The organism is Campylobacter sp. RKI_CA19_01116, from assembly GCF_025771405.1.
GTDB lineage: Bacteria > Campylobacterota > Campylobacteria > Campylobacterales > Campylobacteraceae > Campylobacter_D.
Genome location: NZ_JAKMQF010000001.1, coordinates 57,672 through 113,694, shown reverse-complemented (window position 1 = coordinate 113,694; position 56,023 = coordinate 57,672). Strand labels below are relative to the sequence as shown.

General features: G+C 30.2%; 64 protein-coding genes (2 of these 64 only partly in view). 27 read left to right on the top strand and 37 right to left on the bottom strand.

The features are described 5' to 3' along the window. On the bottom strand, positions 1-559 hold the 5' portion of the coding sequence (locus L8U41_RS00635; protein WP_263727530.1) for a LysR family transcriptional regulator. The gene continues 305 nt to the left of window position 1, outside the view; only the first 559 of its 864 coding nucleotides appear in the window; its start codon is at positions 557-559; the stop codon falls past the left edge of the window. A gap of 107 nt (positions 560-666) precedes the next feature. On the opposite strand from L8U41_RS00635, the gene L8U41_RS00630 reads away from it, so the two are divergent. Together L8U41_RS00630 and L8U41_RS00625 are read left to right on the top strand one after the other, a co-directional pair. Beyond that, positions 667-1,704, top strand: coding sequence for a YeiH family protein (locus L8U41_RS00630; protein WP_263727529.1), 1,038 nt, complete (start codon positions 667-669; stop codon positions 1,702-1,704). 126 nt (positions 1,705-1,830) lie between these two features. Then, complete coding sequence (locus L8U41_RS00625) at positions 1,831-2,433, top strand: BspA family leucine-rich repeat surface protein (RefSeq protein WP_263727528.1); 603 nt, start codon at positions 1,831-1,833, stop codon at positions 2,431-2,433. Positions 2,434-2,445: 12 nt separating this feature from the next. Here L8U41_RS00625 and L8U41_RS00620 read toward each other — a convergent pair whose 3' ends face one another. From L8U41_RS00620 to prfB, 3 genes are read right to left on the bottom strand one after another with little or no spacing between them, the layout of a single operon-like run. Continuing rightward, a complete protein-coding gene (locus L8U41_RS00620; protein WP_263727527.1) occupies positions 2,446-3,135 on the bottom strand; it encodes an ion channel in 690 nt (229 codons plus the stop codon). Continuing rightward, the gene (locus L8U41_RS00615; protein WP_263663611.1) at positions 3,135-3,971 is read right to left on the bottom strand and encodes a universal stress protein; all 837 of its coding nucleotides are present in this window, start codon (positions 3,969-3,971) and stop codon (positions 3,135-3,137) included. The genes L8U41_RS00620 and L8U41_RS00615 overlap by 1 nt, the downstream gene beginning before the upstream one ends. A 19-nt stretch (positions 3,972-3,990) precedes the next feature. Then, positions 3,991-5,091 carry a peptide chain release factor 2 gene (gene prfB, locus L8U41_RS00610; protein WP_039617474.1) on the bottom strand — a complete coding sequence of 367 codons (1,101 nt, stop codon included), beginning with the start codon at positions 5,089-5,091 and terminating at the stop codon, positions 3,991-3,993. Between the two features lie 77 nt (positions 5,092-5,168). Here prfB and rimO point away from each other — a divergent pair, with 77 nt between their 5' ends. Next, on the top strand, positions 5,169-6,485 hold the full coding sequence (rimO, locus tag L8U41_RS00605) for a 30S ribosomal protein S12 methylthiotransferase RimO (protein ID WP_263727526.1): 1,317 nt from the start codon (positions 5,169-5,171) through the stop codon (positions 6,483-6,485). After that, the gene (gene tilS, locus L8U41_RS00600) at positions 6,475-7,437 is read left to right on the top strand and encodes a tRNA lysidine(34) synthetase TilS (protein ID WP_263727525.1); all 963 of its coding nucleotides are present in this window, start codon (positions 6,475-6,477) and stop codon (positions 7,435-7,437) included. The genes rimO and tilS overlap by 11 nt, the downstream gene beginning before the upstream one ends. Here the strand turns inward: tilS and L8U41_RS00595 are convergent. Further along, positions 7,418-8,785, bottom strand: a complete 1,368-nt coding sequence (locus L8U41_RS00595) for a phosphomannomutase/phosphoglucomutase (RefSeq protein WP_263727524.1) — start codon at positions 8,783-8,785, stop codon at positions 7,418-7,420. The genes tilS and L8U41_RS00595 overlap by 20 nt on opposite strands. 1 nt (position 8,786) lies before the next feature. Next, positions 8,787-9,791: a GGDEF domain-containing protein gene (locus tag L8U41_RS00590; RefSeq protein ID WP_263727523.1), complete on the bottom strand. Its 1,005-nt coding sequence runs from the start codon at positions 9,789-9,791 to the stop codon at positions 8,787-8,789. 53 nt (positions 9,792-9,844) lie between these two features. Between L8U41_RS00590 and L8U41_RS00585 the strand changes: the two genes are divergently transcribed. Genes L8U41_RS00585 through L8U41_RS00575 form a run of 3 tightly spaced genes read left to right on the top strand, consistent with a single transcriptional unit; the run spans position 9,845 to position 12,131 of the window. Beyond that, the gene (locus L8U41_RS00585) at positions 9,845-11,419 is read left to right on the top strand and encodes an ABC-F family ATP-binding cassette domain-containing protein (protein WP_047207957.1); all 1,575 of its coding nucleotides are present in this window, start codon (positions 9,845-9,847) and stop codon (positions 11,417-11,419) included. Beyond that, the gene (locus L8U41_RS00580; RefSeq protein ID WP_039617462.1) at positions 11,416-11,748 is read left to right on the top strand and encodes a hypothetical protein; all 333 of its coding nucleotides are present in this window, start codon (positions 11,416-11,418) and stop codon (positions 11,746-11,748) included. The genes L8U41_RS00585 and L8U41_RS00580 overlap by 4 nt, the downstream gene beginning before the upstream one ends. Positions 11,749-11,798: 50 nt before the next feature. Further along, a complete protein-coding gene (locus L8U41_RS00575; RefSeq protein WP_087689349.1) occupies positions 11,799-12,131 on the top strand; it encodes a hypothetical protein in 333 nt (110 codons plus the stop codon). Between the two features lie 19 nt (positions 12,132-12,150). On the opposite strand, the gene L8U41_RS00570 is transcribed toward L8U41_RS00575, so the two are convergent. Next, positions 12,151-12,732, bottom strand: coding sequence for an IMPACT family protein (locus tag L8U41_RS00570; RefSeq protein ID WP_263678436.1), 582 nt, complete (start codon positions 12,730-12,732; stop codon positions 12,151-12,153). 74 nt (positions 12,733-12,806) lie between these two features. On the opposite strand from L8U41_RS00570, the gene galU reads away from it, so the two are divergent. From galU to L8U41_RS00545, 5 genes are all read left to right on the top strand, one after another. Next, positions 12,807-13,637, top strand: a complete 831-nt coding sequence (galU, locus tag L8U41_RS00565; RefSeq protein ID WP_263727522.1) for a UTP--glucose-1-phosphate uridylyltransferase GalU — start codon at positions 12,807-12,809, stop codon at positions 13,635-13,637. Then, positions 13,627-14,850: a glucose-6-phosphate isomerase gene (locus L8U41_RS00560; RefSeq protein ID WP_263727605.1), complete on the top strand. Its 1,224-nt coding sequence runs from the start codon at positions 13,627-13,629 to the stop codon at positions 14,848-14,850. Before galU ends, L8U41_RS00560 begins: the two co-directional genes overlap by 11 nt. 129 nt (positions 14,851-14,979) lie before the next feature. Next, complete coding sequence (locus L8U41_RS00555; RefSeq protein WP_039667974.1) at positions 14,980-15,429, top strand: Dps family protein; 450 nt, start codon at positions 14,980-14,982, stop codon at positions 15,427-15,429. A 9-nt stretch (positions 15,430-15,438) separates the two neighbouring features. Then, a complete protein-coding gene (locus L8U41_RS00550) occupies positions 15,439-15,654 on the top strand; it encodes a hypothetical protein (protein WP_263727521.1) in 216 nt (71 codons plus the stop codon). Beyond that, positions 15,630-16,319, top strand: a complete 690-nt coding sequence (locus L8U41_RS00545) for an alpha/beta fold hydrolase (RefSeq protein ID WP_263727520.1) — start codon at positions 15,630-15,632, stop codon at positions 16,317-16,319. The genes L8U41_RS00550 and L8U41_RS00545 overlap by 25 nt, the downstream gene beginning before the upstream one ends. A gap of 10 nt (positions 16,320-16,329) precedes the next feature. Here L8U41_RS00545 and L8U41_RS00540 read toward each other — a convergent pair whose 3' ends face one another. Both L8U41_RS00540 and L8U41_RS00535 read right to left on the bottom strand, forming a co-directional pair. Then, positions 16,330-17,493: a 2,3,4,5-tetrahydropyridine-2,6-carboxylate N-succinyltransferase gene (locus L8U41_RS00540; protein WP_263727519.1), complete on the bottom strand. Its 1,164-nt coding sequence runs from the start codon at positions 17,491-17,493 to the stop codon at positions 16,330-16,332. Between the two features lie 10 nt (positions 17,494-17,503). Further along, positions 17,504-18,607: an Mrp/NBP35 family ATP-binding protein gene (locus L8U41_RS00535; protein WP_263663592.1), complete on the bottom strand. Its 1,104-nt coding sequence runs from the start codon at positions 18,605-18,607 to the stop codon at positions 17,504-17,506. 107 nt (positions 18,608-18,714) lie between these two features. Here L8U41_RS00535 and L8U41_RS00530 point away from each other — a divergent pair, with 107 nt between their 5' ends. From L8U41_RS00530 to L8U41_RS00510, 5 genes are all read left to right on the top strand, one after another. Beyond that, entirely contained in the window at positions 18,715-19,830 is a 1,116-nt protein-coding gene (locus L8U41_RS00530; RefSeq protein WP_263727518.1) for a bifunctional 2-C-methyl-D-erythritol 4-phosphate cytidylyltransferase/2-C-methyl-D-erythritol 2,4-cyclodiphosphate synthase, read from the top strand. After that, positions 19,827-20,702: a response regulator transcription factor gene (locus tag L8U41_RS00525; protein WP_039667971.1), complete on the top strand. Its 876-nt coding sequence runs from the start codon at positions 19,827-19,829 to the stop codon at positions 20,700-20,702. The genes L8U41_RS00530 and L8U41_RS00525 overlap by 4 nt, the downstream gene beginning before the upstream one ends. After that, positions 20,680-21,840, top strand: coding sequence for a sulfate adenylyltransferase (locus tag L8U41_RS00520; protein WP_263702684.1), 1,161 nt, complete (start codon positions 20,680-20,682; stop codon positions 21,838-21,840). Before L8U41_RS00525 ends, L8U41_RS00520 begins: the two co-directional genes overlap by 23 nt. 2 nt (positions 21,841-21,842) lie before the next feature. Continuing rightward, on the top strand, positions 21,843-22,334 hold the full coding sequence (locus L8U41_RS00515) for a phosphatidylglycerophosphatase A (protein WP_133319620.1): 492 nt from the start codon (positions 21,843-21,845) through the stop codon (positions 22,332-22,334). Positions 22,335-22,400: 66 nt separating this feature from the next. Beyond that, positions 22,401-22,823 carry a hypothetical protein gene (locus tag L8U41_RS00510; RefSeq protein ID WP_214125055.1) on the top strand — a complete coding sequence of 141 codons (423 nt, stop codon included), beginning with the start codon at positions 22,401-22,403 and terminating at the stop codon, positions 22,821-22,823. Positions 22,824-22,993: 170 nt separating this feature from the next. On the opposite strand, the gene mnmA is transcribed toward L8U41_RS00510, so the two are convergent. From mnmA to aroQ, 11 genes are read right to left on the bottom strand one after another with little or no spacing between them, the layout of a single operon-like run. Continuing rightward, positions 22,994-24,010 carry a tRNA 2-thiouridine(34) synthase MnmA gene (gene mnmA / locus L8U41_RS00505; protein WP_263727517.1) on the bottom strand — a complete coding sequence of 339 codons (1,017 nt, stop codon included), beginning with the start codon at positions 24,008-24,010 and terminating at the stop codon, positions 22,994-22,996. Next, entirely contained in the window at positions 23,973-24,608 is a 636-nt protein-coding gene (locus L8U41_RS00500; RefSeq protein ID WP_263727516.1) for a TIGR00730 family Rossman fold protein, read from the bottom strand. Before L8U41_RS00500 ends, mnmA begins: the two co-directional genes overlap by 38 nt. Continuing rightward, the gene (fliY, locus tag L8U41_RS00495) at positions 24,605-25,444 is read right to left on the bottom strand and encodes a flagellar motor switch protein FliY (protein ID WP_258107826.1); all 840 of its coding nucleotides are present in this window, start codon (positions 25,442-25,444) and stop codon (positions 24,605-24,607) included. Before fliY ends, L8U41_RS00500 begins: the two co-directional genes overlap by 4 nt. After that, positions 25,434-26,525, bottom strand: coding sequence for a flagellar motor switch protein FliM (gene fliM, locus L8U41_RS00490; RefSeq protein ID WP_039667962.1), 1,092 nt, complete (start codon positions 26,523-26,525; stop codon positions 25,434-25,436). The genes fliY and fliM overlap by 11 nt, the downstream gene beginning before the upstream one ends. Beyond that, positions 26,525-27,211 carry an RNA polymerase sigma factor FliA gene (locus tag L8U41_RS00485; RefSeq protein ID WP_039627867.1) on the bottom strand — a complete coding sequence of 229 codons (687 nt, stop codon included), beginning with the start codon at positions 27,209-27,211 and terminating at the stop codon, positions 26,525-26,527. Before L8U41_RS00485 ends, fliM begins: the two co-directional genes overlap by 1 nt. Continuing rightward, complete coding sequence (locus L8U41_RS00480) at positions 27,198-27,554, bottom strand: hypothetical protein (RefSeq protein ID WP_039617428.1); 357 nt, start codon at positions 27,552-27,554, stop codon at positions 27,198-27,200. The genes L8U41_RS00485 and L8U41_RS00480 overlap by 14 nt, the downstream gene beginning before the upstream one ends. Positions 27,555-27,568: 14 nt before the next feature. Then, complete coding sequence (flhG, locus tag L8U41_RS00475) at positions 27,569-28,432, bottom strand: flagella biosynthesis ATPase FlhG (RefSeq protein WP_263727515.1); 864 nt, start codon at positions 28,430-28,432, stop codon at positions 27,569-27,571. Continuing rightward, complete coding sequence (gene flhF, locus L8U41_RS00470) at positions 28,425-29,807, bottom strand: flagellar biosynthesis protein FlhF (protein WP_263727514.1); 1,383 nt, start codon at positions 29,805-29,807, stop codon at positions 28,425-28,427. The genes flhG and flhF overlap by 8 nt, the downstream gene beginning before the upstream one ends. An 8-nt stretch (positions 29,808-29,815) precedes the next feature. After that, positions 29,816-30,289: a 2-amino-4-hydroxy-6-hydroxymethyldihydropteridine diphosphokinase gene (gene folK, locus L8U41_RS00465; protein WP_263727513.1), complete on the bottom strand. Its 474-nt coding sequence runs from the start codon at positions 30,287-30,289 to the stop codon at positions 29,816-29,818. A gap of 1 nt (position 30,290) precedes the next feature. Next, positions 30,291-31,316, bottom strand: a complete 1,026-nt coding sequence (locus tag L8U41_RS00460) for a M24 family metallopeptidase (protein ID WP_263727512.1) — start codon at positions 31,314-31,316, stop codon at positions 30,291-30,293. Further along, positions 31,313-31,795, bottom strand: coding sequence for a type II 3-dehydroquinate dehydratase (gene aroQ / locus L8U41_RS00455; RefSeq protein WP_039625266.1), 483 nt, complete (start codon positions 31,793-31,795; stop codon positions 31,313-31,315). The genes L8U41_RS00460 and aroQ overlap by 4 nt, the downstream gene beginning before the upstream one ends. Before the next feature lie 88 nt (positions 31,796-31,883). Between aroQ and L8U41_RS00450 the strand changes: the two genes are divergently transcribed. After that, on the top strand, positions 31,884-33,107 hold the full coding sequence (locus tag L8U41_RS00450; protein WP_263727511.1) for a metal-dependent hydrolase: 1,224 nt from the start codon (positions 31,884-31,886) through the stop codon (positions 33,105-33,107). Continuing rightward, positions 33,095-33,988 (top strand): signal peptide peptidase SppA, encoded by an 894-nt coding sequence (gene sppA / locus L8U41_RS00445; protein ID WP_263727510.1) that lies wholly within the window; start codon positions 33,095-33,097, stop codon positions 33,986-33,988. The genes L8U41_RS00450 and sppA overlap by 13 nt, the downstream gene beginning before the upstream one ends. On the opposite strand, the gene ribD is transcribed toward sppA, so the two are convergent. Beyond that, positions 33,985-34,977 carry a bifunctional diaminohydroxyphosphoribosylaminopyrimidine deaminase/5-amino-6-(5-phosphoribosylamino)uracil reductase RibD gene (ribD, locus tag L8U41_RS00440; RefSeq protein WP_263727509.1) on the bottom strand — a complete coding sequence of 331 codons (993 nt, stop codon included), beginning with the start codon at positions 34,975-34,977 and terminating at the stop codon, positions 33,985-33,987. The genes sppA and ribD overlap by 4 nt on opposite strands. Positions 34,978-35,086: 109 nt before the next feature. Between ribD and L8U41_RS00435 the strand changes: the two genes are divergently transcribed. Next, positions 35,087-37,009 (top strand): motility associated factor glycosyltransferase family protein, encoded by a 1,923-nt coding sequence (locus L8U41_RS00435; RefSeq protein ID WP_263727508.1) that lies wholly within the window; start codon positions 35,087-35,089, stop codon positions 37,007-37,009. A 472-nt stretch (positions 37,010-37,481) separates the two neighbouring features. Here L8U41_RS00435 and rimP read toward each other — a convergent pair whose 3' ends face one another. From rimP to L8U41_RS00390, 9 genes are all read right to left on the bottom strand, one after another. Continuing rightward, complete coding sequence (gene rimP / locus L8U41_RS00430; RefSeq protein ID WP_263727507.1) at positions 37,482-37,904, bottom strand: ribosome maturation factor RimP; 423 nt, start codon at positions 37,902-37,904, stop codon at positions 37,482-37,484. Beyond that, positions 37,894-38,256, bottom strand: a complete 363-nt coding sequence (gene rbfA, locus L8U41_RS00425; RefSeq protein ID WP_263727506.1) for a 30S ribosome-binding factor RbfA — start codon at positions 38,254-38,256, stop codon at positions 37,894-37,896. Before rbfA ends, rimP begins: the two co-directional genes overlap by 11 nt. After that, positions 38,253-40,886, bottom strand: coding sequence for a translation initiation factor IF-2 (gene infB / locus L8U41_RS00420; protein WP_263727505.1), 2,634 nt, complete (start codon positions 40,884-40,886; stop codon positions 38,253-38,255). The genes rbfA and infB overlap by 4 nt, the downstream gene beginning before the upstream one ends. Further along, positions 40,867-41,133: a hypothetical protein gene (locus tag L8U41_RS00415; protein WP_263708291.1), complete on the bottom strand. Its 267-nt coding sequence runs from the start codon at positions 41,131-41,133 to the stop codon at positions 40,867-40,869. The genes infB and L8U41_RS00415 overlap by 20 nt, the downstream gene beginning before the upstream one ends. 24 nt (positions 41,134-41,157) lie before the next feature. Beyond that, a complete protein-coding gene (gene thrB, locus L8U41_RS00410) occupies positions 41,158-42,036 on the bottom strand; it encodes a homoserine kinase (RefSeq protein WP_263727504.1) in 879 nt (292 codons plus the stop codon). Positions 42,037-42,044: 8 nt separating this feature from the next. Next, positions 42,045-42,452, bottom strand: a complete 408-nt coding sequence (locus L8U41_RS00405) for a tRNA threonylcarbamoyladenosine biosynthesis protein TsaB (RefSeq protein ID WP_263724707.1) — start codon at positions 42,450-42,452, stop codon at positions 42,045-42,047. A 41-nt stretch (positions 42,453-42,493) separates the two neighbouring features. Next, complete coding sequence (lpxC, locus tag L8U41_RS00400) at positions 42,494-43,378, bottom strand: UDP-3-O-acyl-N-acetylglucosamine deacetylase (RefSeq protein WP_263727503.1); 885 nt, start codon at positions 43,376-43,378, stop codon at positions 42,494-42,496. 2 nt (positions 43,379-43,380) lie between these two features. Continuing rightward, on the bottom strand, positions 43,381-44,760 hold the full coding sequence (locus L8U41_RS00395; protein WP_263727502.1) for a M23 family metallopeptidase: 1,380 nt from the start codon (positions 44,758-44,760) through the stop codon (positions 43,381-43,383). Positions 44,761-44,833: 73 nt separating this feature from the next. Continuing rightward, entirely contained in the window at positions 44,834-45,661 is an 828-nt protein-coding gene (locus tag L8U41_RS00390; RefSeq protein ID WP_263727501.1) for a prephenate dehydrogenase, read from the bottom strand. Between the two features lie 78 nt (positions 45,662-45,739). Between L8U41_RS00390 and bamA the strand changes: the two genes are divergently transcribed. The 7 genes from bamA (at position 45,740) to L8U41_RS00355 (ending at position 51,957) form a co-directional block, all read left to right on the top strand. Next, a complete protein-coding gene (gene bamA, locus L8U41_RS00385; protein WP_263727500.1) occupies positions 45,740-47,956 on the top strand; it encodes an outer membrane protein assembly factor BamA in 2,217 nt (738 codons plus the stop codon). Between the two features lie 50 nt (positions 47,957-48,006). Then, a complete protein-coding gene (accD, locus tag L8U41_RS00380) occupies positions 48,007-48,849 on the top strand; it encodes an acetyl-CoA carboxylase, carboxyltransferase subunit beta (protein ID WP_012660961.1) in 843 nt (280 codons plus the stop codon). A 2-nt stretch (positions 48,850-48,851) separates the two neighbouring features. Continuing rightward, on the top strand, positions 48,852-49,307 hold the full coding sequence (locus L8U41_RS00375) for a 23S rRNA (pseudouridine(1915)-N(3))-methyltransferase RlmH (RefSeq protein WP_263727499.1): 456 nt from the start codon (positions 48,852-48,854) through the stop codon (positions 49,305-49,307). An 8-nt stretch (positions 49,308-49,315) separates the two neighbouring features. Further along, positions 49,316-49,672 carry an RNA polymerase-binding protein DksA gene (dksA, locus tag L8U41_RS00370; protein ID WP_012660959.1) on the top strand — a complete coding sequence of 119 codons (357 nt, stop codon included), beginning with the start codon at positions 49,316-49,318 and terminating at the stop codon, positions 49,670-49,672. Then, positions 49,669-50,652, top strand: coding sequence for a hypothetical protein (locus tag L8U41_RS00365; RefSeq protein WP_263727498.1), 984 nt, complete (start codon positions 49,669-49,671; stop codon positions 50,650-50,652). Before dksA ends, L8U41_RS00365 begins: the two co-directional genes overlap by 4 nt. Beyond that, a complete protein-coding gene (locus L8U41_RS00360; protein ID WP_263727497.1) occupies positions 50,649-51,575 on the top strand; it encodes a tRNA dihydrouridine synthase in 927 nt (308 codons plus the stop codon). The genes L8U41_RS00365 and L8U41_RS00360 overlap by 4 nt, the downstream gene beginning before the upstream one ends. Positions 51,576-51,636: 61 nt before the next feature. After that, positions 51,637-51,957, top strand: a complete 321-nt coding sequence (locus tag L8U41_RS00355; RefSeq protein WP_070256278.1) for a hypothetical protein — start codon at positions 51,637-51,639, stop codon at positions 51,955-51,957. On the opposite strand, the gene recO is transcribed toward L8U41_RS00355, so the two are convergent. The 7 genes in view from recO to L8U41_RS00320 are tightly spaced (at most 14 nt apart) and all read right to left on the bottom strand, a layout consistent with a single transcriptional unit that may run on beyond the window. Next, positions 51,941-52,555: a recombination protein RecO gene (gene recO / locus L8U41_RS00350; RefSeq protein WP_263678402.1), complete on the bottom strand. Its 615-nt coding sequence runs from the start codon at positions 52,553-52,555 to the stop codon at positions 51,941-51,943. The two genes, L8U41_RS00355 and recO, sit on opposite strands and share 17 nt — an antisense overlap. Before the next feature lies 1 nt (position 52,556). After that, positions 52,557-53,069 (bottom strand): cysteine hydrolase family protein, encoded by a 513-nt coding sequence (locus L8U41_RS00345; RefSeq protein WP_263702719.1) that lies wholly within the window; start codon positions 53,067-53,069, stop codon positions 52,557-52,559. Then, the gene (locus L8U41_RS00340) at positions 53,062-53,823 is read right to left on the bottom strand and encodes an ATP-binding protein (RefSeq protein WP_263702720.1); all 762 of its coding nucleotides are present in this window, start codon (positions 53,821-53,823) and stop codon (positions 53,062-53,064) included. The genes L8U41_RS00345 and L8U41_RS00340 overlap by 8 nt, the downstream gene beginning before the upstream one ends. Next, entirely contained in the window at positions 53,820-54,506 is a 687-nt protein-coding gene (locus L8U41_RS00335) for a 5'-methylthioadenosine/adenosylhomocysteine nucleosidase (RefSeq protein WP_263702721.1), read from the bottom strand. Before L8U41_RS00335 ends, L8U41_RS00340 begins: the two co-directional genes overlap by 4 nt. After that, a complete protein-coding gene (gene fabD, locus L8U41_RS00330; RefSeq protein ID WP_263702722.1) occupies positions 54,503-55,423 on the bottom strand; it encodes an ACP S-malonyltransferase in 921 nt (306 codons plus the stop codon). The genes L8U41_RS00335 and fabD overlap by 4 nt, the downstream gene beginning before the upstream one ends. Then, positions 55,423-56,007 (bottom strand): FKBP-type peptidyl-prolyl cis-trans isomerase, encoded by a 585-nt coding sequence (locus L8U41_RS00325; RefSeq protein WP_257936619.1) that lies wholly within the window; start codon positions 56,005-56,007, stop codon positions 55,423-55,425. The genes fabD and L8U41_RS00325 overlap by 1 nt, the downstream gene beginning before the upstream one ends. A gap of 14 nt (positions 56,008-56,021) precedes the next feature. Then, positions 56,022-56,023 carry a 2-nt sliver of a tetratricopeptide repeat protein gene (locus L8U41_RS00320; RefSeq protein ID WP_263702723.1) on the bottom strand. It continues 988 nt past the right edge of the window, so just 2 of its 990 coding nucleotides fall inside the window; its start codon lies off the right edge, out of view — the gene reads right to left on this strand; its stop codon straddles the right edge of the window (only 2 of its three bases are visible, at positions 56,022-56,023).

The following is a 56,023-nucleotide window of genomic DNA, read 5'->3' as shown; positions in this document are numbered from 1 at the left end:
CTTGCTCACGACTTAGCCATTTAAAATCCTTTAATTCATCTATGAAAAATTCTTTTTTTAAGTCATTTTTACTCACCACAATAAGCTCATCATCACAAATTTTAATCTTTTTTATATCCTTATCTTTGCAAATCCCTTCAATCAAACCTATATCTATTTCTTTATCTAAAATATCTTTGATGATATTTTGACTATTATCCAAAGACAAATTTAATTTGATATTTTCTGCCTTTTGATCTAAAAAAGTTCCTAGTAAATAAGTACCTACATTTTGACTAGCTTTCATACTTATTTCATAGCTTTGATCATCTTGCATTGCTTTTTCTATGCGTTCAAATTCTAAAATCAAAGGAGTGATTTGTTTTAAAAAAACTTTTCCTTTTTCATTTAAACTTAAAAATTTAGCATTTCTATCAAAAAGCTTGGTGTTTAAACTTTTTTCAAGTTCAAATATAGCTAAAGACAAAGCAGATTGAGTTATATTTAATTCTTTAGCACAAGCTCTTAAATTTAAATTTCTACACAAGGCTTGAAAATATTTTATTTGTTTAAAAGTCATAAGCACTCTTTTGATAAATATTTTTAATCATTATATCAAATAAAATTAATTTTACTTATCATAAAAAAATCATTAAGATTACAAAAAACAAAAAAAAGGAAAAATTCATGCATAAAAATATATATAAAAATAGAAAATTTGAAGCTTTTTTACTGCTTTTTACTCTTGCTTTTTGTGCTTTTGCTATTTCTGAGCTTAATTTTTTTAAAAATCTTGGAATTTCAGCTTTAATCATAGCCGTAATCTTGGGAGCTTTAATAGGAAATTTAGCACATCAAAATGCAAATTTACTCAAAAAATCAGGAGTTTTAGGCATAGCAACAAAAGAAATTTTAAGACTTGGAATTATACTTTATGGTTTTAGAATTACTTTTAATGATTTAGAAAAAGTTGGATTAAATGGGATTTTATTAGCATTTTTAGTGGTGTTTTCTACCTTTTTTATAGGGCTTTTGTTAGGAAAATTATTCAAACTTGATCTTAAAGAAAGCATACTTATAAGTAGTGGCTCAAGCATTTGTGGAGCAGCTGCTGTGATGGCTAGTGAAAGCATTGTTAAAGGTGGCTCTGCTAAAGTTGGCGTGGCAGTTTGCACTGTGGTTGTGTTTGGAACTTTGGGGATGTTTTTATATCCTTTGGCTTGGAATTTAGGTTGGTTTGATTTTTTTAATTTAAAGCAAATGGGGTATTTCATGGGAGCAAGCTTGCATGAAGTTGCACATGCTGTTGCAGCAGGTGAAGCTGTGCAAGCAGGAGATGGTGCTGTCATAGAAAAAATGATGCGTGTTTTAATGCTAGTGCCTTTTTTAATTTTCTTAAGTCTTTTTTCATTGAAATTTCTAAGCAAAAATAATGAAAAAATTTCCATTAAAGCAAATATTCCTTATTTTGCTTTGTGGTTTTTATTTGCTTGTGGTATTAGCTCACTTGAAATATTAAATACAGATTTTGCGCTTAATTATATAAAACCAAGCATACAAACTATAGATACACTTTTGCTTTCTATGGCCATGGTAGCTTTGGGAGTAAATATCCATAAAAATGTTTTAAAAAATGCAGGTTTTAAACCATTTTTAATGGCATTGTTGCTTTTTATATGGTTAATCTTTATATCAATTAGCTTAATTTTCCTATTAAATTTATAATATGTTTCATAATGAAACATATTATAGTATTTTATACTTTTTTGTTAATTTAATATTTATTTTTTCTACTTTATATTTAAATAATATTATAATTATATTGTAATAAACATCCAAAAAGGAGCTAACATGTTTACGCCTAAAACTAAATGTGAATTAGTTGCTCTTGTTAGAGAAGAGCTTATTGCCTTAGATGAAATCGATGTAAGCTTAATTGCGGATATGTCTTATTTATTCTACTATTCTACTAGGACTAACTTTGATGGTATAGAAAAATGGGATGTGTCAAATGTTAAAGATATGTCTTATATGTTTTATTGCTGCAAAAGCTTTAATCATGATATTTCTAAATGGAATGTTAAAAATGTTGAAAACATGGAAGGAATGTTTTTTGATTGTGAATCTTTTGATCAAGACTTATCTTCTTGGAATATGTCAAATGTAAAAGATACTAAATATATGTTTTGCAATTGTCTTAAATTTAACCATAAAGTAGAAAATTGGGATGTGCATAATGCCATTACAATGGCACATATGTTTGAAAATTGCAAACAATTTGATCAAGATTTATCAAGATGGGATGTACATAATGCTAAAACAATGGCATTTTTATTGCACAATTGTACTAATTTTCACTATGATGTTAAAAAATTAGATATTGATAAAAATTGCAATATCCAAAAAATACTAGGACATGAAGAAATACAAAATAAATATGCTATAAAACATTAATCACAAGGTAAGCTATTGCTTACCTACTTGATTAATCCAAAGTCCCATAGCAATCACAACAATAACTTGCCCTAAAAATCCTTGAAATACGCTAAATAATCTTAGCAAAGAACTAACCGGTGTTACATCACCAAAGCCTATCGTTAGCATAGTAACTCCGCTAAAATAATAACAATCAACCAAACCTTTTATTCTATTTTGAATTTGAGGTTTTAACTCATCATTTAAAGACCAAAAATTATGAATTCCTCTTATAGGCGTTTGAAACTGCACTTCTATAACTTTTTCTTGCAAATCCGCAATATCTAAATTTTCATTTTTTTGAGTAGCAATTAACATTCTATTATAATTATCTACATCACAAGAAAAATAATACAAATTCCCATACGCAAACCATATCAAAACATATGCATATAAAATAATAAAAAATTTTTCTTTAATATTAATCTTTCCACTAAAAGCAGCCCAAATACTAATAAGCAAAAAAACCATCAATGCTACAGCCACCATAATAGGAATAATATTTAAAATTAAAAATAAAATTTCAGAAGTAATTTTACCTGTTGCATAAATAGCAAGTTCATCAAATAAAAAACTACAAAACAAAGGCACCATAGCAAGCAAAGTCCAAACAAAGAGAAATTGTTTGGTGCTTTTGTGATAAATGCTAATATAATGATTTAAAAGTCTATGGTACAACATTAGCGAATCAGTAATAAAGGTTTTTTAGCCTTAGTTAAAATATCATTTGTCAAACTACCAAATAAAATACTTTTTAACCAGTGATGTGAATAAGCTCCCATAATCAATAAATCTATATCATTTTGCTCACCAAAATCAAATAAAGCTTGAGTAATCTCTCCATTTAAATGCTGAGTTTGCACATTTAAATTTGCTTCTTTAAAAATTTGACTTACTTGAGTTAATAACTCATAAGAAGCTTTTTCATCTTTAGATACATTTACTACATAACGTTTTGCTTCTTTAAAAATAGGTCTTTTAATGGCTTGTTCTATAGCCTTTTTAGCTAAATTACTCCCATCATAAGCCATCATCACACTTTTAATCTCTTTAAAAGCAGAATTTACAAGCAAAATAGGCACATTTAAAGCTCTTACTAATTCTTCTGTATGAATGCCTATTTTATTTTTCTTACCACCACCTTTTAAACCTGCTATGGCTAATCTTATTTGATCATTATATTCTTTTAAAACTTCTTCTAAGTCTCCATCTCTTTGCACACTAAAGCATTCTTTTACGCCTTGTTCTTTTGCATAAGTGCAAAATTCTTCTAAAATTCTTTGCCCTTTTTTGCAAAGATTTTCATTTTTTTGGCTTTGCTCTTCTACTAAATCTTCAATCACACACCCGCTAGCACCTATACCAAAACTACAAGCTAATTCAGCATTAGTAAAATTTGGTTCTATGGTATATAAAAACATTAAAGGTAAATCTAGCTTTTTAGCTAAATACACTCCATAATGCAAACTTTCCCTACAAGGCTCTAAAACATCCACACAAACTAGAATTTTTTCCATTCAATATCCTTTTGTAGTATTAATCTTGTGCTTTTTGCGCTATTAAAACACCTTCTATGATTTTTTTAATATCCCCATCTAAGATATTATCAACCTGCGAAAAAGCTTCATTTGAGCGTGTGTCTTTGACTTGTTGATAAGGAAAAAGCACATAAGAGCGGATTTGATGCCCCCAACCTATCTCACTTTTTTCGCTTGAATTTGCTTCATCTTGTTGTTTCATAAGCTCAAGCTCATAAAGGCGTGATTTTAACATTTTAAAAGCAGTTGCTTTGTTTTTGTGTTGGCTTCTATCGTTTTGACATTGCACTACTATACCACTTGGCATATGAGTTATACGCACTGCTGATTCAGTTTTATTAACATGCTGTCCACCTGCTCCGCTTGCTCTATAATAATCAATCCTTATATCTTTTTCTTCAATTTCTATTTCTATATCATCATCAAGTTCAGGAGAAACCATCACACTAGAAAAACTCGTATGACGACGCCCCGCACTATCAAATGGAGAAGTTCTTACTAAACGATGAATGCCATTTTCAGCTTTTAAATACCCATAAGCATTTTCACCTTTTACTAAAAAGCTAACATCTTTAAGTCCTGCTTCTTCGCCTTCTTGAAAGTCAAGTGTTTCCACTTTAAAACCTTCTCTTTCGCAAAATCTCAAATACATCCTATAAAGCATACTAGCCCAGTCATTACTCTCCGTTCCGCCCGCTCCTGGGTGAATGGAAACTATAGCATTTTTACCATCATTTTCTCCACTTAAAAGCATAGAAATTTCAAGATTTACAATAAGATCTTCTAGCTTGTTTGCATCTTCAAATAAAGCTTCTATAGTATCTAAGTCATTTTCACTATTAGCAAGATCAAAAAGCTCACTTGCATCATTTAAAGCATTATTTGCATTTTCATAATTTTTAAGTAAATTTGAAATTTTAGTTTTTTCTTTACCTATCACTCCTGCTTGTTTTACATCACTCCAAAAAGAAGGAGAATTTTCTAAATTTTCTATTTCTTTTAATCTTGCTTTTATCTCTTCAGGCTTGATGATAGAAGCGATATTTCCAACTTTATTTTTTAATTTTTTTAAAAGTTCGCTGTATTCGTAATTATCCATAAAAATTTTCTTTCTAATTTTGATATAATTTAATCTTATAATTTTAGCAAAAAAATAAAACATTTAAAGTGAGAAATATGCCAAAACTTTTTTTAATGTCTTTAGGTTGTAATAAAAATTTAGTTGATAGTGAAATCATGCTTGGAAGATTGAGTGATTATGAAATTTGCGATGAGCCAAGCATAGCTGATGTTTTGATTGTAAATACCTGTGGCTTTATAGATAGTGCTAAAAAAGAAAGCATAAATGCGATTTTAGACTTACACGAGCAAAGAAAAAAAGATTCATTGTTAGTTGTAACAGGATGTTTAATGCAACGCTACCGCGAAGAATTAATGAAAGAACTACCTGAAGTTGATCTTTTTACCGGTGTGGGAGATTATGAAAAAATTGATGAAATGATACTTAAAAAAACTAATCTTTTTTCCAATTCTACTTACTTGCAAGATAAAAATACCAATCGTGTAATCACAGGATCAAATTATCACGCTTTTATCAAAATAGCTGAAGGATGTAATCAAAAATGTTCATTTTGCGCTATACCAAGCTTTAAAGGAAAACTCAAATCAAGAAGCCTAGAAAGCATTGTAAATGAAGTAAAAGAGCTTGTTAAAAAAGACTATAAAGACTTTTCTTTTATTGCTCAAGATACAAGTTCGTATTTATTTGATCAAGGTCAAAAAGATGGACTTTTAAAGCTTATTGAAGCTATAGAAAATATCCAAGGTGTAAAGGCTGCTAGAATTTTATATCTATATCCAACAAGTATTAGCAAAGAAGTGATAGAAAAAATCATTCAATCAAAAGTTTTTGTAAATTATTTTGACATGCCTTTACAACACATCAGTGATAATATGCTTAAAATCATGAAACGCGGAGCTAATAAAGCTAAATTAATCGAACTTTTAAATTTAATGAAACAAGCTCCAAATTCATTTTTACGCACAGGTTTTATAGTAGGACACCCTGGAGAGAGTGATGAGGACTTTGAAGAATTATGCGCTTTTATAAAAGAATTTGGTTTTGATAGAATTAGTGTTTTTGCTTATTCTAAAGAAGAAGATACCGCAGCTTTTGAAATGGAGCAAATTCCTAGCAAAATCATCAATGCAAGATTGAAAGTGATAGAAAAAATTGTTGATGAATGCATAGAAAAAAGTTTTAATCAACAAGTTAGTAAAAAAACTTTAGCATTTTGTGAAGGTCAAAGCTCTGAAGGAGAATTTTTCATCGGTGCAAAAGATTTGCGTTGGGATAGAGATATAGATGGAGAAATTCTCATCAATGAAAGCGATTGTGGAGATTTAGAAATGGGTAAGCTTTATGAGTGTGAAATCACGCAGAGCTTAGATAAAAAACTCATTGCAAAAGCTTTAAGAAAGTTTGATGATTGATAGCAAATATTTAAATCATTTAAAGCAAGGGAAAAATCTTTTAGCATTTTCTCATGGGAGTGATTCTAGTGCTTTATTTTTCATGCTTTTAGAAAAAAATATAGATTTTGATCTTGCTTTTATAAACTACAAAACTCGCAAAAATAGCGATAAAGAAGAACAAAGTGCCAAAGAATTAGCCAAGCGTTTTCATAAAAAAATTTACATCAAAACTGCACCCAAGATAACAAAGAATTTCGAAGCTTGCGCAAGAGCTTTGCGTTATGAGTTTTTTGAAGAGCTTTGCAAAAATCACTCTTATGATAATCTTTTACTAGCTCATCATTTAAACGATAAACTAGAATGGTTTTTAATGCAATTTTCTAAAGGTGCAGGGCTTAGAGAATTACTTGGTTTTAAAGATATTGAAAAAAGAAAATATTTTACCATCATAAGACCCTTGCTTGAAATTCCAAAAGAAAAAATTTCAAATTACTTAAAAGAAAACAATATCACTTATTTTCATGATGAGAGTAATGATGATGAAAAATATTTTAGAAATTTCATACGCAAAAATTTTGCTAATGAGTTTTTAAAGCTTTATCCAAATGGAGTAAAAAAGAGCTTTAAATACTTAGAAAAAGACTTAAAAGAAGAAAATATTTGTGAATTTAAAAATATTTACATCACTCATAAAGATGAAAGTTTAATCGCAAAATGCTTTAAAAAGCTTGGAGTGCTTTTAAGCGCCAAACAAAGACAAGAAGCATTAAAAGGCGATGGAGTGATTTCACATAAAATAGGCATTGTTTATATACAAGAAAAAGTTTTGATTTTTCCTTTTGTAAGTTGTGAGAAAATGCCAAAAGAATTTAAAGAAATTTATAGAAAAGCAAAAATCCCTAAACTCTTAAGAGCATATTTATACACAAAAAATATTGATGTAAAAGAGCTTATGCAAGCTCTTTTATGATTTCTTCAAAAAGCTCTTTTACTCTTGCTTCTAAAAAATCTTTAAATTCAGCACTTGTAGCTTCAGCACGCATGATAAGATATGGACTTGTATTAGAAGCACGCAAAAGCGCCCAGCCTTCTTTAAAGGTGATTCTAACTCCGTCAATTTCATTACAATCAAGCACATTTTCAAAAGCGTTTGCTTTTACTTTTTCTTTAAATTTTTCTATGATTTGAAATTTATTTTCTTCACTAACCTTAAGCTTAATCTCTTCACTTGCATAAAGTTTTGGTAATTCTTTAACTAATTTTTCTATATCAAAACCATTTACTAAAAGCTCTAGGGTTCTTAAAAATGCATAAATTCCATCATCATAACCAAAATATCTATCTTTAAAGAAAATATGCCCACTAAGTTCTGCTGCTATGTCGATATTTTGCTCTTTCATCATTTTTTTAATATTAGAATGCCCGGTCTTACCCATCATGATAAAACCAAATTTAGCTACCTCATCGAAAAGATTTTTAGAACATTTTACTTCACCTAAAACCCTAGGATTTTTTATATTTTTAGCAAATAAATAGCAAAGCTCATCACCCTTAAACACATAGTCTTTACTTGCAACCACCAAGCGATCTCCATCTCCATCAAAAGCAAAGCCCATTTTTGCATTTTCATTTTCTTTTAGCACAACTTGCAATGCGTGTAAATTTTCAAGCTCTGTTGGATCGGGCGCGTGATTTGGGAAATTTCCATCAGGATTTTCAAATAAAATTTGTGCATTAAAATTTAATTTTTCCACCAAAGGCTTTATAATCACTCCAGTAGCTCCATTTGCACAATCAATAATAATTTTTTCTTTATAGCCCTTAAGATGTGAAAAATGTTTAGCTAAAAAGTCTATATATAAGCTTTTAACATCATAATTTTCACATCTTAAATCATCATTGATTTCAAGTTCTAAATACTCTTGCACTTTTAAAGAAAGTTTTTTCAAATCAGCACCAAAAAAACTTTCTTTGTTAATCGTGATTTTAAAGCCATTGTATTCTTTTGGATTATGCGAACCTGTTATCATGATATTTGCATCAAAAATTTCATCAAAAAACAAGCTAAAATATCCCATAGGAGTTGGTGCTAAACCTATATTGAAAACTTGCATATTAGCTTTATTTAAACCGCTGATTAAATAGTTAAAAAGTTCATTTGCACTATATCTTGCATCATAGCCTACGCTTACTTTCTCACAACCTCTTGATTTCATTTCTAAACCCAAGGCATAGCCTATGGCTTTTACACTTTTTTCATTTAACTCACTTGGGTAAAGCCCTCTTATATCATACTCTCTAAAAATCAAATCTAGCATTTTAATCCTTTTGTCTTCTAAGTTCTAATTTTGCTTGTTTTAAACTTTCTTCTATGTTTTCATTTTTACTTGATAAACAAAGTTTAATTTCTAATTTTGCATTTTGCTCTTTCAATTCAAAACTATATTTTTGCATAAAATTTTCAAGCATTTGAAGTTTGCTTTGTACAAAAGCCATATTTTCATTTTCAAATACAATGATAAAATAATCCTTATCATCTTTAAAAACCCTAGTATGTAAGGCTTTTTTTAAAATCCTAGCAAACTCATGCATTATAAACTCGCCCATTTTTGAGCCTTTTTGATGATAAATTTCATTGATATTTTTTACTTCAATCAAGGCTAAATGAAAATTTTCAAGTCCTTGTGCATATCTTCTTAAGGCTTTTAAATTTGGCAAATTGGTTAAAGTGTCAAAAAAGGCTATTTTATAAGCTTTATACGCTAAAAATCCTATCAACACTAAAGAAGCAAATTCATAATAACCCAAATCAACACTATTGTAAAATAAAAACTGCACACTCAAGCCCATATAAGCTAGTAAAAAATGAAAATCATTATTTTTAAAATAAGAAAATAATAAAAATATCATTCCCACCCAAAACACACAAAAGCTTAACTCGCTAATAGGCTTAAAAAATTGCGTTGAAAGGCCAAAAATTTCACTTGTAATGCTTGCATTAAAATTAGTACTTGTGCTAAGTATTAACGCTACAAAACCCATAAAGGCTAAATACGCAAATTTAATGAGATTAATTCTTTCAAACACAAGCTTGCTATCTTGTAAAAACACAAAAAGCACAAAAGAAAAAGGTAAAAATACCGAGATAAACAAATGCGCTTGATACTCACTTGCTACTAAAGATAAAGCCCTAGCACATAAAATTAATAAAAGTAAGAAAAAAATCTTATTTTGCTTAAAAAAATAAGCTAAAAATAAAGCTAAGATATTAAAAACCAAAGTCATACTAGGCAATGTTTTTAACAATAAATACGAAAAATCCAAAATAATAAACCTTTTTTTGTTAAAATTATAGCAAAAATATTTTAAGGATATTAATGGTAGAAGTAAAAAATCTCACTATGCGTTTTGCAAACCAACTTTTATTTGAAGATGTAAATTTAAAATTAAACCGTGGTGAAAGATATGGACTTATAGGCGCAAATGGCGCAGGAAAATCAACCTTTTTAAAAATTCTCTCAGGCGAAATAGAATCAAGCAGTGGAGAAATTTGTATAGATCCAAATTTAAAAATCGCTGTATTAGGACAAGATCAATTTGCTTTTGAAAACTACACTATCAAAGATGCGGTAATGTGTGCAAATAAAAGATTATATGATGCACTAAAAGAAAAAGAAAAACTTTATATGAGTGAAGAATTTACCGATGAAATCAACGATAGATTAAGCGAGCTTGAAATCATAACAGCAGAAGAAGATCCAAACTATGATTGTGAGCTTAGATGTGAAAAAATTCTTAGCTCTTTAAATATAAAAGATTTTAATGCTCTCATGAGTACTTTACAAAGTGCGGATAAATTTAAAGTTTTATTAGCACAAGTGTTATTTTTAGGTGCTGATGTGTTATTTTTAGATGAACCTACAAACAACCTTGACTTAGAAGCTATTTCTTGGCTTGAAAATGAACTTTTAAGACATGAGGGAACTTTAGTAGTAATTAGCCATGATAGACATTTTCTAAATAAAGTTTGTACAAGAATTTTAGATGTGGATTTTAAACAAATACGCGATTTTGCTGGAAATTATGATGATTGGTATATGGCTTCAACCTTGCTTGCTAAACAAGCTGAACTCAAACGTGATAAAACTTTAAAAGAAAGAGAAGAATTAGAAAATTTCATACGTCGTTTTAGCGCTAATGCTTCAAAAGCCAAACAAGCTACAAGCAGGGCTAAAGCTTTAGAAAAACTTGAACTTGAAGAGATTAAAACTTCAAGCAGGCGTGATCCTAGCATAGTTTTTAGAACAAATAGAGAAATAGGAAATGAGGTTTTAGAATTAAAAGGTATTAGCAAAGCTTATGATAAAACTTTATTTGAAAATTTAGAATTAAAATTAGAAAAAGGTGATAAAATAGCCCTAATCGGTGCAAATGGTGTTGGAAAAAGTACTTTAGCTAAAATCATCGCATCAAAATTAGAACCTGATAGTGGTCATATTCACCTTGGTGCTACCATAGAAATGGGATATTTTTCACAAGATACAACGAATTTAATTAATGAAGATTTGAAACTTTATGAATGGCTAATGAGTGAAAAATTCAAAGATTTGGATGAAATTCGCAAATGTCTTGGTAGAATGCTCTTTAGCGGAAGCGATCAAGAAAAAATGGCTTCTAGCTTAAGCGGAGGCGAAAAACACCGCTTAATGCTTTCAAAATTAATGTTAGAGCGTGGAAATTTCTTACTTTTAGATGAACCGGATAATCATTTAGATCTTGAAAGCATCATTGCATTAGGTGAAGCCTTGTATAATTTCAAAGGTTGTGTGATATGCATAAGCCACGATAGAGAGCTAATTAGCGCTTTTGCTAATCGTATATGGTTTTTAGAAGATGGAAAACTAACAGACTTTAAAGGAAGTTATGACGAATTTTTAGGAGGTTTGGAATGAATTCGTTTAAGATAAAATATGCAGCTGGTTTTGGACATTTTACTCAAAATCACAGAGGCTTTGGCCCAACTATTTATGTAGAAGAAAGTATTGATTTTCAAAGTGAAAAAGATTATTTTGACTATGTTGAATTTTATGAAAAATTCAGCAAAGAAGATGATACTTATTTTCACATTTCATTTTTAGAAGATCGCCCTTTAACTTCTCAAGAATTAGAAAGTAGAAATGCTTATAGAAAACTAAGAGATGAGCGCTGTAATAAAGCTAGAGAAGAGTTTATTAAAAACAATGAAATAGAAGCTGAATACTACCCAACTCATGGTGATTAAGGAATGATTTTTGCTTGTTTTTTCCTTGTAATATTTTGAAAGGAGAAAACATGCAAGTTAACCATGATAATTTATCGGTTAAAGAGTATGGATATGGTCAAAGTAGTGCTTATAAAAGCACTCAAGGAGCTAATGAAGACTTTATGTCTTTGCTTAGTCAAAACAATAGTGAAAATTTAAACGAGCAAAGTTTAAAACTTGATGAGCTTTTTTCAAAAGCTATGAGTCAAGATCAATTTAGCACAGGAATTTTTAGCTCAAATATGTCAAATATTTATAATTATCGTTTTAGAGGACAAAACGAAACTCCTATGCAAGCTAATATAGAAGAAAAACAAGAGCCACAAAAAGATATGGTAAAAGATCTTTTAAGTTCTTTATAAAAATGAAGTAAGCAAACGCTTACTTCCAAACAAGTCCGCTAAATTCAAACTCTTTTGCAAATTTTTTAAATTCCTCCTCTTCTTTTGCATTAACGCTTAAAACCAGTTCAACATTTTCTTGAAATTTTTTTTCATAAGAAATGTTATTTTTATTTAAAAAATGCTCAAATCTTGCATAAAGATGAAAAGGAATGTTTAAATTTAAAATATTTTTAGCTTCAAATTCTAAAAGCGTTGCATTTAAAATAGCTTCATTTGTAGCTTCACTATAAGCTCTTACAAGACCACCTGTACCAAGTTTAATCCCTCCAAAATAACGCACCACAATCACCGCACAATTAACAAGCAAAGCCCCTCTTAGGACGTTCAAACAAGGCATTGCAGAAGTTCCTTTTGGCTCACCATCATCGCTTTTATCTTCTATGATTTGATCAAATTCGTTTAAATACCTATAAGCATATACAAAATGCACGGCTTTTAAATGCTCATTTCTTAGCTTTTGCATTAAAGTTTGAAAATCTTCAAAAGGACATAAAAAAGACAAAAAAGTTGATTTTTTGATTTCTATTTTTGCTTGATAAATTTGATCAATGGTTTTCATTTTTTCCTTAAATTAGTTATAATATTTAAATAAAATTATAATCAAAACAACTTATAAAAATTTAAGGATAAACTATGCTTCAAACTTGTATTTTTCCTGCAGCAGGTTATGGTACTAGATTTTTACCTGCTACAAAAACCCTACCTAAAGAAATGCTACCAATTTTGACAAAACCTTTAATTCACTATGGTGTGGATGAAGCTTTAGAAGCTGGTATGGAAACTATGGGTTTTGTTACAGGGCGTGGAAAAAGAGCTTTGGAAGATTATTTTGATATTTCTTATGAACTTGAACACCAAATTGCAGGCACTAAAAAAGAATATCTTTTAAGTGAAATAAGAACACTCATAGATCGTTGTACCTTTACTTTTACAAGACAAAATGAAATGAGAGGCTTAGGAGATGCGGTTTTAAAAGCAAAACCTTTAGTGCAAGATGAAGCTTTTGGGGTAATTTTAGCAGATGATTTATGCGTAAATGAAAATGGGGTAAATGTCCTAGCTCAAATGGTAAAAATTTATGAAAAATACCGCTGCTCTGTTATAGCTGTGATGGAGGTTGAAGCTGATCAAGTCTCAAACTATGGAGTTATAGCTGGAAATGCTGTGGAAGAGGATTTGATCATGGTAAATTCTATGATAGAAAAACCTGATCCAAAAGATGCTCCAAGTAACTTAGCCATCATAGGAAGATACATTCTAACACCTGATATTTTTGGCATTTTAGAAAATACCAAAGCAGGTAAAAATGGAGAAATTCAACTAACTGATGCCTTACTTTCACAAGCAACCAATAATATGGTTTTAGCTTATAAATTTAAAGGAAAAAGATTTGATTGTGGAAGCGTAGAAGGCTTTGTGGAAGCGACAAATTATTTTTATGAGAAAAGTAAAAATGCTAAATAATACTTTATTTTTTAAAACCCAAGATTTTAAAAAAATCACCGCTTATGCAAATAGAATGAATGATGAGCTAGAAAGTGGCGATATAGGATATTATCACTTAGTAGATACGAGCTTTGATTTAATCAAAGAAAGTAAAGAATTTATCGCTACTAAAACTCATATAGAAAATATCGTTTTAGTAGGTATGGGTGGATCAAGTTGTGGGGTTAAAGCTTTAAAAGAGCTTTTATTTGATCAAGTAGAAGAAAAAAAACTTTTTATTATTGACAATACTTCCTCGCATACTTTTACCCAAACTATGCAAAAAATAAATCCCCAAAAAACACTTTTCATTATAGCAAGTAAATCAGGTACAACTATAGAAGTAATTTCTTTATTTAAACTCATCATTGCTCATTTTGATTTTAAAAATGAAAATTTACACGAAAACTTTGTGTTTATTACTGATTTTGAATCAAAACTTCACAAACTAGGAGAAGAATTAAACATAAAATGCTTTTTTATACCTAAAAATGTCGGTGGTAGATTTAGTGTTTTATCTGCTATTGGTATTGTTCCTTTGAACTTTTGTGGATATGATACTAAAGCCTTATTAGAAGGTGCAAAAGCTTGTTATGTGGATTTTTTTGAGAAAAAATGTGATCAAATTTTGCAAAAGGCTTATCATTATTGCACGCATAAAAGTGCGCATATTAATGTGCTTTTTTCTTATGGAGATGCTTTTAAAGGTTTTAATGAATGGTATATTCAACTAATTGCTGAAAGTCTAGGTAAAAAACAAGGCTTTAAACGTATAGGTTTAACTCCTATTGCTTTAATTGGCGCTAGAGATCAGCATAGCTTTTTACAACTTATCATGGATGGGCCTAAAGATAAAACTGTTACTTTTTTAAAAATCAAAGATAGTCAAAAATCTCCTAGTATCCCAAATATAAGCTTTAATCATTTACAAAATTGTGATTTTACTAATGAAGTTAATTTACATGATCTTTTAAACGCGCAATGTGATGCAACCATGCATGCGCTAATTGCTGAAAATTTAAGTGTTGATGTAATAGAACTTGAAAAATTAGATGCTTATCATTGTGGGTATTTGATGTATTATTATGAGTTATTTACTTCTGCATGTGGCATTATGCTTGGAATTAATACTTATGATCAACCTGGCGTAGAGGTAGGAAAATTAATACTCAAAAATATGTTAAGTAAATAAATTTGCTTTATTGTAAAAAAAGAGTATAATGAAAATATAATAATTACTAACATTAAAATTTATTAGATAATAATTATTATTATTTAAGAATTCTATGTTATAATTTTAAAAAATAAAAAAGGAGATAACATGTCAGTAACAAAACAATTATTACAATTACAAGCGGATGCTCATAGTTTATGGATTAAATTTCATAATTATCACTGGAATGTAAAAGGTTTACAGTTTTTCTCAATTCATGAATATACAGAAAAAGCTTATGAAGAAATGGCAGAACTTTTTGATGATTGTGCTGAGAGAGCTTTACAACTAGGAGAAAAAGCTATCGTTTGTTCAAAAACATTACTAGAAAATGCAAAAGCACCTAAGGCTCAAAAAGATTGCTTTACTCCAGTAGAAGTTTTAGAGCTTATTAGAGAAGATTATAAGTATCTTTTGGCTGAATTTAAAAAGCTAAATGAAGAAGCTGAAAAAGCAAGTGACACTACAACAGCAGCATTTGCTCAAGAAAATATTGCAAAATATGAAAAAGTTCTTTGGATGCTTAATTCAACTATCCAAAATACTTGCTCTATGTAAGAATTTATAATGTTTTTTGACTTGCAAAGCTTTATTGCTTTAAGTCAAAAAACAAATTTAACTTCCCAAGAAAAACTACTCTTATTAAAACTCCATGCTCATTTTGAAAAAAATATCGATTTATTGCAAAAATTATATGATTATAGTTTGGTAGCTTATTGTGCTAATGCATATTTAAATCAAAGCTTAAAAAAGAAGGCTTGCAAAAACACAAAGCCATTATAAAAGCTTTAACTAATCCTTTTTATAAAAAAGAAAAAATCGCCGTAGGTGGTTTAAACAATGCATTTTTAGCTTTAAAATTTGTAAAAAATTATGAAATACTTGAACACATCAACGAAACACACCCTCAATCTAAAATGGGTTTTAGGGCTAGTTTTATTTATGATAAAAAAAGAAAAAACTATATTTTAGCCTTTGCAGGGAGTGATTTAAATCCTTTGTGTTTTGATTTTAAAGATCTTTATAGTGATTTTTTGATTTTACTTAACAAAACTCCAAAAGGTCAAATTCAATCCATGCAGTATTTTTACAATCAACTTAAACAAAAATACACCATTGATAAAAAGCTCATCATTATAGGACATTCTTTAGGAGGATATCTAGCTCAAGCTTTTGCAAGAACCTTTCCTAACGAGGTAAAAGAAGTCTATGCCTTTCAAGCACCTGGTTTAAACCAAAACTTTCAAAATCATTCTTATATAAATTTTCATATAAATACCACCCATAATTTAAATTTCAAAACTTACAAATGGTGGAATTTTAATTTTGTGCAAAAGCTTTATAAAAAAGATAGCAAGGAGATTTTACTACACACAGGAAGCATTAAACATCATCCTAGCGTGTGTATTTATAAACTGCATGAATTATTTAAAATTCTTAACCCATAAGGGCTAAGAATTAATGCAAATCTTCATTAAGTTTTACAGCCTTTTTATTAAAAGCTGCTATCATCACTCCACTTTGAGAATCTTGTCTAAAATGTAAGCCATTTAATCCTGCTAATTCTAAACCTTTGTATATATCTTTATCAAATTTAAAATCAGGATTGATTTTTTGAAGTTCTTCTTTATTTTTTAAAGCAAATTTAGTCCCTTCTAAAACAGCAATACCCGCATCAACGATACAATTATCCCCTAAAGGAATTCCAGTAACTGAATTTGCACCCAAAAGACAAGCTTTACCGATGCTAATAGCATTACCACTTGTACCACTTAAAACACCAAGTATAGAAGCACCGCCTCCTACATCGCTACCTTCACCCACAACAGCTGAAGAACTAATACGTCCTTCTACCATACAAGCTCCAGTTGTACCTGCATTAAAATTCACATAAGCAGCCCCTGGCATTATAGTAGTACCTGCAGCTAAAACCGCCCCCATTCTTACTTTAGAACTTTCTAAAATTCTAGTATTATCCTCAGGAATAACATGAGCTAAAAATCTTGGAAATTTATCTACATAATCAATCCTTGGATACCTTCCACTCATTTTTAAATCAATCTCATTTTCTCTTAAAAAGTCCAAATCAATAGGCTTATTGTCACTCCATGCAACATTTGGTAAAATCCCAAAAGCGCCTGTTAAATTTAAACTTCTTAAAGGTACTTTTTTATTGGAAAGCAAATAAAGTTTTAAATACACACTTTCTAAACTTTTTGGCGCCTCATCTTCAAAAATACAAACAAAAGAAAAAGCATTTTCTCTAAAATTTTCTTTTGCTGCTTTGATTGCTTCTATATTTTTATGGCCTTGCTCTTGCAAAAATGGCGCAAAACATTCAAGTGCAAAATCCAAATCTTCTTTAATCAAAGTAGCCACAAACTCACTTTCATTAAAATCAACATCAACCCCTCTTCTAAAAAAAGCTTCAAACATAACAGCTGCAGCAGCATAATTTTGCTCAAAATTAATCACACCAAAATTGGCTTGAAGTTTTTTATTAGGATCAACTTGACTTAGATCAAGCCTTGCTATAGCAAAAGCTTTAGGTTTTTTATAATTAATCCTTTGTTCGATTTGCTTGATTAAATTTAAAAATTCTTCTTTACTTTCTATTGACATATTTTCCTCCTTATTGCGAGCACGCACTTTTGCCATTCATTACAGGTTGAATAGCTGAATTATCTACTTTACCTTCTTGATTAACCTTTTCTATAAATTCCCAGATTTTTTCAGCAGCTTGCAAATATCTTTTTGAACTTACACTCTCAGGCATATAAAAACTTACAGGCTTACCACTATCTCCACCTTCTCTTACACTCATTTCGATAGGAATTTGAGCTAAAACTTCACACTTATAAGCTTTTGCCATTTCTTCTGTGGTGCCTTTACCAAAGATATCATATTCTTTGCCATTATCAGGACATAAAAAGCCACTCATATTTTCTATAATACCTGCAACAGGAATGTGTAATTTTTCAAACATATCTAGCGCTCTTTTGCTATCATCTAAAGACACTACTTGAGGAGTACTTACGCACACACCCGCACTCACTGGCACACTTTGAGCTAGGGTAATTTGTGCATCACCAGTTCCTGGAGGCATATCAAGCAATAATACATCAAGTTCAGGCCAAAGCACATCAGCTAAAAGTTGTTCAATTGCTTTCATGATCATAGAGCCACGCCACATCAAACCTTTACCTTCTTCTATTAGTACACCCATACTCATCATATAAACCCCATGAGATAAAATAGGACGAATTTTTTGACCTACAATTTCAGGCTTGCTTTTACTCTCACCTAGCATTCTTGGTATATTTGGCCCATAAATATCTGCATCTAAAAGTCCTACTCTTTTACCCATTTTAGCTAAAGAAATCGCTAAATTTAAAGTTGTAGTACTTTTACCTACCCCACCTTTACCACTTGAAATCATAAGGAAATTTTTAATTTGTGGAGCGATATTTTTACCACTTCTTGAATTGCTTTTTTCTTCAGGAATTTTTGGTTGAATGATTTCTAAATTAAGCTCTAAATTTAAATCTTTTAAAGCATTTGCGATGTTTAGTCTAAGCTCTTGTGCGATTTGAGCATTAGCTGAAACAATTTCAACTACTATATGAGCTTGATTTTCATTTGCTTCAATTTTTTTTACAAAACCAAAACTAACTATATCTTTTTTAAAGCCTGGATATATAACTTGTTTTAGTCTTTCTTCGATTTTTTCCTTCAATTTTTCTCCTTGTTATTTAAAATGATTAATTCTACTAACATAAATATAAATTTTGGCTTTTATTGTGTATAATATCGTAACATTAATAAGAAATTAAGGTGTAACAAATGTTAGATATTTCCTTGATTATGCTATCTGCGGGAGAATCATCAAGATTTAATGCTCCGGTAAAAAAGCAGTTTTTACGACTAGGCGAACAACCCTTATGGCTTTATGCTACTAAAAATTTAAGTTCTTTTTATCCTTTTAAACAAATAGTTGTTACTTCTGGTAATATTTCTTATATGAAAAAATTTGCCCCTGAATATAAATTTGTTCAAGGTGGTACAACTAGAGCACAATCTTTACTCAATGCTTTAAGTATGGTTGAGAGTGAATATGTTTTAGTTAGTGATGTTGCAAGAGTTTTGATTTCTAAAAATCTTTTTAACAATATCATAGAAAATCATGACAAAGCTGATTGTATTACACCTGTTTTAAAAGTAAGTGATACTACAATTTATGCTCAAGAAGCTATCGATAGAGATAAAATCAAACTCATACAAACCCCTCAACTTTCGCGCACAAGTATGCTAAAACAAGCTTTAGAGCAAAGCTCAAATTTCACTGATGATAGCACAGCTATACAAGCTATTGGTGGTAAAATTTGGTATGTGCAAGGTGATGAGTTAGCTAAAAAAATTACCTTTAAAGAAGATTTAAAAAGCTTAAATTTACCAAAACCTTCTTGGGATATTTTTAATGGAAATGGCTTTGATGTACATGAATTTGGAGAGCAAAGAGCCTTGCTTTTGGGTGGAGTAAAAGTGCATGAAAATATGGGTTTAAAAGCTCATTCTGATGGAGATGTATTAGCTCATGCGCTAATTGATGCGCTTTTGGGTGCAGCAGGGCTTGGAGATATTGGCGAACTTTTCCCAGATAATGATATGCAGTATAAAAACGCTGATTCTATGCTTTTATTGCAAAATGCTTATACTTTGGTACAAAATTATGGTTTTGAGCTTGTAAATGCTGATATTACCATCATAGCCCAAACACCTAAAATGAAAGATTTTAAAGAAGCTATTGCTTTTAATATCGCTAAAACATTAAAAACCACACCAAATAAAATCAATATCAAAGCCACCACTACAGAACATCTAGGTTTTGTAGGAAGGAAAGAAGGGATTGCTGTTTTAGCAAGTGTAAATTTAAAATATTTTGATTGGATGAAATTATGAAAGTTTTAATAGTAGAAAATGAATTTTATTTAGCCCAAAGCATAGGATCAAAGCTTAATTCTATAGGTTATGATTGTGATATTATCGCAAATGTTAATGAGCTGACTCATCATGATTATGAAATCATTTTGCTTTCTACTAGTATGGCTAATTTTGAACATATTATAGAAATTTTTAAGCATAAAATCATTATTTTACTCATATCTTACATAAGTTCAGATACTGTTTTAGCTCCTTTAAAATCTGGTGCTAGTGATTACATACAAAAACCTTTCATGATAGAAGAATTAATGCGCAAGATTAAGCATTTTCAAGAATTTAAAAAAATCACTATGCTAAATAGCACCTATCAAGCATATTTAAAACATAAATTTGAAACAGCAAAACTACCAACTTTTGATTATAAAAAATTCAAATTACCTTTGATTTTAAAAACTAATAATCAAATTTTTGCTGATCATTTTGTATTTAATTATACTAACGAACACAACATCGCAAATGTTTATATAGATCTTTCACACCAGCAAAATTTAGATAAAATTTTCAAAGACAATTCTTTGTATTATTTGGTTAATTTTCAAACCCTAAAACCTTTAGAAAAAGAAAAGGTGCTAAACCTTGCTTTAAAAAAGGCTGTTATTATACATACAAGTACGAATATTGAGCATAGCAATTTTCAAATTTTAGAGCTAGGTGAAGATGAAAAAAGTTTTGAAAGTAATGGAATTTTAACCATTGATGATTATGTTAAGCATATTATCATTAGTTATCAAAATATCTTTCCTGATACGGATTTATCCAAAAAATTAGGAATTTCAAGAAAATCTTTATGGGAAAAAAGGAAAAAATATGGCATTACAAAGAAAAAATAGCATTATAATCTCAGAAGAAGAATACGAAGTTTTATGTTTCATTAAAGAAGGAATTTTTGGTTCTTTTACAAAATTGATGAACAAACAAGAAAGAGATGAATTTTTAAAAAATGAAGCAATAAACGGATATAAATTTCCCTATGCCTTAACTTTTGCTCCACACAATGAAAACAAAAAAATCATAGAAAATGCCAAAGTTAAAGACAAAATAGATTTTGTATGTAATGATCAAATAGTAGGCCACATCATCTTAGAAAGTAAATTTAAAAACGATAAAAACATTAATGATATTTTTACACCTAATACATGCTTGATTGATGATTTTGGAGAAATTTGCATTAGCGGTGAATTTGAAATTTATCACAATCGTATCAAGGCTATAAAAGAAGATTTTGAAAAAATCAAAAAAAGATTAAACCCTTCTAATATCACTGCTATTGTTTCAAGCTTTGATCCTTTTCATAGAGCGCATGAGAGAATTTTAAGATGGGCTATAGAGCAATCTGATCTAGTAATTATTTTCCTTATAGAATCTTATGAAAGTAATGGTTTAAGTTTAAAACTTAAAAAGCGTTGCTTTGATGTTTTTGCGCAAAATTATTTACCATCTTCTAGGGTTTTGCTTATACCTTTACATAATATCAAAATTTTTGCCTCGCATTTAAATCCGGTACTTGAGTGTGCTTTGGCTAAAAGTTTTGATTGTAATAAACTTTTTGTAGGACAAAATCACGCAGGGCTTGGAATGTATTTTAATCAAAACAGAGCCTTTACTGTACTTGATGATTTTGCAAAAGATTACAATATAGAAGTAACCATACTTCCTGAATTTGTATTTTGTGATGAGTGTAAAATGATAGTAAGCACCAAATCATGTCCACATGGAGCTCATCATCATATGAAATATCATGGCGATTCTTTAAAAAATTTACTCAGACTTGGTATCATTCCACCAGCAGTTTTTATAAGAAGAGAAATTTCTGCTTTGATTTTATCAGAGCTTTTTCCAAATCGTTTCCATAATAAACAAAATATCTATAGCAATCTTTTCCCTACGCATGGTATTTTAGAATATAGAGGCGATAAAGAATTTTATGAGCAACTTATAAAACTCCATCAAATGTCATATATGGTGTAATCATGCAAAAATTATTTTTAACTTTTTTTTATTCAGGTAGTGTTAATAAAGCTCCAGGAACTTTTGGCACAATAGCAGCGCTAATCCCTGCTTTTTTTATTTTAAGGTATTTGGGTATAGGAACTTTGATCTTACTTGCAATTTTGCTTTTTTTAATCTCTATAAAAATCATCGATCAATACGAAAAACAAACAGGTATACACGATGATAAGCATATTGTAATAGATGAAGTTGTAGGAGTGTTCTTAGCTTTGGCAATTTGCGGGCAAAGTGTTTTTACTTTTTTACTTTCTTTTGTTTTATTTAGATTTTTTGATATCACAAAACCTTCTATCATAGGTAAAATCGACAAAAAAACCAAAGGTGGTTTAGGCGTAATGCTAGATGATGTTTTAGCAGGAATTTTCGCAGGATTATTTAGTGCTGTGATTTATGGAATTTTACTTAAATTTGATCTTTTATGGTTTGATATAAGCATTATGGAGATATTTTAATTCGTAATTTTTTGATTTAACTTCATTTATGATAAACTTCACAAACTAAAACGAAAAGGATAAAAAATGATTAAAAAAACAATGTTTGGTGCTTTAGCATTAATTTCTTTTATAGCATGTGCTAATGGAGTAGATTATAAATATGATCCAAGTAGAGGTTCTAAAGGTGGTTATGATTTATTCATTAAAACTTTAAAAAAAGATTATGGCTCTAATGTTGTGATAAAAAGCCTTAAAGATGTTGATTTAAATGCTTTAAAAGAAAAACACCCTGAAGTAGCTGAAGATTTTGAAGGTATTAAAATAGAACAAGATGGATTGCTAGGAGATGTTGCAAGAGGCGAAATAGAATATGGAGATGTTGTTTATATTAACTATAAAAATGGCGATTTGAATAAACATGAAATAGTTTATGGAGCATGTGATACAAGAAAATGGAATAAAGAAAGATGTGAAGATCGTGGAGCAATTGTTGATATGACTGAATAAAATCAACCTATCAAATGCAATATAATTTTTCTAAGATAAGATTTACTTAATCTATCTTAGAAAAACCTCAACTACAATTTTCTTATTTTTTATTACAATAAAATAATTTTAATTTTTAAAAAAAGTTAGTATAAAGGATGAACGCCAAAAAAGGGTGCAACCCTTTAGCGTTAATTTATAAATCCACTTGCAAGCACTAAATCTTTATCGTAAAATACTGCCATTTGCCCGCTAGCAAGCCCATAAACAGGCTCTTGTAAGATGATTTTTGCACTTTTATCTTCATTAATCAAAACTTTACATGGGGTTGATCTTGATCTATAGCGTATTTTTACTTCACAATCTAACTCTTTAGCATCGATAAATAAATTAATATTCTCAAGATTAAACTCACTTATCTTAAGCTCTTCTTTTTTACCTACTATGATTTCATTTTTTTTAGGATCAATTTTTAATACAAAATGTGGCTCATGAGCCCCGCGTACCTCAAAACCTCTTCTTTTACCTATGGTATAGTGCATATAACCTTCGTGTTTTCCTATTTCTTTTCCACTACTATCTCTTACAATACCTGGAATTTTAGTATCCATAAACTGATCTAAAACTTGCACATAAGTATCTTCCACGAAACAAATCTCAGAACTTTCCTTTTGTGTTGCAAAAGATTTTAAAACATCGATTGTAGAAGCAAATTTTTTTACATCTTCTTTTTTCATCTCTCCAAGAGGAAAAATCAAATACTCCAAAGCCTCTTTATCTGCATTTGCTAGAAAATAGCTTTGATCCTTACTCTCATCAACCGCAGTTTTAATCAAACCATTTTCTATCCTTGCATAATGACCTGTGGCTAATTTCTCACAACCCAAACTCTTAGCAAATTCCAAAAGCTTACCAAGCTTGATAAAGCGATTACACAAAGCACAAGGATTTGGCGTCTTTCCTTCTTTGTAGGTATTAACAAAAGGCATATAAACTTGATTTTTAAAATCTTCTTGTAAGTCTAAAATATGATATTTGATATCTAAAAATTTAGCAACTTTTTCAACTTTTTGTATATTTTCTTCATGATAATTAGCTTTTCCATGAAGCTTCATATAACAACCTATAATCTCATGTCCTGCTTGTTTTAACTTATAAGCAGTTACAGTACTATCTACACCCCCACTCATTGCAACAAGAATTTTCATCTTTTTCCTTTATCATTCTTATAATTTCATCCAAATCATCACTTATACTATACTTTAACTCATCATTTTTAGATATAGCTCCAAGTCCTAGTAAAGAAGTTTTGATAAATTCATCAAGAGGTTGCCAAAATTTTTGCCCAACTAAAATAATAGGAACATCCTTTTTAAAACTAAGTTGTTTAAGAGTAAGAATTTCAAAAAATTCATCTAATGTTCCAAAGCCGCCTGGGAAAATCACAAAAGCTAGACTCTTTTGAATAAGAGCCATTTTGCGAATGGCTAAGCTCTTAAAAGTGATATTATACTCTAAAAAGTCATTTGCTTTTTGCTCAAATGGTAAATGTATATTAAATCCAAAAGATTTTAAGTGTGAAGTTTGACTTTGCATAGCCCCATAATTTGCAGCTTGCATAATACCACCGCCACCACCACTGATGATACTATAACCAAGATCTGCTAACTTTTGGGCTAATTTTGAAGCCAAAATACAATACTCATTATCTTCTTTTAAGCGTGCAGAACCAAAAAAAGTTATGCCTTTTTGAATTTTTTCTAATTCTTTAAGATAGGCAATATCTTCAATGATATATTCTTTCATCTTAGCTGTTCTAATCTTTCTTTTTTAGAGCCTATCTCAGTAATTTGCACTCCAAAGTTTCCATCTACAATAACTACTTCCCCATAAGCAATTTTTTTATCACCTATTAAAATTTCTAAAGGATCGTTTGCTAATTGATCAAGCTCGATAACCGAACCTATATCCATGGTTAAAACATCTTTTAAAAGCATTTTTTTACTACCTATACGCACTCTTATAGGTAAGCGTACATCCATGATCAAACCGATATTTCTTAGCTCTTCTACATTAGCCAAGGCTTTATGATCTTGTGTATGTTCTTCATTTGTTGCTACGATTTCTTCTAAGTCAGTTTTGGTTAAAATCTTATAAATTTTTTCATCAAAAACCAAAGAAATTTTTTCTTCTAAATCAGCTATTTTTACATTGTATAAATATAGCTTATGAAAACCACCAAGTTCTAAGCTATCTGCAACAAATTCACAATTTTCTAGACTAAACTCCATTTTTGGAATTTCTTTTTGCGCGCCTAAGGTTGTAGAAAATGCTGAGATGATATTTTGTATAGCTTCTTTGGCTGCATCCATTTCATCTTCATTTAGCTCACTGTTTTTGGAGATTTCTTCTTCTCCCATCATCCACTCACCAATTGCACTCATTAAAACTGCACTGGCTAGGATTTTGATTTTCATTTCATTATTAACACTAAAAGTAGCACTAACTAATGGTGGAGTCATAGAATCTTGAGAATTTACATCATACTCATAATACTCACTAAATTCAGCACTTTTTCCTGTTAAACCTTCTATTGTACTTACACATTCATTGACGAATATGCCTAAAAAATCATTGATCATCGTCTTCCTCTTCTAGTTCTTCATTATCATCATACGAATTTGCTTTTGCTCTTCTTTCATCTTCATATTTTTCAAGCATTTCTTTAATCTCATCTTTATCAGTTTTGATAAGTTCTAAGATTTTAATTGACTTTCTAAATCTATGAAGCCCCACTTGAGCTAAAAATACTTCTTTTTTATCAATAGCCACTATAGCTTTATCATCTGCACTTCTATCAAGCTTTAAAATATCTCCTTGTTTTAAATCTAAAAATTCATTTACATTGATAAAAGTTTTACCAAGCATAGCTTCATAAATTACCTCAGCACGACCGATCAAGGTTTTAAGTTCTTTATTTCTTGATTTTTTAGCCGAAGTTTCACCCATCATAATATCACGATTTGCCAAACGACTCAAAATACTTTCCAAATGCACAACCGGATAGCAAATATTTACCATACCACTTGAATTTCCGATGATAATCTCCATTACCACCATGATAACAATTTCATTTTGAGAAACAATTTGCACAACATTTGGGCTTGATTCTTTTGCTTCAACACTTGGATAAATTTCAGTAACATTCATCCAGCTTTCTTTAAGTCTTTGCATAATAATACGCAAAATAGAATCAAGCAAATTAAGCTCGATTTCTGTAAGCTCTCTTAAGGTATCAAAACTCTCTCCTTGACCACCTAAAAGTCTATCTATCATAGGAAAAGCAATGCTTGGATTAATCTCTAAAACGCAGTTTCCATCTAAAGGTTTAATTGAAAAAACGTTAAAGCTTGTTGGCGAAGGCAAAGACATTAAAAACTCACCATAAGTCATTTGATCCACCGAGTGAAGTTTAATCTCAACTATACTTCTCATCATAGATGAAATTTGCGAAGCAAGATTTCTTGCTAATTTATCATGAATCCCTTTAATAGAACGAAGTTGTTCTTTAGAAACCCTGTTTGGACGCTTAAAATCATATACTACTATATCTCTTTTATCTTCTAGCTCTTCTAATTTCGAAGAAGCTGCACTTTCATCACTATCATCATCAACAACTTCTAAAAGAGCATCAATTTCTTCTTGGGAAAGTATCTCAGCCATTAAACTAGCCTTTCTCGAATCTTCTTAAGCAAACGCTTATGAATTTGTGAAATTCTTGACTCGCTAATCTCTAAAATCTCTGCGATTTCTTTTAAATTTAATTCTTCATAATAATAAAGCTGTATTACAAGCTTTTCTCTTTCTTTAAATTCTTCCAAAACTGCGTTGATTTTTTCTATTAATTCTTCTTTTTCTATTTGCTCTATGATATTGCTATCATTAAAGCAATTTAGCTGTTCATCCAAAGGCATAACAAGCGATATAGCATGAGCTGCTCTTGCTTCTTTTACCTTTTCTACTTCTAAATTTAGTCTTTGTGCTAAATACTCATCATCAGGCTCTTTTTCATTTTCTTGATAAAACTCATCTATAATAGCATCAATATCTTTGATGATTTTTCTATTACTTCTACTCATTACATCAAGGCTTCTTAGATAATCAAGCATAGCTCCATTAACTCTTTTTCTTGCAAAGCCCCAAAAATTATCATTTTGTTCTTTATCATAACGGCGTGAGAGTTTGATCATTTCCTCTACACCGATACTGATTAAATCATTTACATCAATGCTAGCAGGCAAACGCTCTTTAAGTCTAAAAGCCATAGCTCTTAATGCTGGCATATAAGAGATGACTAAGTCATCTTGTTCTTTTTTTAGCGTAGAAGCATAGGCATTATGCGGCTGCATGTTTTACTTTTCTTTTTGAAGAGCTTTCAAGCTTTTTAAGGTCTTCACGCTCTTCTTGAAGTTTTTCAAGCAAGTAATCCATTTTCTTTTCTCTTGCGGCTAATTCTGCTATAAAACTATTGTTTTCATTTTCATATTTTTCTTTATTAAAGCTTCTACCGCTAATTTTATTAACATCTACAAAAATCATAATTACTATATGGATTAAAACATAAAATACAAAAGTAATCAAACAAGTATATACAACTATCTCTACTGCATCTTCTATATTAACTATGGTAAACATTAATCCTATAAAAAAACCACAAACAGTAAAAAAAGCAACAAAATTCTCTGGTCTCATCTTTTTCCCTCAATCTAAAAACGATCCAAAAGCTTTTTGAAAAAACTCATAATGCTTTTATCTCCCACATTATTAAGCACTTTTTGTTCCAACCTATACAAAAGCTTAGAAGCTATGGCTTTGAGCTCATCACTTGCATTAGTGTCATCATCGCTAAATAAAGTTCTTTTTTTAATACTAGAACTAATATCTTTACTTTGACCTAAAAATCCTAAAAATTCTAAATTTAAATTATGCTTAATGTTAATATCTGCTACTTTTTTAATATTATCAAAAATTCTCAAAGCTTCATTTTCATTTTTAACAACATTAAACACCATTAATAAATTCTCTTTAGTCTTTGAAGTGGTTTTTATAGTAGCATAAGCATCGGTAATCGCAGCAGGATCAGGCACAGTGATGACAATAACCTCATCAGATATTTCTAAGAAATTTCCTATATTACCACCAATGCCTGCTCCTGTATCAATGATTAAAAAATCTAAATCATCTAAAATACTTGTTTGATTTAAAAATCTCTCGTAAATATTTTTATCATTATATTTTAAAATTTCATCGCCACTTTCACCTGGGATAAGCCATAAATTTGGCTTTACTTCTATTAAAATATCTTCTAGCGAGCATTCACCCTTTAAAACATGTAAAAGGTTTTTTTCCACACGCACATTTAAAATCACATCTAAATTTGCAAGCCCTATATCTGCATCAAAAAGCCCTACTTTATAACCATTTTTAGCTAGGATGTTGCCCAAATTTGCGCTAAAAGTACTTTTTCCAACCCCACCTTTACCGCTAGTAACTGCGATAAAATGAGTATGTTTTACATTTGAGTTTTCATTTTTTACTAGATCTTTTAATTTTTCTGCTTGATTACTCATTTTCATCCCTTCTAAAACCTTCTAACACACAACGCACTAAAAAGTCACTATTAGCCACTTCTATATCATCAGGCACTTCTTGACCTATGGAAAAAAAGCTCATCGGAGTGCTAGTTTCATAAAGCAAAGAAAACACATTTCCAAATACTTTTGTTTCATCAAATTTTGTAATGATTAAAGTGTCTATATTTAAAAATGAAAAATTGTTATAAGTTTCTAATAAATCTTCATATTTTGTATTTGCTGAAAGCACTAAATTCACATCAATTTGTGCATTAGAATGCGATAAAAATTCTTTTGTTTTTTCAAGTTTTACCTTATCATACTGTGAATTTCCGGTTGTATCTACTAAAATAACCTCACAAGTATTTAAACTTCTAATCGCATCATCTAAGTCATTTGGTTCTATACTATCAATAATAGGAAGCTTCATCATCTTAGCATATTGGAAAAGTTGCTCTACCGCACCTATTCTATAAGTATCAAGCGTGATAATACCGGTTTTATAGCGTCTATCTCCATAAGCATAACGAAAAGCAAGCTTTGCTAAAGTAGTAGTTTTACCCACTCCTGTTGGGCCTACTAACATCATGATTTTTTGCTTTTTAATTTCACTTTCTAAACGACATGGAAGCATATTACGCAAAAGTGAGTAAAAATACCTTTGCACTGCTTCTTGATTTGCTTTCATAGTGCTTGGCATATTTTCAATAGTCGCCTTCATAATCGCTTCTAAATGCGCTTCTTGCATGCCACTTGCCTTAGCTTGCTTATAAATACTTGCAAACTCAGGTGGTATAGCTAATTCTTTGCGTAAATCTGCCTTATCATCCCACATCATATCCACAAGCAAATTCATTTTATCATTAAGCTTATTCATTTGCTTTTCAAAAGCTTCTATTTTTTTATCATAATTTGGATTTGGCATAGAAAAATCTTGATAATTTGAAACCTTGCTAATTTCTGAACTAACTTGAGAAAGTTTGTTTTTTAAATTTAAAAAATTATCATCTTTTTTGCTTGTATTTAAATAAGGATTAATAGGTTTTTGCTTAGCTTTTGAAGAAAAATCAAGCACTACATCTTCTTCTTTTTTTTCATCTTCAAGTTTTGGTGCTTGAATTTTAGCCTCAGGAAAACTTGCTGTGTTTGGTTTTTTCTTTGGTGGCATAGGTAAATTATTTTGTTTTAAATGCTCTTCATAATCAGCTTCTTCAATCGCTACTATAACCTCGTATAAAGGTTTTTGATTGATAGTTTTTGGACGAATTTGCTTATTAGTTACTATCAAAGCCTTATCGCCATAATCTTGCTTAACCTTAGGTATAATCTCATCTGTGCTTTCAACTGTAAAAGTATGAATCAATTGTCCCATATTTTTCCTTATCTTAACAAGCCCAAAGGCAAAGTTACGCTAATTCTATCATTTACCCCCACATGAGGCACTGTGCAATACTCATCTTTACGCGCTTTTTTTGAAAAATACAACAAATCCAAATCAAGCGTTCTAGGAGCATTTTTAAAAGTTCTTTTTCTTTTGAATTTAAACTCATAAAAAAACAAAACTTTTAAAAGTGCTCTTGCGTGCAAACTTGTACTTACAACCATCACTGCATTAGTAAAGTCTTTTTGCTCTTCAAAGCCAAAAGCTTTATTAATCAAAAATGGCGATGTTTGCAATACTTGCAAGCGTTTATCTTGCATTAAAAGCCTAAATAAACTCCGAAAGCGTTTTTTTTCATCTTCTATATTGCTTCCAAGTCCTATAATGGCTATGTATTTTCCTTTTTTATCTGCATTTGAATAAAAAGGAAAAAAACGAATTTTTTCTAACCTTCTAGCTCCTTTAACCAGCAAATTATAACACCACTGCCTTTTCTTTATCAAGATAGACCATATCTTCTATCCTAATGCCTAGTTTATCTTTGATATAAATTCCAGGTTCAATGGTAAATACCATACCTTCTTTTAGTTCATAATCACTTCTTGGACTAATGTTTGGCAACTCATGTATATCAAGCCCCACTCCATGCCCTAAGCTGTGAATAAATTCTTTTTCAAAACCTGCATTTTTAATCACTTCTCTTGCGATAAAATCAAGCTCCCTTGCCATCATACCAACGCGTGCTTTTTCAATAGCTTGAAACTGAGCTTGCTTGACCACTTCATAAATTTGCACAATTTCTTTATCTTTAAAATTTGGCTTATTTTTATCAAATACTATACCACTCTCATCAAAACAAGCCGTTCTTGTACGATCAGAACAATACCTTTGATAAACTACACCCGCATCAACTAATAACAAATCTCCATATTCTAAACATTTATCACTAGGTAAAGCGTGTGCCTTAGCCGCATTTTCGTTAATAGCTACAATAGGTGAAAAAGAAAGTCCTAAAGCGCCTTTTTTTTGAAAAATTTCACATGCTTTAAAATGTAATTCTTTTTCGCTTTTTCCATAACCTTCTTGGCTGATAAATTTAGCAAATTCTTCAAAGCATTCTTTACCAAAATTTACAGCCTTTTGCAAAAGTTGCAATTCCTTGGCATTTTTTATAATGCGTTTGTTTTTACTCAAGTCTAATTTTTCTTCAAAAACGATATTTGCACTTTTACTAAGTTCTTTAAATTCAAAATAACTAAAGTCTTTTGGGTCAAAACTCACCCTATCAATTTCTGCTTTTTCTAAAAGCTCTCTAGCACTAGCAAAAAGATCTTGTGCTAAAACCACCTTAGTATTTTTTATCATTTCACTAGCTTCAAAGCTATATCTTGCATCAGTGATAAAAAAAGCTTGATCTTCAAGTTTTAAAAACAAAGCATTATCGCAAGAATAGCCACACTCATAAAAAAGTGCATTTTCGTTTTTTAAGATAAAATTCATTGATTTGCTTGTTGTGCTTTTGCTTGAGCTGCTTTATATGCATTGATTTGATCAAAAATTTGGAAAAGTCCCATTAAAGCCATATGATAACCAAAAGGACCAAAACCTACCACACTACCTGCACAAACTGGCGCTATCATGCTTTTTTGTCTGAATTCTTCTCTTCTATAAGTATTGCTAATATGCACTTCAATCACAGGCATATTAATCGCTGCAATCGCATCGCGGATTGCTATAGAAGTGTGTGCATAAGCAGCTGCATTAATAATCACTCCATCTACACTGCCTAAGCATTCTTGAATTTTATCAACTAACTCACCTTCAAAATTACTTTGAAAAAACTCAATCTCTACATTAGCTTGTTTTGCAGCTTGCTTCATTTGCTCATGGATATCTTCCATTTTCATATTGCCATAAATATGAGTTTCTCTCACACCAAGCATATTGATGTTTGGTCCTTGTATCACCATAACTTTCATAATCTAACCTTTATTTAGTAAAATTTACTATATTATAGCATTTTAAAGCTAAATTTTAGCTACAATTTCCCTTTTTAAAGGAGGTAAAATGTTTATAATAGCACCTAAAATCATCTTAACTTGCGATGATGATTTTAATATTTTAGAAAACAAAGCAGTTCTTTTTGATGATAATATTTTAGAAATTGATAGCTTAGAAAATTTACAAAAATCCTACCCACAAGCCAAGCTTATACCAACTCCAAAAGATACCTTACTTTTGCCTGCTTTTATCAATCCACACACGCATTTGGAATTTAGTGCAAATAATGGAAATTTAGTCTTTGGAGATTTTTTAAAATGGCTTGATAGTGTTTTTAATAACCGCGAGCAATTAAACGAAAAAGCCAAAGAAAAATTAATCTCACAAAATATCCATAAAATGCTAAAAAGTGGCACTGCTACCATAGGAGAAATTTCAAGCTTTGGGAGTGATTTAAACCCTTGTATCAATTCACAAGCTAGAGTGGTATTTTTCAATGAAATTTTAGGTTCAAATGCAAATTTTATCCAAGCTAAAAAAGAAGAATTTTTAACTCGCTATGAAAAAAGTATGAGTTTTAAAAGTTCTAAATTTATCCCTGCTATTTCAGTACATGCGCCCTACTCAACCCACCCAGAACTTGCCAAATTTGCTATAAAACTTGCTAGAGAAAACGATCATTTACTAAGCACACATTTTCTTGAAAGTAATCATGAAAACAACTGGCTAAGGTTTAAAAAAGGTGGTTTTAAAAAGAGCTTGACTAAATTTAGCAAAAATCCTATGCCATTTTACACCCCACAAAGCTTTTTAGAGCTTTTTAAAGGCCAAAGGACTTTATTTACACATTGTGTGTATTTTAAAGAATGGGATTTGCTAGATAAAAATTTACACTCGATCACGCATTGTGCTTTTTCAAACAGACTTTTGAGTAAAAAAACTTTTAAATTAAAATCTGCTTTAAAAAATGGTATTAATATCCATCTAGGAACTGATGGTTTGAGTTCAAATGCTTCTTTAAGTATGCTTGATGAAATGAGAGCAAATTTACTTATACATGATGATTTAGAGTTAGAAAATTTTGCTAAAATATTGCTTTTAATGGCAACAAATAAAGCTGCAAAAGCTTTAAATTTAAACCTAGGCCAAATTCAAAAAGGCAAAATAGCAGATTTTAGTCTTTTTGCTTTACCAAATAGTGTAAATTTAAAACAACTTCCTTTGCAATTTATCTTACAAAGCAAAGAAGTGTTAAAACTTTTTATAGAAGGAAAAGAATGCAAATTATAAAATCATTTTTTAAAGGAATTGGAAAAACCATTTCTTATATCAACACTTATTTTAAAACCTTTGTGTTTTTATTTATCGTGTTTTTGATCCTTACTCCAAGCGGGGATAATACTAAACTTTCTAATGCAAACTTAGCACAAATTAATCTTAAAGGTGAAATTAGCGATGCGAGCAATCTTTTAGAACAAATTTACAAAGTCAAAGATGATAAAGCTATAAAAGGGGTTTTGCTTTTTATAGATAGCCCTGGTGGAGCTTTTGCACCAAGCATGGAAATAGCTTTAGCTATACAAGATCTTAAAGCTAAAAAACCTGTGGTAGTCTATGCAGGTGGAACTATAGCAAGTGGGAGTTACTTAAGCGCGGTAGGAGCTGATATGATCATCGCTAATCCTGCTAGCTTTGTAGGATCTATTGGGGTAATCATGCAAGGCTTTGAAGTAAGTGAGCTTGCACAAAAACTTGGTATAAATGAGCAAACTATCAAAGCAGGAAGCTATAAAGAAGCGGGAACTTTCATGCGCAAATGGAGCGAAGATGAAAAAGACTTTTTGCAAAATTTAGCCAATCAAAGCTATGAGCTTTTCACACAATTTGTCGCTAAAAATCGCAAGCTAGATTTAAATCAAACAAGCTCATGGGCTGATGCGAAAGTATTTTTAGCTAATGAGGCTTTAAAATTAAAACTCATTGATAAAATAGGCAATTACGAGCAAGCCAAAAAAGAAGTAGAAAAACTAGCCAAAGTACAAAACCCTATCTGGCAAAAAGAAGATGCCATAGATAAGTTTTTAAAACGATTAGAAGAGCAAAGCGCTAGCTTTTTTGCTAACACTTTAGTGCAATTTTTCACACAAATAAGCTCACAAAAAATCTACTAAGATTTAATAATCTCATAAAATCCATAAGTATCATTTTCTAAAAAGCCTTTATATAAAGGCTTTAGCTTTAAATCTAACTTAACATTTTCAAGAGTATTTAAATTCGAGCTTGAAAAAATCAAAAGCATATCTAACTCATCTTTAAAAGCTTTTAAAAAATTCTCCCCACCCTCATACATGATAAACTTTGCTTTGCTAGGAATGCTTGTAAAAATTTCTCTTTCAGCTACACTAAATAAAGGAATGTTTGGATCAAAACTTTCTAAATTTTGACGGCTTAATATGCATAAATTTGGTGCTTTAGCTTGAGCTAGCCTTGCATCTAAAATAGGCCTATCATGTCTTATAGTTTCTCCACCTACTACAAGTAAATCAAGCTTTGAGCGTAATGTGTGAGCATAGGTTCTACTTGCTTTAGAACTTACGATTTTACCATAAGCAGAGCCGTTTAAAGAAAGAGCTAGTTTAAAAAATTTAAAGCTTGATTTTTGCCATTTTAAAAAAGGTTTTAAAAGCTCTTTGGCTCTTTGCTCGCAAATTCCCATGTGAACTTTTATGCCTTGATCTTTTAAAAACTCTGCTCCACCACTTGCGAGCTTATGCTCATCCTTAGTAGCAATAAAAACTTCACTAAAACCAAGCGCGCTAAAAAGCTTTGCACAAGGCGGGGTTTTACCCTGGTGATTGCAAGGTTCTAAACTCACATAAGCACTAGCACCTTTTAATAACCCTTGATGATTTTGACAAATAAACTCATGCAAATCATTTGCATTTTGTGGTAAATCTAAATTTGGATTAAGTGCTTTTAAGGCTTTGCTTACTGCTTCAAGTTCTGCATGAGCCTTACCTGCTTCTTTATGCGCTTCTATGCTTAAAATTTTGCCATTTTTATCTAAGATCACACAACCTACGGCTGGATTGGGGTAGGTTAAAAGCTGATATTTCCAAGCTTCATCTATGGCTAAATTCATATAAAATTCGTGATTCATACTACCTTCTATCGTTTTACTTTTAAAAATATAGCAAAATATATTAATTACTTATCAATAATTTAAAATTTAAGTATAATAAAATCATGAACATTTTAAAGGATAAAAAATGAATTTATTTTTATTTAATAAAAATCTAGAAGCCTTAAACAATAAAATATTAAAAGAAAAATTAGAAAATTTTAAACCTCAAAAATTCCAAATTCTACAAGGAAAAGATTCTCTAGATATTAATTTTATACACCATGGGAAAGAGTATACGCTATATAGTAATACTCTTAGTGAATTAAATGAAAAACTAAACTTATATAATGATAAATATCTTTTATATCCTGTGCTTTATTTTTATGGTTTTGGAAATGGAATTTTATATAAAGCCCTTTTACAAAACAAATATAGACAAAAAATAGTTATTTTTGAAAAAGAAATAGAATTTATTTATTTAAGTTTTCAATGTATAGATTTTAGTGAAGAATTAAAAGATCGCCGATTAGTTATTTTAGATATAGAATCAATTGATATTAACACATATAACAACATCTGTTCAAATAGTCCTTTTTTCAACTTTTTACGTGTTTATTTTTTAGATATTCATTGTGATTATTATGAAAGATACCAAGAAGATATTATAAAAACGAATCAAAATATGCAAATACATATAAAACAAGCTATATTAGCAAAAGGAACCGACTCTCAAGATGCTCTCAAGGGTATAGAAAATTTTATTTACAACCTTCCGGATATTATTTCAAATTTTTCATTCAAAGAATTAATGCTTAAAAGAAAAGGTGGTTCCAAACACGCTATTGTAGTTTCAACAGGCCCTTCTTTAATTAAACAACTTCCTTTACTTAAAAAATATGCAGACAAAGCAACTATTTTTTGTGCTGATAGTGCTTATCCTATACTAGCAAAACATGACATAAAACCTGATTATGTTTTATCTGTAGAAAGAATTAAAGAAACTAGTGAATTTTTTAATAATGATTTTGGAGAATTTGATCAAGATATAATTTTTATTTTATCAAGTGTCACACATCTTAACACGGTCAAATATTTAAAACAAAATCATCGTAAATTTATATTTATCCAAAGAATGCTACCTTTGGATAAATATTTTCACTTAAAGCAATTTGAATACTCAACGGGATGCCCAAGTGTTGCAAATATGGCTTATTTTTTAGCACTAAAACTAGAATATAAAAATATCTTTTTAGTAGGACAGGATCTAGCTTATGGCAGTGATGGATCTTCACATCCAGAAGAATATCACTACGGAAAATATGATACCTATAATCCTCAAGAAATCCATTACAACTTAAAAATATTAGCTTATGGTGGCAAAAACCTTATTCCAACAACAAATACATGGATTATGTTTAAAACCGAATTGGAGAAAAAAATATTATATGCAAAAAATTTTCTTAATATAACGACATATAACTGCACCGAAGGTGGAGCTAGAATAGAGGAAACTATAGAAAAACCTTTTAAAGAAGTTTGTCAAAAAATTCTTGAAAAAGAACCAAAAAAATATTTTACCAAACTTGAAAAATCTAACCTTAATAAACAAATAGAACTTATGTTAAAGTCGTTTTACAAAGTTCATAAAGCTATAAAAATATGCAATATTTTAGAAAAAGAATGCACTCTCACTTTTAATACTTTGTATTTTTTAAGCAATGATGAGAAAAATTTTAATAATATTATAAACCAATTAGATATCTTCAAAGAAAAAATGCACAAAGTATTAATATTACATTCTATTGCAGATTCTTTAAATGCTCAATTTGAACTCAATCTTGCTAGAATTTATATATTTAATCCAAAAACAAAAGAAGAGGCTTTCAATAAAAACCATCTTTGGATTAAAGAACACTTAGAATGGATACTCACAATAAATAGCCATATAAAAGTATTAAAAAATACTTTGAAAAAAAATATTATAAATATAGAAAATGAATTAAAAAATATGCATCTTCAAAAGTATATTTTAAAAATAGAAAAAACTAGATTACACTATCAATTTTAATAAAAAAATAAAAATGCAAAAACTGCACTTTTATTTTCTCTAATTTTTGTTCTTACTCACTAAGAAATAAATACTTGCCAGTCTTAAATTTTTTGTAGAAAAAACAAAGACATTATTTTGCTTTAGGAAAGGATAAAATTCACACACTAAGAAAACAAATTCAATAATCAAAGCATCTTAAAAATTTTAAAACTAAGACATATATCTCATAATTTAAAAAATCAAATTTACTAAATATTTGTAAGGCTTTAATATATTAATTGTACTTTTTACTTTTTTCCAAAAATATCCTAAAAATTTTCATTTGAATTTTCTATTTGTGCTTGTATTTTATTTTCATTTAAAAAGTGAAATTCAACAATATTCATACTATTTCCCTTTAATCTGCAAATATAAAATTTTTATAGCTTTTTGTTTTTATGTTTAAATTCAATTATACAAAAGATGAGTAAAAATTTAGATTTCTAAATTTTTACCATTGTATGAAGGTTTTAGCTTTTCTTATATCGCTAAATTTTATAGTAGTTTTTTCTTGAGTTTCTAAATTTTCTAAAGTGATATTTTCATCATCTACGGCGATGATTTTTGCTTCGATTTTTTCTTTTTCACTAGTTGTGATTTTTACAAGTTCATTAATGCTTTTTGCAAAATGCTCAATTTTGCTAAGTTTTCTCTCAAGCCCACAGCTTGATACTTCTAAAAAATACTCCCCGCCCACAGGTGGCTCTACATCAAAAATAGGCGATAAAATCTCACTAAGCTTAGCACAATCATCAAGATTTACCCCACCTTCTTTTTGTACATAAATTCTATAAATCTTTCTACCATTTTCACTTGTTAGCTCATCATCATAAAAGCTAAGTCCTGCTTCTTTACAAAGTGCTTCAAGATTCATTTTGTTCCTTTTTGATTTTTTCAAATAAAGCATCCATATGGTTTTGATACTCTAATCTATCATCAAATTTAAAGTGAAAATTCGGACACCTATACCACCCTTGCTCGCTCATGCAGTAATTTTGCAAAGCACGGGCAGCTTTTTTAAGTTGATTAAGTATGATTTCTTGGTCTTGAGTGTTAAAAAACATTTTATCTAAATACACAAAAGCATCATATCTGCCTTTTTTACACTCCACATCCACTACGCACAAATTTTTTAAAGCTTCGTTGTCTAAATTTGCTAAAGCTTCTGGTATAAGTTCTTTTAAAATGCTTTCTGTGCGTAGCTTTTTGATTTCAGCTGGGTTCATAGGCTTACTTGTTCCTCAACTTCTTTGTAACTTTCTATATAATCTCCCACTCTCATATCATTACAACCTTCTATGCCTACACCGCATTCATAGCCTTTTGCAACTTCTCTTACATCATCTTTAAAGCGTTTAAGTGAGCTTACATTACCTTCAAATACCACAACCCCATCTCTAATGAGCCTGATTTTCGTGCCACGATTGATCGTGCCTTCTGTTACCATACAACCTGCGATTTGTCCTAGTTTTGGTACATTGATCACTTGGCGAATTTCAGCTTGACCAAGTTGTTCTTCAGAGATGATAGGACTCATCATACCACCTAGCAAGGCTTTTACATCATCAAGCAAGTTATAAATAACATTATAAGTTTTTATCTCCACGCCCTTATCTTTAGCACGTTCTTTGATCTCACCAGTTGGGCGTATATTAAAACCTAAAACGATAGAGTTTTCACTAGCACTTGCAAGCTCTATATCACTTTGAGTAATCCCACCTACCCCACTATGGATGATATTAACCTTAATCTCATCGTTTTTAAGTTTTTCTAAACTAGCCTTAATCGCTTCAAGTGAACCTTGCACATCTGCTTTTAAGATCACAGGAAGGGCTTTTAAATTACCTTCTTTGATTTTTGCACCAAGTTCATCTATGCTTACTTTAGTGGATTTGCTTAGTTCTTTTTGGCGGTTGTATTCATGGCGTTTATTAGCATATTCTCTTGCTTGCTTATCACTATCTACAGCTATTAGAGTTTCTCCTGCATCGGCTACTTCACTAAGACCTATGATCACCCCGCACTCACCTGGGCCTATTTCTTTTAAAGCTTTGCCTTGATCATCACTCATAGCACGCACTTTACCATAAGCTTCCCCTGCTACGACTGTATTTCCCACTCTTAAAGTACCATTTTGCACGATGATAGTAGCCACAGGACCTCTACCTTTTTGCACTGAAGATTCTATAATACTTGCTTTAGCATGGGCTTTTGGATTTGCTTTAAGCTCTAAAATATCAGCTTGTAACAATACAATTTCAAGTAAATCCTCTATACCATCACCCTTTTTAGCTGAAACTGGCACAAACTCATGGCTTCCACCCCATTCTACTGGCATGATGTCCATTTCTGCTAGCTGGGTTTTTACCATGTCAGGATTTGCATTTTCTTTATCCATTTTATTAATAGCGATGATAATAGGTACATTAGCTGCTTTTGCATGATTAATCGCTTCTTTAGTTTGAGGTTTTACCCCATCATCTGCAGCTACTACGATAATAACAATATCCGTTATACTAGCTCCCCTTGCACGCATAGCAGTAAATGCCTCATGGCCTGGAGTATCAATAAAAGTGATTTTTCTACCATTTTTTTCCACCATGTAAGCACCAACATGCTGAGTAATCCCCCCTGCTTCGCCACTTGCAATGCGTGATTTTCTTATATAATCAAGCAAAGAAGTTTTACCATGATCCACATGCCCCATGATAGTGATAACCGGAGCTCTTTGGCTTAAATTTTCTTCTGTTTGATTTTCATCATAATCTTTTACATAATCAAACTCATCAGCTTCATCAATGATATTAATCTCCACGCCAAATTCAGCTGCAAGAATTTCTATAGCATCCTCATCTAAAAAGTCATTTTTAGTCGTCATCATACCAAGCATGAAAAGTTTAGAGATAACTTCTCCGGTGTTTTTACCAAGTTTTTCAGCAAATTCATACACACGAATTTCTTTAGGTATACTTACACTTGTAATCGCTTCGCTTTCTTTTTTTTCTACCTTTTTAGGTGGTTTTTTACGACTTCTTCTTTGTATACCACCCTCACCAAATGGGTTGATAGAATTATTTAAAGATTGCTTTAAGATATTTGGTTGTTTTTTGTTTGCTGGTTGTGCTGGTTTGTTTTCTTTTACACTAAAATCAGGTAAAACCACCATATCATCATCTTCTAAAGAAATATCAGCAAAATCTTTATCTCCCAAAAGATCCATTTTAGTAGTGCTTTCTTTTTTGCTTGCTACAGGATGATTTTTCTTTTCTTTTTTCTTTCTTTTTAAATTCTCATCTGAATTTGAAAAAATCATACTAAGGCTTAAACCTTGAGTAGTTTGTGTACTAGCTTTTTCTTCTTTGTTTGTTTGAGTTTCTTTACTTTCTTCTTTTTTCTTTTTAACGATGACCAAGCCTCTTCTTTTGGCTAAATTTAAATTAGAACCTAGCTTTTCATCGAGTTTAATTTCTTCTTTTTTCTCTTCTAATACTTCATTTTTTATAGGATTTTCAGGTTGTTTTTCTTCTTTTTTTATTTCATCTTTTTTTTCACTTACTGCTTTAGTAAGGCTTTTACTTTCTTTTTTAGTAGTAGTTTTTTTCTCTTCTTTTTTACTTTCTTCTTTTTTAGTAGTTTTTTTTGCTGTACTTTCTTTTTTAGGTTTGGCTACTTTTTTTACCACATCTAGTATTTCACCGGATTGAACGTATTGATAAATCGCTTCTGCAATTTCAGAAGATACTTTTTTGTTAGGGGATTTGATATCTTCTAAGCCCATTTCATTGGCTTTTTCTATAATTTCTTTACTTGTATATCCTAACTCTTGAGCGATCTCGCTAATCTTTACATCTGCCATTAAAAAATATCTCCTTTAAATCCTGCTGATTTATATTACCATGAAAATTGCCTTTGCAAGCTCTCATAAAAGCCCTTTGCAATGTTTTTTCATCTTTATCAAAACATGAATTACAAATATACAAACTCCTACCAAATTCCACTTTAGTGATAATTTGAGAATTTTTTATTTGAAATTGTTGCAAACCTTGCTTTTCATAACGGCCTTTGCAAACAATGCACATTCTAATGGGTATATGATTTTTCAAAATTATATCTTTTTTTTGGAATTTTTAGCAAATTTTAAAGCCCTCATCATCAAATTCTAAAAGTTCAACTCTAAATTTAGCAAATTTATTTTTGATTTTTTCTTTGATTTTTTTGGCATCATCTTTATAAGCTAGAGTGAAAAAACTTGAGCCTGAGCCTGAAAGCGTGCTCATGAGAGCATTATTATCTAAAGCTAGTTTTTGCACCTCAAAAAGTTCTGGCAAAAGCTTCATTCTTTGATTTTGATGAAGTTTATCCAAACTTGCATATTTTAATAAATCATATTTTTTCTCTAAAAAGCAAGCGGTTAAAAATGAAGCATGGCAAAGATTAAAAACACCATCTTCTAGGTTGATTTTTTTGGCTAAAACTGCTCTTGATTTTTGAGTATTCATCGCTACATTTGGTATGGTTATAATAGCTTGTAAATCTTTATCTACTTCTTTTTTTATAGCTAAAACTTTTTCATTATGAGTTAATGCACACACAAAACCCCCAAGTGTTGCTGGAGCTATGTTATCTGGATGGTTTTCATATTTTAAAGCTTCATTTAAAATGGTATTTTTATCCGCCTTAAACCCACTCAATTCATAAGCACAAGCAATGGCTCCAACTATCACAGCAGAAGAACTTCCCATGCCTCTAGCTAAAGGGATATTATTTTGGAAAACAAAGCGGAAATTATCTTTTTTACCACTAAGTCTTTGATAAATTTCATAAAAAATATTGACAAAACTATTGTTTTTTTTAAGATAGATATTATTTTCACCTTCTCCGTGTATGCTAATGCTAAAAAATTTAGATTTTTCAACTATGGTTTGATTAAAATATTTTAAACTCAAACCCAAACAATCAAAACCAGGACCTAAATTTGCACTTGTAGCAGGAACTAAAATCTTCATTTTTTACCTTAATTAATCGCATCTAAAACATAAAAAGGTGTATTTTCTTTACTGAAATTTAAACCTTTTAAACTTTGGGGCATAAAAAAACTTCCCGCTTGTGTCTTTTCTAAAACAATCTCATCATCATCTTTTTTTACAAAACATAAATGCTTGTTAGCGGCTATAGGAGCGTTATTATTTAGCTCAAAAGCACTAATAGCTTTTAAAGGTATATTTTTAACTATGGCTAGGGTTTTAAAAGAAACATAAGAAATTTTTATACCCATGTAAGAGCCTGGTCCATGCACATAAATAAGCTTTTTAAACTCATATTGTGAAAGTAAATCTTGCAATATTTTTGGCAAAACTTCACTAACTTTTAAATCATTCTCAATGGTTTTTATCAATACATCATTTTCATAAATACCAAGCATTAAAGGTTTTGCTATGGCATTTAAAAGTAAAGTAACCTTTTTTATGCAAAAACCTTTTCATAAACTTTATATGCACTTTTTTCTAAACTTACCACTTCATAAGCACTAGGATCTTTTAAAAGTTCTTTGGTTAAAAGATGATTAAGTTTGTGCGAACCTGCATAAGAAGTATAGTCTCCAAAAACTCTACATCCAAGCAAGGTTAAATCACCTATGGCATCTAAAATTTTATGACGCACAAATTCGTCTTTAAAACGCAAACCTTCAGGGTTTAAAATACGATTATCATCAATCACAACAGCATTTTCTAGGCTTCCACCAAGACCTAAATTCATAGCTCTTAAAGCTTGAACATCTTTTAAAAATCCAAAAGTTCTTGCTCTTGCTATTTGCTCTATGTAGTTTTGTTTGCTAAATTCAAAAAAATAATTTTGTTTGCCTATAATAGGATTATCAAATTCGATCGTATAGTTTATAATAGGCATATCCGTAGGACTTAAACGCACAAATTTATTGCCTTCTTTTACTTCTACACTTTTTTTAATCACTAAAATTTTTTTTGCCGCATCAAGCTCTTTTATACCTGCTTCTTCAAGCATCATACAAAAACCTATACTGCTACCATCCATTACAGGAGCTTCGTTTGCGTCTAAAACTATACGCACATTATCAATACCATAAGCATTAATCGCACTCATTAAATGTTCTATAGTAGATACATAACCTCTATGATCGCCTATCACAGTAGCCATTTGCGTATCGATGACATTTTCAGGCTTTGCCTCATAAGAAATTCCCAGATCGCTTCTATAAAATACTATACCACTGCCAGCTTCTAATGGCTCTAATTTTATACTAATAGGCTCACCCTTGTGCAAACCTATACCAACACCTTTAACTTCTTTTGCTATTGTTGTTTGATTCATTTTTATTCACTCAAAATTCTTTTTTTGCTTGATTCTAATACATTATAGATATTTTCTTTTATCCATTTTGCATCTTGCCATTGCTCAGGACGCACTTCAACTCCTTGTACTAAAACACCAAAATGCACATGATCTCCAAGTGCTAAACCTGTAGTGCCTGTAGTACCTATAACATCACCTGCTCTAACTCTATCACCCACATTTACATCCACATTAGTGCAGTGTCCATAAAGAGTATAAATACCAAAGCCATGATAGATGATAATATTTAATCCATAAATTCCATTTTCTTGTACAAATACCACTTCACCATCGTTATTACTAATAATAGGTGCTTCTTTTATGCTTGCTAAATCAAGCCCCATATGATAAGAGCTACTAAATGCTTGATTATTATAAGAATAAAATCTATGATCAGCATAATCAGCTACTTTTTGGCCATTTTTTAAAGGCTTGAAAAGATTAACTTTAAAATTATTAATCATAGTATCAGGAACTTTGCTTGTAATATCATGAATGATAACTTCATTAGAAGCTCTTAAATCTTCATTAACAAATTTAAATTTTTCAAGCCTGCTTAATTCTCTATCTTTTGGAGCATATTTTTGTGCTAAAAATTCAATCTTACCATCTAAAAATCTATCACTTACTTTTATATTTGATACACGGTATTTTTTATTGGTAAAATAATATCTAATTCTTTGCTTGTTTACGTTACCTGCTTTATCTACTGCCACTACATAAGCTCTAAAGTGCTCATCAGTCGCCTCCCAAGGAATCAAAGCAGCATAATATCCTTCTTTCACATAAGGAGTTGCTTTAAAAATTTTGTCTTTATTGGTTGTAATATAAACTTCTTGTAAATTCTCATCACTTGCTTTAAATACCACACTACCTACTCCACCTTGCTCGATTTGGTAAGAATTATCTAAAATTTCTACAAACGGTTTTTTGGTATCAATGATAACTTTTACTTCTTTAAGCGCTTGATTTCCTAAAAAGAAATTCCAAAAACTACTATCACTTGCTTCTATTACAAGTTTATATGAATCGACTTTTTCTTTATAAGCTGGTTTTGGTAATTTTAAATCAAAATGAATGCTTTTTTTATTGCCTTTAACATGTTCATTAACAAGTATTTCACCATTTAACTCATTTGCCTTAAATAGTGTGACTTTAACATCTTTTAAAGCACTTTCATCGCTTATTTCTATAGATACAGGATCTGTTAGATTACTATAAATTACATCTGATTTTGTTTGAATCAACGGAGGATTTTTTTCAAACAACTTTGTATTTAAAACAAACACCACAAAGGCTAAAAGTATTAAAAAAACTACAAAAATCCATTTTTTATTTGATCTTTTACGCGCAAAAACCATATTTTCACTTTCAATCTATATTTTTTAAAAATATATTATTCTTTAGCAAATTAAGAGTAAATTATAAAAAATTTTATAGAATTTCTCTTAATTTATTTGCACTTTTAATCCAAGTCTCAAGCTCATTTATATCACATTTTTCTATCATTTTTTTACATTCTTGTAATTCTTTTTGAAATAAATCAATAGAATTTAATAAATTTTGTTTGTTTTGTTCAAAAATACCACTCCACATTTGAGGGTTTGACTTAGCAATCCTGCACATATCTTTAAAAGAAGGGCCTCCTAGGTGAGCTATATTTTTTTTATTTTCTTCTTTCATCACAAAATTTGCCAAAGAAAAACTAATCACATGCGGTAAGTGTGAAATGATAGAAGCATGATGATCATGCGCGATACTATCCATAAATACAAGCTTCATTCCTAAATCTGAAAAAATTTCTATAGCTCTTTTTTGATGAATATGATCAGCATTTTGCACATCACACAAAACACAAACTGCATTTTTATATAAGTCTTTTATAGCTGCATTTGGACCACTATTTTCAGTTCCTGCCATAGGATGAGCTGCGATAAATTGACTTTTCAAATAAGAAGGTAAATTTTTAATAATTTCTTCTTTTGTGCTTCCAAGCTCGATGATAGTATAATCTTTAGAAATACCTTGAAATTCTTTTAAGATTTTTACAATAGCTCTTACAGGAATAGCTAAAAAAATCACATCACATTTTTTCAACTCTTCAAAAGAAACAATTTTATCTATTAACTTTCTATCTAGCGCAATTTGCTCAAATTCTTTGTTTATATCATATCCGCAAACTAAATCTATTAATTTATTCTCTCTTAAGCTAAGACCCAAAGATCCACCTATTAAGCCAAGTCCGATTATACCTACTTTCATAAATTTTCCTTAAAAAGCATTAGTTAAAAATATTTTGGTATTATAACGATTTTGTATATAAAAATTTAGGTAGATTTGATGAAAAAATGGTTTGTTTTCTTTGCACTCTCAAGTTCTTTATGTGCAGCTACGATTAAAGATATAAAATTTGAAGGCTTATCGCAACTTTCTAAAGAAAGTGCTATTGCGATTTCTAAATTAAAAATAGGACAAAAAATTGATCCTGCTAGTATAGATACAGCGATTAAAAATCTTTTTGATAGAAATTATTTTAAAGATATAGTAGTAGAAGAAAAAAATGGGGTGCTAATTTTTAAAGTAGTAGAAAAACCTTCCATTGGAAAAATAGATATTCAAGGTATAGCAAGTAACGATAGAAAACAAATAGAAAGCCTTGTTGGCTTAAAACCTGGAATTTTATATGATGAAAATTCAGCCAAAGAAGCTGCTGAAAAAATCAAACTTTTTTATCAAGCCAAAGGTTTTTATGATACTGTTGTAGAAATCAAAGATGAAAAATTAAGTAATTCAAGCTCATTGAAACTTACTTTTGTTGTAAATCGTGGAGAAAATATCATCATAGAAAAAGTGCATTTAAGCGGTGCAAAAAATTTAAGCTACTCAGATATTGAACCTGCGGTAGCAAATAAACAAAGAGAAGCCCTAGGCTGGATGTGGGGCTTTAATGATGGTAAGCTTAAAATCTTTGATTTGGCAAATGATAGCTCAAGAATTTCAGATGTATATTTAAAAGAAGGTTATCTTGATGTGAGCGTATCTCCTGCTTTTTTAAATACTTACACAGATACTTATCAAGCTGATTTGACTTATTTTATCAACGAGGGTGAGGTTTATAAAGTTAAAGGGATTAAAATTTTTAATCCAATTTTTAGTGATGAAGAAAATGAAGCTTTGGCAAATGATTTAAAATTGAGTGTTGGAAAAATAGTTAATATAGAAAAACTAAGAGAAGATATAAAGACTATAGAAACTAAAACAGCAGATTTAGGCTATGCTTTTGTACAAGTTATACCTGATATACAAAAAGATAAAGAAAATCATGAAGCTATGATTATTTTTAAAGTCATACCCAATGAAAAAGTATATGTTAGAAATGTTGAAATTTCAGGCAATACCAAAACAGTTGATAGAGTTATTCGTAGAGAGCTTTACCTAACCGAAGGTAATCTTTACAATAGAACTGATTTAATAGACTCAAGAAATGCCTTAAGAAGAACTGCGTATTTTGAAAATGTAGATATTAAAGAACAAAGAGTAGATGATACGCATATTGATTTGATAGTAGAAGTCAAGGAAGCTTCAACTGGAGCCATTTCAGGTGGTATTGGCTATGGAACTAGTGATGGAATTTTACTTAGCGCTTCATTATCTGATGCAAATATCTTAGGCTCTGGTATGAAAGGAAGTGTGAGTATAGACAAAGGCGATGATACACTTTCTGGTAGAGTATCTTTAAGAAATCCTAGAGTAAATGATAGTGATTATTCTCTTGGAGGATCATTATATTCAGATCGTTTAGAATGGGATAGCTATGATGAGAGAAACTATGGTTTTGACATAAGCGTTGGTAAAACTTTAGGAAGATATACAAGCATAGATTTAACTTATAATCTTGAACAAAGTGATATTTATCATTTAAGTGATCGCTTAATCGCTCAAGGATATAAACTTGGTAAAACTTATAAAAGTTCTATCACTCCTTCGATAGTGTTTAACAATACAGATGATTATTATTTACCAAGATCAGGTTTTATCGCCTCAACTTCGCTTGAATATGCAGGCTTAGGTGGGGATCAAGAATTCATAAGTTCTACTACTAAATTTAATTATTATCAAGGCTTGGAAGAGTTTATAGGTTGGGATTTGATTTATCGTTATAAAGCGAGTTTTTATAAAGTATGGGATCAAGGCTATTTACCTATCAATGAAAAATTATATCTTGGTGGTATAGGAACTATTAGAGGTTTTGATAGAAGAAGTGTGAGTCCTAAAAATGAATGGGGTGATGAAACAGGTGGTACAGTGGCTTTTGCAAATTCTGTAGAACTTAGCTTTCCAATCTTTGATAGAATCAAACTTAGAGGTAGTGTATTTTTTGATTATGGCGCTATCGGAGAGAGTTCTTTAAGTCAAATTCAAAGATGGAGCACAGGTGTTGGCTTTGAGTGGTTAACCCCACTAGGTGCTTTAAATTTAGTTTTTGCTAAACCATTTAATACTAGCTCAAAAGACGATTTGAGCAAATTTGAGTTTATGTTGGGTGCAAGATTTTAAAAGCAATAAAATCTTGCTATAATTTTGAAATTTTATTTTAGGTAGAGATAATGAATTTTTTAGATATTTTTTCTAGTATAAGACGCAAGCAAGCCGCTCCAAGCGAAGCTCCAAATCACTGGGTAAAATGTAATTCTTGTCATGCGTTAATGTATTATAAAGAAATAGAAACTTGTTATAATGTTTGTCCTAAATGTAATTTTCATATGAGATTAAACCCTCTAAAACGCATTGAATTACTTAGCGATGAAGGCTCTTTTGTGGAAATGGATAAAGACTTACATGCAATCGATCCACTTAAATTTGTAGATAGCAAATCGTATAAAAAAAGATTAGCAGAAAATGAAGAAAAAACAGGTAGAAAAAGTGCCATAATAAGCGGGGAATGCACCATAGATGGGATAAAAACTCAATTAGTTGTTTTTGATTTTTCTTTCATGGGTGGAAGCTTAGGATCAGTAGAAGGTGAAAAAATTCTTAGAGCTATTGAAAGAGCTATTGAGAAAAAAACCCCTGTTGTTATAGTGAGTGCAAGCGGTGGAGCTAGAATGCAAGAAAGCACTTATTCTTTAATGCAAATGAGCAAAACAAGTGCAGCGTTAAAACTATTAGCAGAAGAAAAACTTCCTTATATTTCAGTCTTAACTGATCCAACTATGGGTGGTGTAAGCGCATCTTTTGCTTGGCTTGGAGATATCATCATGGCTGAACCTGGTGCTTTAGTAGGCTTTGCAGGAGCTAGGGTAATTAAACAAACCATAGGAGCTGATTTACCAGAAGGCTTTCAAAAGGCTGAATTTTTACTTGAACATGGGTTGATTGATGCGATTGTAGAAAGAAGTGAACATAAAAAATTTATAGCAGACTTTTTAAGATTTTTTTCTAAAAACTAAAAATGCAAATTAATCTTTTGAGCATTCAAAAAAATAATAATGATGAATTTAGCAAGATAGATGAGTATTATACTAAGCTTATTAAGAAATTTTGTAGTTTTAATGATATATGTGTTTTTAATAACAAAATTAATCAAGCACAAAACACTAACGCCATAGAAGCAAAAAAATCTTATACAAATGCACTAAGTCCTTATAAAAAAGGTTTTTGTATAGCATTAGACGAAAAGGGCAAAGAATTTACAAGTGTAGAATTTGCAAAATTATTGCAAGATAAAAATGAAATTACATTTTTTATAGGCGGTGCTTATGGATTTGAGCAAGAATTTATCGCACATATGCATACAAGTATAGCTCTTAGCAAAATGACCTTGGTACATAAATTTGCTAAAACTATGCTTTTAGAGCAAATTTATCGTGCATTTTGCATTAATACAAATCACCCATATCACAAATAGGAGCGTTTATGCAAGAATTAAATCTTGAAGAATTTAAAAATATATTACTTCAAAGACAAAAAGAAATTTTACAAGAACTTCAAGGCAATATAGACAATATCCATAATCTACAAGATAGTGAACCTAGGGATGAAGTTGATTTACAGCAAATTGACAATAGCTCTCATATCGACTTTAAAATCAATGAAAATTTAAAAGCTGAACTAGAAGAAATTAAACATTCATTAAGCAAAATAGATAACAATACTTATGGTATTTGTGAATATTGTGAAGATGATATTCATCCTGAAAGACTTAAGGTTAAACCTCACGCAAAATATTGCATAAATTGTCGTGAAAATTTAGAAAAAAGGAAAGAGCTATGAAAATTAGATTATTTTTCTTTGCAAGTTTAGTTTATCTTCTAATCATCGCAGCCTTAGTTTATAATCTAAATTTAGGAAATTATACTTTTACAATTTCCACTTTTGAATTAAATTTGCCTATTAGCTTATGGGTTGTTTTGCCTGCTTTACTTTTGATGATACTAGCTTTAGCACATATGAGTTTTTATGGCTTTTTAAAACATTTACAATATAAAAATCTAATTAAAGATAGTAAAAATTATGAAAATTTTATTATTGATATTTTTTTAAAAAAAATAAGCAGGGTTAAATTCAAAACTCAAGAATTTCAAAACATTGCAAAAGATACGCAAGCTCTTTGTTTTAAAGAAAAAATTCAAAATCCCAAAATAGATGAAATTATTGATATTTTTGAACACTTAGATAAAAAAGAATTTGTGGAATTAAAAAAATATAAATTAGATTCAAATAATGAAATTTTCATTTTAAATGAAAAAAATCGCTTTCAAAATGATAGCAATTATGCTTTTTCTTTTATCAAAAACAAAGATACCTTAGCTAGTGAGCTAGAAATTTTTGCTTATAAAATGGTATTAGAAAATGCGCCTTATAGTCAGATTAAAACACTAAAAGTTCAAAAAAACCAAGATGATATTTTATTGCTTTTGGATAGATTTGAAAAAGAAAACTTAGAATTAAATCACGCTGAAATCGAAGTTTTACTTAGTATGAATACTTTGGATGATAAGTCATATTTACGCTGTGCTAAAATACTTTGTAAAAAAATAGAACCTCAAGTGTTGATTGCTTTATTTAAAAAGTTAAAAGATAATTATTCTCAAGCTTTAAGAGCTTATCTTTATACTTTGGCAGAATTTGGTATGTATGATGAATTGCTTAATGAATTAGGAAATGATCAAAATGAGCATAAAGACTTTAGACTCTTGCTCTTTTTAAGAGAACATAATAAAAAAATAGAACTTGAAAAATTAATACCATGATAGATTTTAATAAAAAGCCTTTATTTTTAGCCCCTATGGCAGGTTTTTCTGACTTGCCTTTGAGAAATTTAGTTAAACAATTTGGGGCTGATGTAACCATTAGTGAAATGATAAGTTCTAATGCCTTAGTATATGAGAGCTCAAAAACTCTTAAAATGCTAGAAAAAGCTGAACTTGAAAATCCTTACATAGTTCAAATTGCAGGCTCAGATGAAAGTGTAATTCAAAAAGCGGTAGAAATTTTAAATCGTTTTGATTTTATAGATGGGATTGATTTTAATTGTGGTTGTCCTGTAAATAAGGTTATAAAACAATGCGCAGGTAGTGCTCTTTTACAAGATCTTGATAAATTACAAAGAATTTTAGAACTTATCAAAAAAGCAAGCAACAAAAAACTAACTAGTGTCAAAGTAAGATTAGGATTTGATAAAAAAGATCCCATCGCCATCGCTAAAGCGTGTGAAAATGCTGGAGTAGATTTTATCAGTATGCATGGTCGCACTAGAAAACAAATGTATAGTGGAAATGCTGATTATGAAGCCATAGCTTTAGCCAAAGAAAATATCAAAATTCCTTTAGTTGCAAATGGTGATATTGGTGAAGATAATGCCAAAGAAGTGTTTAAAATAACAAATTGTGATGCTTTGATGATAGGACGTGCAAGTGTAGGAAAACCTTGGATATTTTATGAGATAAAAACTGGTAAAAAAATCGAAAAAGCTATGAAAAATAAAATCATTTTTGCACATTTTGAAGAAATGTTAAAGTATTATAAAGAACAAGGCATAAGCATCTTTAGAAAACACTTACATGAGTATTCTAAGGGCTATGATGATGCTTCTAATTTTAGAGATTGTGTTAATCGCATTAATGATGCAGAAATTATGCGAAAATATATTCAAGAATTTTTCAATAAGGAATGATTTTTGCTTGTAAATTATCAAGCAATATGAATGAAGAGATACCATAAAACAAGGAAGGTTCATGGCAGCTCATATCAATTCAAAAGGGATTTACAAAGCATTAGGTGGCATTAGAACAAGTGCGAATAATTTAGCAGCACATGCTTCAAAGCTTAACAATCAAAGTTTAAATTTCGAGCAAGTTTTACAACAAACCCAACCAAAATGTATAAAAACTTGTTTACAAAATTCTCAAAAAGAACTTGAAAATTTGCTTGAAAATATTAAAAATAGCCAAGATACTATCACAAAAAATATACACAAAGATAGTGCAAATATCATTGCAAGATTAAGACAAGAAGTCATTATGATGTATGATATTACCCTTAAAAACCCTCTTTGATAATTTTATATAAATTATCAATATATTCATCGCTAAAATGCGATGAATTAAAACTCCTATATAATTTTACAAGATCTTTAGCATTAAACTCATAACCAAAAGCACATTTTTTATGAGCGGGCAAAAAAGCTCTTACTAGTACAACATTTTTTTGAATATACTCATCACAATAAAAACATACAAAACTTTTATGCAAACGCCCTTCAAAATCTAAAATTTTTAAATAAGCATCCACTATAACACGTTTGCAATCTTGCTTTTCAAAACGCTTAGCACAATCTTCTAAAAGCTCAAAATAAAAACTATCAATTTCCTCAACATCTTTTAAATGCCAATAAAAAAGTCTAATAAATTCCTGCCAAAAAAACATTCTCTCTCTATCTAAAATCCAAGAAAAACCAATATGTAAAACATCTTTTAAACGTGGTAAAAATCTCGAACTTTCTTCAAGCTCAAAATCAATCTTATACCCACTTAGTATATTAGAATGACGCATGCCATAAAATCTATAACTTTTAATAACTTTTTTAGTACTTAAAAGATAAACGATTAAATCCTCATCTTTTACACTCTGAGTGTGTAAAATATACCCTTGCATTTTATAAAAGTTCTATGCCATAAGCTTGCAAAATTTCATATGCACTATTTTCCAAAGACTTACTAAAACTCGCTGTTGCGTTTTTATGTAATATAATTTTTGAGGTGATGCTAGCGCTTTGAGCTAAAATAATATTACTAAATACACAAATATGTGAAACAAGACCACAAAATTCTATACTTTCATAATAATTTTGTTTTAAAAAATTGGCTAATTCTAAGCTACCAAAAGCATTCTTATAAAATATTTTTTTTGCATTTTTTAAATACACATCAAAATCACCTGGCATTTGCCAACCTAAAGTATCTCTAATGCAATGATAAGTAGGCAAATTTTTTCCTTCTTGAGTTTTTAAATAATTTTCATCATGCGTATCAAAAGTAAAAACAATATCACCTTGATGATTTTTTAAAAGAGCAAGAATATTATCTTTTATCTTGGTAGCTTCTTCAAAACCCAAGCTACCATCGATAAAATCATTTTGATAATCAACAACAACTAAAAGATTAGCCATTATCCTTGACCATAAAAAAGCTATCCGTGTGGATATTTTCAAATGCAGTTTTTAAACTTGTAAATAATTTTGGATTTTCTTTTTCTAAATTTGCTAAAAGCTGCTTAGCTTCTTCTCTTGCATGAGGAAATTTTACATTTTTTTCACTTAATTTCATGCCAGGACAAAATTCATTACCAATTACTTCTAATTCATTATTAATAGCATTTTCTCTTAATTGTCTTTCTCTTACAAAAATCAAAGGACGAATAACCTCTACACCTCTTTTGCTTTTATACTTGGGAGCTAGACTCCTAAGAGAGCCATTATAAATAAAATTCATAAAAAAACTTTCCACTGCATCATCTAAATGATGAGCTATAGCTAGTTTATTAAAACCATTTTCCAAAGCATAAGTATATAAAGCTCCGCGTCTCATTCTTGAAAAATAGCTACAAAAGCTTGAATTTTTTCTAATCGTATCGCCTGAAATTTCATAAATATTAGAATCAATCACTTCATGGTCAATACCATGTTCTTTGCAGTGATTGTGAAGTTTGGTATAATCTTCACCCATGCCATAGCTTAAAGTTACTGCTTTAAGTTCAAATTTAAAAGGTGCGTGTGCTTGCATACGCTTTAAAAGATGTGCCAAAGCTAGAGAGTCTTTCCCGCCACTAAGTCCTAATAAAACTTTGTCATTATCTCCTATTAAGGAAAACTTGGCGTTTGCTTTAGCTACTTCTCTGATTAGTCTTTTACTAAGATTTATCATAATTTCTCACAAATTTTTAAGACAAAATTAGCCGAAATTTTAGCAGATTTTTCTACAAACTCATCAAAGTCAAATTCAGCCTTTTCACCTGCTTTATCACTCATTGATCTTAAAATCAAACATGGAATTTTTAAAGCATCACACACCAAAGCTACACTGGCTCCTTCCATTTCACAAGCATCTGCATTGAAAATCTCTCTAATTTTTGCTTTTTTATTCTCATCACAAATAAACTCATCGCCTGTAGCGATAATACCTGATTGTAATTTAACACCAAGTTCTTTAGCAACCTCTATAGCAAGACTATTTAGTTTATCATCTGTTTTTATAAAAATTTCATTGCCTGGAACATAACCAAGTGGATGACCAAAAGCTGTAATATCTAAATCATATTGAGCTAACTTTGTAGCATAGATTAAATCCCCTATTTCTAAACTAGGATTAAAAGCACCAGCTACACCTGTAAAGAGTAAAAGCTCGGCTTTAAATTTTTCTATCATAATAGCCGCACTAAGAGTGGAATTAACTTTCCCTATCTTAGAATAAGCGATTATTAATTCATGATTTTTATATTTTGCAAGATAATAAGTATTATTTGCATATTCTATTGTTTGATATTCTTTTAATGTTTCTAGTAAAGGAGTGACCTCTTCAGGCATAGCTCCTAAAATAGCTATTTTCATTTAATTACCTTTAAAATTTCATCAATATCTTCTATTTTACTTAAGGCATAAGTTTCTTTTTGAGTGATTTTTTTATTTAAGCCCTTTAACACGCTCGCACCAAATTCTATATAAAAATCTACTTCTTTATCTATTGCCTTAATGCTTTGTTTATAAAGAACAGGCTTGATGAGTTGCTCGCTTAAAAGCGTTAGAGCTTGATTTTTATCATTGTACACTTTTGCATTAACATTTGACACTACGCTTTTAAAACTCTCTTTTAAAATAGGTTCTAATTCTTTTGTAAGTTTCAAAGATGCATTTTTTAATAATGGACAATGGCTTGCAACGCTCATATTTAAAAGCATAGCTCTTCTAGCTCCTGCATTTTTAAACTCACTCTCATACGAGGCCAAATCAGGCTTTAAACCTGCTACTACAATTTGCCCATCACAATTATAATTAGCAGCAAAAATGCTTTTTTTCTCGCTTAATGCCTTTTGACAAAGTTCTTCTACCACTTTATCTTCAAGCCCTAAAACCACCATCATGCCAGCTTCGATTTTAGAACAATCTTCTTGCATGAATTGACCGCGTTTATTAACAAGCGCTATTACATCTAAAAAGTCAAATGCACCTTGAGTTGCTAAAGCACTGAATTCTCCTAGCGAATGACCTAGGCTGTACTTAGCTTCTATATCAACTTGCTCTTTCAAAGCTTCATAAGCCATTAGTGAGTTTAATACTATGGCCATTTGTGTAAATTCGCTTTTATTTAAATTTTCATTTTCCTTAAAAAGCAAATTTTTAAAATCAATTTTACAAAAATCACTAGCATTATCTAATAATTCTTTTGCTTTTTTAGAATTATCATAAAAACTCAAACCCATGCCAACACTCTGAGAGCCTTGACCTGGGAAAATAAATGCACTATTCATTAATGACCACCGCAGCAGCCACCGCCACCATGCCCATGGCCTCCACAACATCCACCACCGCCATGTCCGTGATGATGATCATGGTGATGTCCTCCACCACCACATCCACAACTTCTACTACCCGCAATAATTCCTGTTAAAATTTCATCTTCACTTGCAGCTCTAACATCTACAATATTTAATGAAAACAACAAGTCTTTTCCCGCATAAGCATGATTGTAATCAATAGTAACTTCATTTTCAGTAATCTCTCTAACAATTACTCTTACTGTATTGCCATCTTCACCTTCGCCAAAAAGCTCCATACCAACTTGTAAATCAATCCCCGCAAACTGCTCTTTTGGTAAAGTTTGTAATGCATTCGCATCATATTCGCCCAAAGCATTTTCTTTTTTTATCACAATATCAGCATTACATGGGGCATTAAGCTTTTGAATTTCTTCTTCTAATCCTTCTAAAATTTGACCTTTACCCAAAATAAAAGAAATAGGTTCAGCATAAATATTTGATTCTAAAACTTCATTAGTATTTGCATCTTTTAACTCATAAAACATTGAAACTACACTATTTTTTTCTATAGCCATTTTTCTCTCCTTTGTT

What these genes read in the sequence shown, in the direction of transcription:
- L8U41_RS00500 (WP_263727516.1), bottom strand. Translation starts at nt 24,608, where the DNA reads ATGAAAGAATATATCATTGAAGATATTGCCTATCTTAAAGAATTAGAA.
- L8U41_RS00395 (WP_263727502.1), bottom strand. Translation starts at nt 44,760, where the DNA reads ATGGTTTTTGCGCGTAAAAGATCAAATAAAAAATGGATTTTTGTAGTT.
- L8U41_RS00580 (WP_039617462.1), top strand. Translation starts at nt 11,416, where the DNA reads ATGAATTCGTTTAAGATAAAATATGCAGCTGGTTTTGGACATTTTACT.
- L8U41_RS00360 (WP_263727497.1), top strand. Translation starts at nt 50,649, where the DNA reads ATGATAGATTTTAATAAAAAGCCTTTATTTTTAGCCCCTATGGCAGGT.
- L8U41_RS00540 (WP_263727519.1), bottom strand. Translation starts at nt 17,493, where the DNA reads ATGTCAATAGAAAGTAAAGAAGAATTTTTAAATTTAATCAAGCAAATC.
- L8U41_RS00530 (WP_263727518.1), top strand. Translation starts at nt 18,715, where the DNA reads ATGTTAGATATTTCCTTGATTATGCTATCTGCGGGAGAATCATCAAGA.
- L8U41_RS00575 (WP_087689349.1), top strand. Translation starts at nt 11,799, where the DNA reads ATGCAAGTTAACCATGATAATTTATCGGTTAAAGAGTATGGATATGGT.
- L8U41_RS00460 (WP_263727512.1), bottom strand. Translation starts at nt 31,316, where the DNA reads ATGAATTTTATCTTAAAAAACGAAAATGCACTTTTTTATGAGTGTGGC.
- L8U41_RS00340 (WP_263702720.1), bottom strand. Translation starts at nt 53,823, where the DNA reads ATGATAAATCTTAGTAAAAGACTAATCAGAGAAGTAGCTAAAGCAAAC.
- fabD (WP_263702722.1), bottom strand. Translation starts at nt 55,423, where the DNA reads ATGAATAGTGCATTTATTTTCCCAGGTCAAGGCTCTCAGAGTGTTGGC.
- infB (WP_263727505.1), bottom strand. Translation starts at nt 40,886, where the DNA reads ATGGCAGATGTAAAGATTAGCGAGATCGCTCAAGAGTTAGGATATACA.
- L8U41_RS00625 (WP_263727528.1), top strand. Translation starts at nt 1,831, where the DNA reads ATGTTTACGCCTAAAACTAAATGTGAATTAGTTGCTCTTGTTAGAGAA.
- fliY (WP_258107826.1), bottom strand. Translation starts at nt 25,444, where the DNA reads ATGATCAATGATTTTTTAGGCATATTCGTCAATGAATGTGTAAGTACA.
- galU (WP_263727522.1), top strand. Translation starts at nt 12,807, where the DNA reads ATGCTTCAAACTTGTATTTTTCCTGCAGCAGGTTATGGTACTAGATTT.
- fliM (WP_039667962.1), bottom strand. Translation starts at nt 26,525, where the DNA reads ATGGCTGAGATACTTTCCCAAGAAGAAATTGATGCTCTTTTAGAAGTT.
- L8U41_RS00525 (WP_039667971.1), top strand. Translation starts at nt 19,827, where the DNA reads ATGAAAGTTTTAATAGTAGAAAATGAATTTTATTTAGCCCAAAGCATA.
- L8U41_RS00520 (WP_263702684.1), top strand. Translation starts at nt 20,680, where the DNA reads ATGGCATTACAAAGAAAAAATAGCATTATAATCTCAGAAGAAGAATAC.
- ribD (WP_263727509.1), bottom strand. Translation starts at nt 34,977, where the DNA reads ATGAATCACGAATTTTATATGAATTTAGCCATAGATGAAGCTTGGAAA.
- aroQ (WP_039625266.1), bottom strand. Translation starts at nt 31,795, where the DNA reads ATGAAAGTTATGGTGATACAAGGACCAAACATCAATATGCTTGGTGTG.
- rimO (WP_263727526.1), top strand. Translation starts at nt 5,169, where the DNA reads ATGCCAAAACTTTTTTTAATGTCTTTAGGTTGTAATAAAAATTTAGTT.
- L8U41_RS00595 (WP_263727524.1), bottom strand. Translation starts at nt 8,785, where the DNA reads ATGCTAGATTTGATTTTTAGAGAGTATGATATAAGAGGGCTTTACCCA.
- L8U41_RS00510 (WP_214125055.1), top strand. Translation starts at nt 22,401, where the DNA reads ATGATTAAAAAAACAATGTTTGGTGCTTTAGCATTAATTTCTTTTATA.
- prfB (WP_039617474.1), bottom strand. Translation starts at nt 5,091, where the DNA reads ATGGATAATTACGAATACAGCGAACTTTTAAAAAAATTAAAAAATAAA.
- rimP (WP_263727507.1), bottom strand. Translation starts at nt 37,904, where the DNA reads ATGAATCTTGAAGCACTTTGTAAAGAAGCAGGACTTAGCTTTTATGAT.
- L8U41_RS00435 (WP_263727508.1), top strand. Translation starts at nt 35,087, where the DNA reads ATGAATTTATTTTTATTTAATAAAAATCTAGAAGCCTTAAACAATAAA.
- L8U41_RS00630 (WP_263727529.1), top strand. Translation starts at nt 667, where the DNA reads ATGCATAAAAATATATATAAAAATAGAAAATTTGAAGCTTTTTTACTG.
- L8U41_RS00555 (WP_039667974.1), top strand. Translation starts at nt 14,980, where the DNA reads ATGTCAGTAACAAAACAATTATTACAATTACAAGCGGATGCTCATAGT.
- L8U41_RS00585 (WP_047207957.1), top strand. Translation starts at nt 9,845, where the DNA reads ATGGTAGAAGTAAAAAATCTCACTATGCGTTTTGCAAACCAACTTTTA.
- mnmA (WP_263727517.1), bottom strand. Translation starts at nt 24,010, where the DNA reads ATGAAAATTCTTGTTGCAATGAGTGGGGGTGTAGATAGTACTGTAACT.
- rbfA (WP_263727506.1), bottom strand. Translation starts at nt 38,256, where the DNA reads ATGAACCCAGCTGAAATCAAAAAGCTACGCACAGAAAGCATTTTAAAA.
- L8U41_RS00335 (WP_263702721.1), bottom strand. Translation starts at nt 54,506, where the DNA reads ATGAAAATAGCTATTTTAGGAGCTATGCCTGAAGAGGTCACTCCTTTA.
- flhG (WP_263727515.1), bottom strand. Translation starts at nt 28,432, where the DNA reads ATGAGTAATCAAGCAGAAAAATTAAAAGATCTAGTAAAAAATGAAAAC.
- L8U41_RS00390 (WP_263727501.1), bottom strand. Translation starts at nt 45,661, where the DNA reads ATGAAAGTAGGTATAATCGGACTTGGCTTAATAGGTGGATCTTTGGGT.
- L8U41_RS00480 (WP_039617428.1), bottom strand. Translation starts at nt 27,554, where the DNA reads ATGAGACCAGAGAATTTTGTTGCTTTTTTTACTGTTTGTGGTTTTTTT.
- L8U41_RS00325 (WP_257936619.1), bottom strand. Translation starts at nt 56,007, where the DNA reads ATGGCTATAGAAAAAAATAGTGTAGTTTCAATGTTTTATGAGTTAAAA.
- sppA (WP_263727510.1), top strand. Translation starts at nt 33,095, where the DNA reads ATGCAAATTATAAAATCATTTTTTAAAGGAATTGGAAAAACCATTTCT.
- L8U41_RS00450 (WP_263727511.1), top strand. Translation starts at nt 31,884, where the DNA reads ATGTTTATAATAGCACCTAAAATCATCTTAACTTGCGATGATGATTTT.
- flhF (WP_263727514.1), bottom strand. Translation starts at nt 29,807, where the DNA reads ATGGGACAATTGATTCATACTTTTACAGTTGAAAGCACAGATGAGATT.
- L8U41_RS00550 (WP_263727521.1), top strand. Translation starts at nt 15,439, where the DNA reads ATGTTTTTTGACTTGCAAAGCTTTATTGCTTTAAGTCAAAAAACAAAT.
- dksA (WP_012660959.1), top strand. Translation starts at nt 49,316, where the DNA reads ATGCAAGAATTAAATCTTGAAGAATTTAAAAATATATTACTTCAAAGA.
- L8U41_RS00560 (WP_263727605.1), top strand. Translation starts at nt 13,627, where the DNA reads ATGCTAAATAATACTTTATTTTTTAAAACCCAAGATTTTAAAAAAATC.
- L8U41_RS00375 (WP_263727499.1), top strand. Translation starts at nt 48,852, where the DNA reads ATGCAAATTAATCTTTTGAGCATTCAAAAAAATAATAATGATGAATTT.
- L8U41_RS00405 (WP_263724707.1), bottom strand. Translation starts at nt 42,452, where the DNA reads ATGCTTGGTATTTATGAAAATGATGTATTGATAAAAACCATTGAGAAT.
- L8U41_RS00485 (WP_039627867.1), bottom strand. Translation starts at nt 27,211, where the DNA reads ATGCAGCCGCATAATGCCTATGCTTCTACGCTAAAAAAAGAACAAGAT.
- L8U41_RS00345 (WP_263702719.1), bottom strand. Translation starts at nt 53,069, where the DNA reads ATGGCTAATCTTTTAGTTGTTGTTGATTATCAAAATGATTTTATCGAT.
- L8U41_RS00515 (WP_133319620.1), top strand. Translation starts at nt 21,843, where the DNA reads ATGCAAAAATTATTTTTAACTTTTTTTTATTCAGGTAGTGTTAATAAA.
- recO (WP_263678402.1), bottom strand. Translation starts at nt 52,555, where the DNA reads ATGCAAGGGTATATTTTACACACTCAGAGTGTAAAAGATGAGGATTTA.
- L8U41_RS00620 (WP_263727527.1), bottom strand. Translation starts at nt 3,135, where the DNA reads ATGTTGTACCATAGACTTTTAAATCATTATATTAGCATTTATCACAAA.
- bamA (WP_263727500.1), top strand. Translation starts at nt 45,740, where the DNA reads ATGAAAAAATGGTTTGTTTTCTTTGCACTCTCAAGTTCTTTATGTGCA.
- L8U41_RS00615 (WP_263663611.1), bottom strand. Translation starts at nt 3,971, where the DNA reads ATGGAAAAAATTCTAGTTTGTGTGGATGTTTTAGAGCCTTGTAGGGAA.
- L8U41_RS00365 (WP_263727498.1), top strand. Translation starts at nt 49,669, where the DNA reads ATGAAAATTAGATTATTTTTCTTTGCAAGTTTAGTTTATCTTCTAATC.
- accD (WP_012660961.1), top strand. Translation starts at nt 48,007, where the DNA reads ATGAATTTTTTAGATATTTTTTCTAGTATAAGACGCAAGCAAGCCGCT.
- L8U41_RS00570 (WP_263678436.1), bottom strand. Translation starts at nt 12,732, where the DNA reads ATGAAAACCATTGATCAAATTTATCAAGCAAAAATAGAAATCAAAAAA.
- L8U41_RS00355 (WP_070256278.1), top strand. Translation starts at nt 51,637, where the DNA reads ATGGCAGCTCATATCAATTCAAAAGGGATTTACAAAGCATTAGGTGGC.
- thrB (WP_263727504.1), bottom strand. Translation starts at nt 42,036, where the DNA reads ATGAAGATTTTAGTTCCTGCTACAAGTGCAAATTTAGGTCCTGGTTTT.
- lpxC (WP_263727503.1), bottom strand. Translation starts at nt 43,378, where the DNA reads ATGAATCAAACAACAATAGCAAAAGAAGTTAAAGGTGTTGGTATAGGT.